Here is a 56742-nt window from a genome sequence, read left to right on the forward strand (position 1 = left end):
TGTACTGCTCATAGAGCGCCGTCACATTGACTGAAGACTGGATGACGGCAGTGTCGCCGGCCGTTTTCTTGATTGTCTCATAAGCAAGGCGCCCGCGCTCCACAGCCAGCTGCATCGCCTTTTTCGAGTCCTTGTCGGTCTCCAGATAGGTCACCGAGAAGGAGGCGCGATTGGGCGCGACTTCCATATTCGCGCGCCCGAGAACCTCGATGACCGGGCTGCGGGTCCAGTAGGGCGTGGTGAATGCTTCATTCTGGAAATCTGGAGCGCTCTGGGCGCTTGCAAGCGTGGCCGTGCCAGCGGCGGCGATCGCGAAAAAGGAACAAGCCAAAGCTCGTATACCGGAAAGGCGTGTCATGAACGTCCCCATTAGGTTCTGATGTCGAAACGGCCCGCAGCGTATCTGCGGGCCGTCTAAACTATCCAACTCTTAATGTGGCCGCACAATGACCAGATCAGCTCTCTTTTTCGTTCGCCTCTGACTGGAGCAGGGTATAGCGCTCGATGCCGATCCGCTCGATCAGGGAGAACTGGGTCTCCAGATAATCGACATGCTCTTCCTCATTGTGGAGGATCTTGAAGAACAGGTCGCGGCTTCCGTAATCGCGCACCTGTTCGCAATATTCGATCGCGTCGCGGAGGAGGGGAATGGCGATATGCTCGAGCTTGAGATCGCATTCCAGGATTTCCTGGACGTTCTCGCCAATATGCAGTTTTCCCAGGTCCTGAAGGTTGGGCAGCCCGCCGAGGAAGAGGACGCGCTCAATCAGCCAGTCGGCGTGATGCATTTCCTCAATCGACTCGTCATGTTCTTTCTTGGCGAGCCTGGAGACGCCCCAATCGCGCAGCATGCGCGAATGCAGGAAATACTGGTTGATGGCGGTCAGCTCGTTCTTCAGGGCCTGGTTCAGGAAGTCGATGACCTTCTTGTCGCCTTTCATGGGGAGCTCCGCTGTGTGGCTGGTTAGGTGATTCTACGTGGCCGTATAAGCGAGCGATCTGCTTCAATCAACCAAAAAACCCAATAAAAACAATTGCATATGAAAGTGCGACACAGTTGCAGCGACCGACGCAAGCTCGCAGGCGATACCCGCCTGCACCAGTCCTTTGAGTTTAAAGGGAGAAAAGCCGGGCGGGGGTGGCTTACTCAGCGGCCATCAGGGGAAGTGCCGAGACCTGGCAGTCCATTTTTTCTGCAATCATTTCGCCGATCGTGGTCGAGCATTTGCCACAATTGATCTTGCAGCCATGATGGGCCTGCACAGCCTTGGGGCTGCGTGCGCCGGCATCAACGGCCTCGCGGACCGACCGGCAGTTGATATGATTGCAGACGCAAATGATCATGCGAACCATTTGCAGCACTTGCGAATGAGTGTCAATCATAGTTTTTTAGGCGCATCCGACTTTCAACGTTCCTGTGCGACAGCTCAAGAGGATGGGGATGGCTCCCAGCCAAAAACATCTTCAATTCCAAGGTCAAAGACCCGGGCAATCCGGAAGGCGCTTTCCAGTGACGGCGAATATTTTCCCAGCTCTATGGCAATAACTGTCTGCCGGGTAACGCCGATGGCCTCAGCCAGTGCGGCCTGGCTCATTCCGCCATGGGATTCGCGCAGCTCCCGGATACGGTTGGTGATGGGCGGTGCTTTCGCCATGGCTCAGACGCCCCGGCGATACAGGAAGATCTGGAACACATATTCGGAAATCTGCGACAGCATCAGGCTGAGGAAGATCAGGTGGAACAGCATGTTCCCGTCCATGCTCACAGAGTAATGCCAGAGCGCGCCGAGGGCCGGCAGGGCCAGCACATAGCCCGACCAGTTACCGGCCTTGTCCGCGATGATCTTCTCGCGTTCGTCGGCAGGCGCGTTGGCCTCCCGGGCAGCAGATCCGGCAAGAACTGTCATGACAATGACCGAGCTGATCACGACCGAGCACAACATAAGCGATGACCAGGCCGATCAGGGGCGGGGCGGTCTGGCCGAGGGCGTTGGAGATGCGGACCACTTTGTCAAAGTAGAAGATGGCGGCAGCAATGAGGATCGTCGCCAGAGCCCAGGCGGATTTTTCGCGGAATGACATGGCTTGGTCCTTGCGTGTCAAAAATATCTTACATCATCAGGTAGTCCAAGATCTTTTACATGTCAAACATTTCTTACAACACTGGTTCCGCCTCGCTTGACGCCTCAAAGCGCGGCCTCTAGGCCCGGCCAATCCTTCATTTCCACAAGACTGATGCTTCTGATGACTGATCTCTCGATCCTCGCCCAATCCGCCAGGGCCTGGCCCTTCGAGCTCGCCCGCGCGCTGGAAAAGCGAGTGGCCGAGCAGGTCAGGGCGGGCGAGCGCAAGGACGATGATCCGGTCATCTTCGAGACGGGCTATGGCCCTTCGGGCCTGCCGCATATCGGCACATTCGGTGAAGTCGTGCGTACCACCATGGTGCGCCATGCCTTTGAAGGGCTGACGGCCGGCAAATACACCACGCGTCTCATTTGCGTGTCCGACGACATGGACGGCATGCGGAAGGTTCCAGATACGGTCCCGGACCCGAAGTCTCTGGAAACTTTCCTCCAGAAGCCGCTGACGACCGTACCTGACCCGTTCGGCACGCACGCCTCCTATGGCGCGCATATGAACGCGCGTCTCTGCGCATTCCTCGACAAGTTCGGCTTCCAGTATGAATTCCTCTCGGCGACCGATTGCTACAGGTCTGGCCGGTTCGATGCGATGCTGCTGCGCGCGGCGGAGAAATATCAGGCGATCATGGATGTGATGCTGCCGACCCTCGGGGAGGAGCGCCGCGCCACCTATTCGCCCTTCCTGCCGATAAGCCCGAGCACGGGCCGCGTGCTGTATGTCCCCATGAAGAAGGTCGATGCCGCGCGCGGGGAAATAACGTTCACGGATGAAGACGGGATGGATGTTACGCTTCCTGTTACCGGCGGCGCGGTGAAGATGCAGTGGAAGCCGGATTTCGGCATGCGCTGGGCCGCGCTCGGCGTGGACTTCGAGATGTTCGGCAAGGACCATCAGGCGAACGCCCCGATCTATTCGAAAATCTGTCGCATCCTGGGCGCGCGCCCGCCGGAACAGTACGTCTATGAACTGTTCCTCGATGACAAGGGCGAGAAGATCTCCAAGACCAAGGGCAATGGCATCTCGGTCGAGGAATGGCTGACTTATGCCCCGGATGAAAGCCTGGCGCTGTTCCAGTTCCAGAAGCCGCGCGTGGCCAAGAAGCTGCACTTCGACGTGATCCCCAAGGCGGTCGATGAATACCTGACCTTCCTCGAGAAGTTCCCGCAGGAGGAGGCTGCCGCCCAGCTTGAAAACCCTGTCTGGCACATCCATTCCGGCCATCCGCCGCAATGGTCGAGCCCTGTCAGCTTCGCGCTGCTGATGAACCTCGTCGCGGTGGCCAACCCCACCGATACGTCCCAGCTCTGGGCTTACATCATGCGCTATGCGCCGGAGGCATCGCCGGAAACTCATCCGCTTCTGGATGAGCTCGCCGGTTATGCGATGCGCTATTACCGCGATTTCGTTCTGCCTGCGAAAACCTTCCGCGCGCCAACCGATCAGGAGCGCGCCGCGATGAGCGATCTCTCAGCCCGGCTAAAGGCCTTTACAGAAGAGGCGACCGGTGAAAACCTGCAGACGCTGACCTTCTCGGTTGGCAAGGATCATGGCTTCGAGAATCTCCGCGACTGGTTCAAGGCGCTGTATGAAGTCCTGCTCGGCCAGGAGCAGGGTCCCCGCTTTGGCAGCTTCGCCGCGCTCTATGGCGTGGCTGAAACGGCTGCGCTGATCCATGACGCCCTCGCGCGCGGCTGAACGGTAAGCTGAAAGTAACGCCAATCCGAGTTATAGGTGTGGCTTCTCAAGGAGGCCTGCGCCCATGCGTTCACTCATTCTCGCCGCGCTCGCGCTGACGCCGGCGCTGTCAGGCTGTATTGCCACAAAGATCGTGACCGTGCCGGTCAGCCTTGCGGGCGACGCGCTGGAGGCAACGGGCAAGGGCGTGATGTTTGTGGGCGGCACGGCTGTCCGCGTCACCGGGGATGCGCTCGATGGTCCCGACGACATGGTCCGCCTCGAGATCACCTACAAGAAGGGCAAGGGCACGCGCACTGAAACGCGCGAGGTGAAAGCCAAATATGTCGAGCGCGAGATCAGGAAGATGAGCAGGAAGGGCAAGGTGGTCGATGTGTCGGTCGAGCCTCTGAACTGACACCCCGCTGAGGCTGACCACCCCCGACACGTTTGCACGCATCGGGGGTGATGCCTGGCTGGTCCAGCGCCGGGGGCGGGAAGCGGCCCGCTTATCCGGCGGCCGAAATCAGCGAGACTTTGGCTTTGGGAAGTTTACCCTCAGGCCAGCCGGCCCAAAGCTCAGCTTCCTGCGTTTTGGCTTTCTCGACCGCGGCTTCTTTCACATGCCCGAAACCGCGGATTTCGTCAGGCACCCTGGCAATCTCCACAGCCAGGGCATGGTTTGCCGCGGTGAGCTCCGAAGCAATGCGGCTCATATTGGCAAGGTAGGTGTCGCGCAGCCCGCGCTCCATCTTGCGCTCCCCGGTATAGCCGAAGAGGTCGAGTTTCGTACCGCGCAGGCCTTTGAGCTTTGCCAGGATGCGGAAGCCGGTCCACATCCATGCGCCGAAATGCTTTTTCTCAAGATGGCCATTGGCGTCCTTCCTGGAGATGATCGGCGGCGCGAGCCAGAAGCGCAGTTTCCCGCCCTTGAACTGGCTGGCCAGCTGCTCGGCAAACTTACCGTTCGTATAAAGACGGGCGACTTCATACTCGTCCTTGTAGGCCATCAGCTTGTAGGCATAGGTGGCAACGGTGCGGGTAAGATTTTCCCCCAGGCCAGCTGTCTCTTCAGCAGCTCGCACCTGCGCGACAAGCGCTCTATACTGGCCGGCATAGTCCCCATTCTGATAGGCGGTGAGGCGTTCTGTCCGGTCTGCAACCAGATCGTCCAGTGTCTTGGCCTCGACATGTCCACGCGGGTCATGCTGGGCAGCCAGGCGCTCGGGCGCGGCGGCCGCAATACGGCCAATGTTGAAGGCCGCCATGTTGTCGTCGACCTTCGTGCCGTTAAGCCGAATGGCGCGGTAGAGGCCCCGCAGCGTCACGGGCACTTTGCCCTTCTGCCAGGAATATCCCACCATGATCATGTTGGTGTAGATCGCGTCATGCAGATACCCGACGGCGAGCGCCTCGGCGTCAAAAGCGCCGAAGTCAGCTGCCTGGCGCTTGACCCGCGAGGCCAGAAGGTCGCTCTCAAAGCGCTTGGACCGGTTGCGGATGAATTCCGATGTCGGCGTCACGTCCGAATTGGCATAGGCCGCCGTTCGTTTGGGATCCATGAGGCTGAGGGCATCGCCCCCTGCGGCCACAACGAGATCGCAGCCGATGATGAGGTCCGCGCTGGCAGGCGGGACGCGGCCGGTCGAAATCATTTCCGGCTCGCGCGCAAACCGCACATGGCTGAGCACGGGGCCGCCCTTTTGGGCAAGGCCGGTCATGTCCAGCGTGCAGGCGGCGTTGCCATCAACATGCGCCGCCATCGCCAGAACGGCGGCAACCGTGGTCACGCCAGTGCCCCCCACGCCCGTGAACAGGACGTTCCAGGGTTGGGCAAGGCTTGGCGTTTCGGGAAAGGGCAGGCCGTCGGCATCGAATATCTGACGCGGCTGGTCTTCCCAGGCCGCCTCGCCGTCCTGAATGGTCACGAAGCTCGGGCAGAACCCCTTCACGCAGGAAAGGTCTGTGTTGCAGGTCGACTGGTTGATCCGGCGCTTGCGGCCAAGTTCGGTTTCCACCGGCTCGACGGAGAGGCAGTTGGATTTCAGGGAGCAGTCGCCGCAGCCTTCGCAGACTTCGGTATTGATGATCGTGCGGACGCGGTCCGGGGTGATCATGCCGCGTTTGGAGCGCCGGCGTTTTTCGGTCGCGCACATCTGGTCATAGATAATGACGGAGACGCCGGGCGTCTGACGCAGCTCCTTCTGCACCTCTTCAAGATCATCGCGGTGAAAGATCTTCACCCCGCGCGGCAGGCCGGTTACGGCGGCATAGCGGGTCGGGTCTTCCGTCACGATACGGATGGTCCCGACGCCTTCGGCTTCCACCTGCCGGGCGATCTGGGCAGGGGTCTGGCCGGATTCAACATGCTGGCCACCCGTCATGGCGACCGCGTCGTTGTAAAGGATCTTGTAGGTCATGCTGGCGCCGCTGGTGACGGCGGCGCGAATGGCGAGGGAGCCGGAATGGGAATAGGTGCCGTCGCCCAGATTGACGAACACATGGGGTTCCTCTGTTGCCCAGTGCTGGCCGACCCAGGCAATGCCTTCGCCGCCCATCTGGCTCGTCATGTCGGTTTTCCGGTCCGGCATGAAATTGGCCATGTAGTGACAGCCGATGCCGGCCAGGGCGCGCGATCCTTCCGGCACGTTCGTGGAGGTGTTGTGCGGGCAGCCCGAACAGAAGTGAGGCGAGCGCACGGTCGGGGAGGCGTTGGTACGCGCAGCTTCGCCGGCGCTGCCAACCCGGTCGAAATAGGCTTCGGCGCGGCCAGTGTCCCATCCGGCGGGAAGGGTGCGCATCAGCGCATGGGCAATTTCCGGGATGCTGAGCGAGGCGATGTCTGACAGCAGCGGTTTGCCTTCGGCGTCAAACTTGCCTTCGATGACAGGGCGCCGGCTTTCGGGAAGATCATACAGCGCCGCTTTGAGCTGGCTCTCGATCAATGGCCGTTTGTGCTCGATCACGACGACGCGCTCGAGGCCGGCGCAGAACTCGCGGACCCCTTCTGGTTCCAGCGGCCAGGGCATGGCCACCTTGTAGATGCTCAGGCCGAGGCGGCCGGCTTCTTCCGGTGTGAGGCCTATGGCGGCGAGCGCCTCGAAGACATCCCGAGCGGCCTGCCCCGTGACGATGACGCCGATGCGGGGCCTGGGAGACGGCAGGATGATGTGATCCAGCCGGTTGGCCCGCACATAGGCCTGCGCGGCCGGAAGCTTGATCTGGCGGAGGCGGGCTTCCTTGTTCAGGGGGATGTCGCCCCGGCGCATGTGAACGCCTGCCTCGGGCAGCGGGAAGCCTGGCTTCTGGATTGCCAGGCGCGCCAGCGTGACGTCCACCACGGATCCGGAGTCCATCGTATCGGCGAGGGCCGTGAGGGCGACCCAGGCGCCGGAGAAACGGCTCATTTCCCAGCCATGGATGCCGTAATCGAGCACGTCCTGGATCGAGGCCGGGTTGAGGACCGGAATTTCGGCATCCATCATCGCAAAATCGGACTGGGACGGGAGCGTGGAGGATTTGCAGTTGTGGTCATCGCCGACGACCGCAAGGACGCCGCCGAGGGCGGATGTGCCTGCTGCGTTGGCGTGTTTGAAGACGTCGCCGGTGCGGTCAACGCCGGGGGCCTTGCCGTACCAGATGCCGAACAGACCATCGAATCTGGCGCCGGGGAACAGGCCGAGCTGCTGGGAGCCCCAGACGGCGGTGGCGCCGAGATCCTCGTTCAGGCCCTCCCAGAATTTCACATCATGGGAATCAAGCAGTTTCTGGACGGCGCGCAGTTGCTGGTCATACCCGCCGAGGGGGGAGCCGCGATAACCGGAGATGAAACCTCCGGTATTGTGGCCTGCAGCGCGGTCGAGGCGCTTGCGATCGAGGGGAAGGCGGACAAGGGCCTGAATGCCCGTCATATAGGCCTTGCCCTCGACAAGCTCGTATTTGTCGTCCAGCGTAACTTCACGATGTTTCATGGCAGACGCGCACTCCGGGTGTCTGCGGCACATTATTGGGAAAATCGAACGAAATTGCTTGCCTATCTTGCAAGAATTTTGCTATTTCCGGGCATAATCTTCTATCGATTAAGAGGTTTCCGGTAAATTGTCCCAAGAGCTTGATACCATTGATGCACGCATCCTGGACCTGATTCAGCATGATGCGAGCCTGTCCGTTGCAGAGATTGCCGAACGGGTGGGACTTTCTTCTTCACCCTGCTGGCGGCGTATCAAGCGGATGGAGGAGGCCGGTTTCATTCTCGGCCGGGTGACCCTGATCAACAATCATGCGCTCGGATTGAACTTTGAAGTGATCGCGAGTGTGAAACTGGCTTTGCCGAGCAAGGAAAATCTCGAGGCTTTTGAATCGCTGGTCCAGAACTGGCCGGAAGTGGTCGAATGTATGACGGTCACCGGTGCTGTAGACTATTCCATGCATATCGTAACAACGGACATGCATGCCTATGACAATTTCCTGCGCGACAAACTCCTTGGTTCCAAACTGGTTTCTGACGTTCAGTCGCGGATTGTCATCCGCGTTGCGAAAAAAACCACGGCCCTTCCGCTCGGCCTTGTGCGCCAGACGACCAAGTCCAGCGACTAGCCCGGGGGCGGTTTTTGCGGTCATTCTGGCGTCAGTCCTGATGACAGGCCCGGCCCATAGCGAGCCAGATCCGGCCAGATCGGGCCATTTGCGGACACTTCTGGACACTGCGCGGACCGAACACGGCCTTGTTGGTCTCGGCGCCGTCATCGCGACATCTGAGGACGGGATCGTCGCCCTTGCCGTAACCGGAGACCGGGTGCAGGGCGGGGACCCGGTTGAGGAGAACGACGCCTGGCATATTGGGTCAAATACAAAGATGCTGACTGCGCTGACCTGGGCCCGTCTGGTGGAGTCAGGATCGGCCCGCTGGGGCATGACCCTGGATGAGATATTCGAGGGGGAAGACCTCCACCCCGGCTGGCGCGATGTGACGATCGAGGATCTGCTCAGCCACCGGTCGGGCGCCGCGCCCAATCCGGGCATGGGCTGGACGCTTGGCGCTATGATGAGCAGGGCCCCGGCCCAGGCACAAAGGGCGAAACTTGTATCGGCCACCCTTGGCAAGGCGCCCGCCGGAAAACGCGGGACATTCACCTACTCCAATCTTGGCTATATTCTCGCCGGCCGGGCGATCGAGGTGCAGGCGGACCGTGCCGGCAATAGCGGCCCGCAGACGTATGAGGAGCTGGTAGGGGCGCTCGTGATCGCCAGAGCGCCTGAAGGCGCCGGGCAGGGCTTCGGGTTCGGGCCGCCTGAATCCGGCATTCAGGGCCACAGGAAGGGGATGTTCGGCGGGCTCAGGCCGGCCGGCACCGGGGCAGAGGCCGATAATCCTTCAGCCTTTGCTTCGGCGGGCACGGCCCATATCAGCCTGAAGGGACAGGCGCGTCTGCTGCTGTCCTTCCTGGAAGGGCCCGGCGCATTGCCGCCTGCGATGCGCCGGAAACTCATGACGCCCTATCCCGATGCGGGGGCTGACTATGCCCTCGGCTGGGGCATAGGCCGGGATGCAGAGGGCGGCACGCTCTACCTGCATGCCGGCTCCAACACGATGTGGCTTTCCCAGGTGGTTCTGGCGCCGGAGCCGGGCGCCGTGATCATCATCAACACCAACCAGACCGGCCCGGGGGCTGACGCGGCTATCCGTGAACTGACGGGAACGCTGCTGGACTGGGCGAAGGATGATTTCCGCTAGAGACGCTCGACATGCGTGACATGCCCGTCCGAGCGCAGCAGGCGGGCATCCTCTCCCTCTGGCCATACCCGCATGTAGGTAATGAAGTCGTTTGGGTCTATGCCGGTCTGATCTGGCCCCTGGAAGAAAGCGGCCGGTTCGTAACACACCCATGCGAGCGGGCGTTCCCAGGTGGCATCTGCGCCGGCTTCCTCGATCATTGCGGTGAGCGCCCGGCGCGTTTCTGCAGGCGGATATTGCAGGAAGACCGAATGATAGATCACGGTCGGGCCATCTTCCGGCCGCGCCGCGAGCCTGGCTTTGAGCCAGTCTGCGGCGTCCGCCTTGTCGACGCGCACACGTGTGCGCCGGGCCAGGGCAATGGCCGCCTCCAGCCGCGCGAGGCGATCGGGCTGGTCTGGCCAGACATAGGATTTGAGGCGCCGCGCCGCAGACGGCTTTGACAGGCTGATAGGGCTCTGGTCACAGGCAGCGCGGCTCGAGACGTTGAACGACATATCCATATGATCCGGAGGCGGACCACTCCATTCCGTACCGATTGTCACGTCACTGTTGCCGGTAAGTTCCCAGCGGGCGGTCTGGTAGTTGAACCTGTCCCAGTTCTGATTGAGCCCGGCGCTCGCCCCAAGCTCCAGAATGTGCATCGGCCCTGGAAACAGGCTCGCCACTTTGAGGAAGCCCGGAAGCAGCGCTATGGCGCGGCGGGTTTCATTGGTTTGTGGCGGCGATTTGATGAAGATCTTTGCGGCCCGTTCGTGCCGGGCAAGCCAGTCGCGTGCGACGGGCCAGACCGCGTCCATGGTCCAGCCGGGATTGGCCGCGGGATAGACAGCTGCCAGTTCCGGTGCCTTGCCGCCGAGGACGGCATAGTGAAGGTAACCGGCCACGCGCAGGGACAGCGCGTCGCGTCTTGGATTGCCTGCCCAGCTCCGGAGGAGGCGCCAGACCGGGCCGCCGGCTTCGATATCGCCGGCCATGGTATGGCAAAGTGCTTCCATGAAGGGCGATCCCAGGGCGGCACAGAACCCGGCCTGCTCGCGGAAATGCACAAGGATCTCGTCTCTGGATGCGGCCGCCATGCGGTTGTGCCCCTTAGCTCACACACGACCGATAGAGGCATGCCGTCCGGCCTGATAGCCGGAATTTAGGGCGGCGCAGACGATTTTCGGGGTCAACCTCAATCCCGCCCGATGCAGGGACAGGGGCGGCCCATATCCGTTGAAAGACGAGGCGCGGGTGCAGCGTTCGCAGATCAGGTCGACCGCGCAATCCCTGGCATACCTTGCCCCGTCCGGGAGTTCTGCCGGGTCAATTGTTTCCCGCGCCGCCCTGCCGGCGAGCACCTCCTGGACCTCGCCCGCGCAGAGGGCATCGACATCTCCGACAGACGCGCCGTGTGAGCGGAGACCGGCCCGGCGCCGGCTCACCTTCTGGCGATCCTTCAGTGTCCGGTCTTCCCGGTGACAACAGCCGCCCCGGTTTCCCATGAAGCCGCCCCGTTCGGGCGCAGCGTGCGCCAGCCCGAACGGGTCAGCCCTGTTCCGGAGCGGCATGGCGGAAGGATCAGACCCGCTCAACTGCCATGGCGATGCCTTCGCCGCCGCCGATGCAGAGAGAGGCCACACCTTTATTGACACCGCGATCTTCCATCGCTGCCAGCAGGGTGATGAGCACGCGGGCACCCGACGCCCCGATCGGGTGGCCCATGGCGCAGGCGCCGCCGTTCACGTTCAGCTTGTCATGGGCGATGCCGAGCTCTTTCATCGCGATCATCGGAACCACCGCGAAGGCTTCGTTGACTTCCCAGAGGTCGACATCCTCGGCTTTCCAGCCAGCTTTCTTGAGGGTCTTCTGGATTGCCGGGACCGGCGCCGTGGTGAAATAGGCAGGTTCGTGAGCGTGGCTCGAGGTCGAGACGATCCTGGCGATCGGGGTGAGGCCGCGCGTCCTGGCTTCGGACTCGCGCATCAGCACAAGGGCCGCGGCGCCGTCGGAAATGGCCGATGCGTTGGCGGCGGTGACCGTGCCGTCCTTGTTGAAGGCGGGCTTCAGGGTCGGGATCTTGTCCGGCATCGCTTCACGGGGCAGCTGGTCGGTGTCGATCACGGTTTCGCCCTTGCGGGTCTTGACGGTGACCGGCGCGATCTCGCGCTTGAACTTGCCGTTCTTGGTGGCGTCCTGCGCGCGCTTGAGGGTTTCGAGGGCATAGGCGTCCTGCTGTTCGCGCGTGAACTGGTATTCGCGGGCGATCATGTCGGCAAAGTTGCCCATGGGGCCGCCTTCATAGGCGTCTTCGAGGCCATCGGTGGCCATATGGTCGCGCGCGGTGGCGGCGCCGTATTTGTGGCCCTGGCGGAGGGTGACGAGGTGGGGGGCGTTGGTCATGGATTCCATGCCGCCGGCGACGATGACGGTGGCTTCGCCCGCGAGCAGGGCGTTGCGGCCCATGACGACGGCTTCCATGCCCGAACCGCACATCTTGTTGATGGTGGTGGCTTCGGTCTTCTTGTCGAGGCCGGCCTTGATGGCGGCCTGGCGGGCCGGGGCCTGGCCCTGGCCGGCGGGCAGGCAGTTGCCCATGATGATCTCGTCGACTTCGGCGGCGCCGAGCCTGGCTTCGGCGGTGGCGGCTTTGACCACATGCGCGCCGAGCTCATTGGCCGAGAAGCTCGCAAGTTCACCGAGCAGGCCGCCCATGGGCGTGCGGGCCATACCGACGATGACGACCGGATCTTTCTCTGACATGGGACGGTTTCCTTCCTGATTTGGGTTTCTTGTGCGGCGCGGGAGAATAGGCGCCGGACATGCCGCTTCGTCAAGACCAGGAGGTGGCGCCGGGGGCGGTCAGATGCCGAGGGCGGCCTCGATATCGGCGGCCAGGGCGCTGTCGCCGGGCTTGACGGAGGAGGGGTAGGCTTTGAGCGGGACGCCGTCGGCGCTGACCAGGATCTTGTGGAAGTTCCATTTGGGTAGGGCGGGGTCGCCAAGGGCGTTGACGGCAGACTTGTAGAAGGGGTGCTGGGCCTCGCCTGTGACGGCGTATTTCTTCGTCAGGGGGAAGGTGACGCCGTAATTGATCTCGCAGAAGGACTTCACGTCTTCTTCGGTGCCGGGCTCCTGTCCGCCAAAATCATTGGAGGGGACACCGACGATGACGAGGCCGTCGGCCCTGTTGGCGTCGTAGAGTTTCTGGAGGCCGGCATACTGGGGCGTGTATCCGCAGCGTGAGGCGGTGTTTACCACCAGGATGGCCTTCGCGCCGAGGGCGGTGAGGTCGAGCGGCTGGCCGGTGATGCTGGTGAACTCGGTGGCAGACATGGCGGCGGGCTCCTGGGCGGCCGGAAGGGAGGCCGGGGCCCCTTGGGGCTGGCCCGCTGTCGCCTCGGCGCAGGCGGGCAGGACCGCCATGGCGGAAAGGGCAAGGAGTGCAAGGCGCATGGGGGCTGTCTCCTGTGGGCCGGCGATAAATAACTATAGTCCGGAGAACGGAGGCGTCATCCCTGCGAAATATGAAATGCTTGTGAGATTGCGCGTGTGCCGGCTTGTATCAGATCAGCTTGAGGCCGATTTCAGAGCCCTTATGCCAGACGACCTCGGCGCGCCCGCCAATGCCCACAGAGCGGGCGTTCACGGTCAGGAAACGGGGCACGGCTTCGTTCGTCGGGAAACGGATGCGCAGGCCGGCCTCGGTATAGTCGAGGACGATGCCCTTGAGGGTGTAGCCGGATTCGAACGTCACCGTGGCTTCTCGGTATACCTGCGCCCGGACGGGACGCGCGAAGTCCTCACCGGTCTGGCACGCGGCAACGCGCTCAACGCGTGACGGATTAACCGTCCCGGCTTTGTTCGTGCCAAAAATGCGTGTCAGAATGGTCATGCCCTGCCAGGAGCAAGAAATGTGCCGTCAAAGCGCGTCCTTGCGGGCATTTACGACATGTGCGGTGAAAACGAGGTTGACCGGACGCCTTCAAGTCTTCCGGTCAACCATAGTTTCTACAGCAGAGTCAGCCTGTTACCAGATGCGGACACGCTCTTCCGGCGGCAGGTAGAGGGCATCCGTCTCGGTGACATCAAAGGCTGTATACCACTCGTCCAGATTGCGCACGATACCGTTGATCCGGTATTGCGGCGGCGAGTGAGGCCCCGTCTTCAGCTGCTGGCGGAGCGCTTCCTCGCGGTAGTTCGAGCGCCAGATCTGTGCCCAGCCGAGGAAGAAACGCTGGTCGCCGGTAAAGCCGTCGATCACCGGTGCCTGCTCGTCTTCACTGACGACACCGTCGCCATTGGTGTCGAGGCTGAGCTGGTAGGCCCGGTAGGCCATCGACAGACCGCCGAGATCGCCGATGTTTTCCCCAAGGCCGAGGCGTCCGTTGACGCAGGTGGTGCCATCATCCAGCGGGCAATAGCTGTCATACTGGGCCACAAGCGCGTCGCCGAGCTCGCGGAAGGCGGCCTGGTCTTCTTCCGTCCACCAGTTGGCAAGGGCGCCGGTGGCGTCGAACTTGGCGCCCTGGTCGTCGAAGCCATGGCCCATTTCGTGGCCGATGACCCCGCCGATGGCGCCGTAGTTCACAGCCGGATCGGCCGAAAGGTTGAAGAAGGGCGGCTGCAGGATGGCGGCCGGGAACACGATCTCGTTAAAGCTCGGATTGTAGTAGGCATTGACCGTCTGTGAGGTCATGAACCATCTGGACTTGTCGACGGTTGTTCCGAGGTCGGAGAGGTTGTCCTCGAGCGACCATTTTCCGGCGGCCATCGTATTGTCGAGGGCGTTTGTCCCGACCACGAGGGTGTCATAGGTCTCGAACTTTTCCGGATACCCGATCTTCGGGTTGAAGCTGTCGAGCTTTTCCACGGCCTTGACCTTGGTCGTGTCGCTCATCCAGGTGAGCTCTGCGAGATTTGCGGCCATGGCCGTGCGAAGGTTGGCGACGAGATCATCCATCGCGGCCTTGTTCTCGGGCGGGAAGTAACGCTCGACGAAGACTTTGCCGATCGCCTCTCCCATGACGCCCTCGGTCGCGGACACAGCGCGCTTCCAGCGTTCGCGTTGCTGGGGCTGGCCGTTCAGCGTGGTACCGAAGAAGGCAAAGACTTCGCGGTCGATCTCGTCGGGCAGGACAGCAGAATGATCGATCAGGAAATGAGCCTTGAGATAGGCTTTCCAGGTGTCGAGCGGCGTCTGGCTGGCGACCTCGAACATTGCCGGGAAGCCGCCGCCGAGTTTGGCGGCATCTTCTTCGGAGATACCGGCAGACGCCAGTTCTTCTGCTGTCGGAGGAATTTGAGCGACCAGGAAGCTTGCCTGATCGGCGACACCGATTGTCTCGAGCGCAACAGAGACCGGGAAGTCTCCGGCGAGCGCATAGAACTCTTCGCGTGTCAGCTTGTTGTAGGTGATTTCAGGGTTGCGGGAGAGGGTGCGGTCCCAATGGGTCTTGGCCATTTCCGTCTCGAGCGCCATCACATCTGCAGCGGCGGCGGCCGGGTCGGCGTAGCCTGCCTTGCCGAGCAGGGCGGTCAGAAGCGCAACATATTTGGCACGCTGTTCGACCGATTTCTCATCTTCCTTCAGATAATAATCGCGGTCGGGCAGACCGAGGCCGCTGAGACCCATCTGGAAGATGTAGGTTTCCGGGTCCTTGTCATCGACAAAGACGAAGCCGCTGATCGGTGAGGAGAAGCCAACCGTGGCGGTCAGGCGCGTGACGTCTTCAAGGCTGGCGAGGGCATCGATCTGATCGAAGTAGGGTTTGACCGGTTCAAGACCTGCCGCGTTGATGGCATCAATATCCAGGAAGGCTGCGTAGTAGGCGCCGATCTTGCCTTCGGGCGTATCGATTGAGGGCTCCTGCCTGGCGAGGTCCTCGATGATGAGGCGGACACGCTGCTCGGACTTTTCACGCAACAGGTCGAAATTGCCATAGCGGGAGCGGTCAGCCGGGATTTCGATGGTCTCGATCCAGGTGCCGTTCACATATGTGTTGAAGTCCTCACCCGGGCGGACATCCTGCTTGAATGTACCCAGATCAATGCCCCACTCGCCCCATGTATCGGGTGCAGACAGAAGCAGGCCTTCGGCATTGGGATATTTCTTCTGCCTGGCTTCGGGCCCGGTTGGCGCTGCCGGTGTTTCCGCGGCCGCGGCAAGCTCTGTTGCAGGGGGCGCTTCAGGCGCCGTTGCACAGGCTGTGGTAAGCGCGATCACTGCCGCGCCCAGGAGCAAATGTTTCATTATTGCGGTCCTCCGACTTTTTGCAAAACTGGCGGTGGCCGGAAGGGACCGGCCATCGGGTGGCTGATTATTCCGCTTCTGGGCATGCCCGGCTATTCTGCCGGTTGGGGCGTCCCCTTGGGGTCTGCGCGACTTGTACCCATCAGCGCTTCTTCATCAAGGGTAACCTGTCCGCTGTAGCCCTCGCCGATCTGGCGATAAGGCTTGCCGCCCCAGGTCCAGCGGAAGATGCGGCCCACTTCCACGCCCACGGCGTAAAGCGCCGGCACCATGAGGAGGGAGACGAACAGGGCAAAAGCCACGGCGTATCCCAGTGACACGATCATCGGCTGAAGGAATTGTGCCTGGACGGAGCGTTCTGCCATCAGCGGCAGGATGCCGACAAAGGTCGTGACGGAGGTCAGCAGGACTGGGCGGAAGCGCGATACGCCCCCGTCCACAAGCGCCTGGACAGCGCCTGCGCCTTCTTCCCGCCTTCGGTTCACATAGTCGATCAGCACGAGGTTGTCGTTGATCACGACGCCGGCCGCCGCCGCAATGCCGAAGAAGGCAAACATCGCCATTGGCACACCGCTGATCGCAAGGCCGAAGATCGCCCCGCAATAGGCGAATGGCAGGGCCATCATCAGCAGCAGGGGCTGGGAATAGGAGCGGAACGCCACGGCGAGGAGCATGTACATGGCGCCAACACCGATGAGCAACAGCCGGCTGATTTCGGAGAAGAAGCGCTGCTCTTGCTCAAACCCGCCGGCCTCGCCGCGGATAACGTCCGGGAATTGCTGACGGAATGACGGCCAGAAATCTTCTTCCATGGCGCCCATGATCCGCCCGCGGCCTCCTTCACCCAGGATTTCCGCAGACACGGTGACCGACCGCATGCGGTTGCGCCGGATGATGCGGTTGATGCCGGGGGCAAACTCGAACTCTGCAACCTGGGTGATGGGAATCTCGCGGCCGTCTGGCGTGCGCACGCGCAGCGTCTCCAGGCTGTCGAGATCTTCGCGTGCCGATTCCGGGAAGCGGACCATGACGCGGACATCCTCCCCGTCACGCGGATTGCGCTGGGCTTCGATGCCAAAATAGGCCTGCGCCACCTGGCTGGAGACATCGCTCAGCGAAATGCCGAGCGTTTCTGCGCCGGGCTTGAGCGTGACCCGGATTTCCTCGGCTGAGGAGGAGAGGTTGTCGGAGATGTCATAGGCTTCCGAATAGGTCGCCAGATGGGTCTTCAGGAAATCGGCGGCTGCGCGAAGACGGTCAAGATCGGGATGGCTCAGCGCAAACTGCAGGCCAGTATCGGCCTCGTTGAAAGTGAAGGAGAAGTTGATGGATTCAGCATCCTGGATCGGGCCGGTCTTTTCACGGAGCTTTTCTGCAATCTCCTTGGAACGGACGGTTTCGGGACGTTCTTCAGGTGGAATGAGCCCGATAAAGGCCTGCACCTGGCCCCCGGAGGCAATAATGGACGCGTCCCGGATAAGGCCGCCTTCAACCTCCGGATACGCCTTTCCCAGCTCCTGCTTCGCGGTCTCGACACCGTTCTGCAGCTGGTCGCGCACCTGGAGCAGGCGCTCATAGGGCGTGCCGTCGGGCATTTCGATCGAGACCTGGATCAGGTCTGCTTCGATCTCCGGCATGAACTGGAAGGGGACAATGCCGGTTGACTGCATCGTTACCGCGATGGCGAACAATGAGAAGAAGAAGGCAACCGTCGCATACCGGAACCGGATCGCCTGTTCGAGCACCGGCTTATACACATGGTTGGCAAACCAGAGCATGCTGTCGGCAATGCGGCGCTGCATTGCCATGAAGCGGCCGGTGCGCCCGCCAAATTCCTGTTTCTTCATGTGAGACAGGTGGTTTGGCAGGATCAGCATGGATTCAATGATCGAGAAGGTCAGCGCGGCGACAACCACGAAACTGATCTGCTGGGTAAACATCCGCGTCGGGCCGGAGATGAAGGCCCAGGGCAGGAAGGCAATGATGGTCGTCAGGACGCCGAAGATCACCGGCTTCATCACCAGCTGCGTGCCGATGATGGCCGCGTCAAGCCCTTCGCGGCGTCCGCTTTCCACTTCCCTGTGTATGTTCTCGCCCACAACGATGGCGTCATCCACGATCACCCCGATCACGAGGAGTACGGCGAAGGTGGAGAGAATGTTCCAGGAGACGCCGAGCAGGGGCATCAGCAGCACGGCGCCGGCAAAGGCGGTCACGATGCCAACGGTAACCCAGAAAGCCACAGTCGGGCGAAGGAAGAGGATCAGCACGAGCATCACCAGAAGGGCACCCTGGAGCGCGGCGGTGGTGATCAGATCCATCCGGGCATTGAAGGTTTCTGAATCGTCCCAGAGGATGTCGATCTTCATGCCTTCGGGCAGGATGCCGCTGGCCGGATCATTGGCGCGCTCGATATAGTCCCGGAAGCCCTGGGCATATTTCGGGATGTCCATCTGGTCGGGCTCGGGCGTCATCACGAAGACGGTGTTGCGGCCGTTGAAGGTCGTGCTCAGCTTGTCGCTGACAAGGCCGTCGATGACATTGGCCACGTCGCTGACGCGGACCGTGCCCTCGCCGCTGGTCTGGCGGATGATGATCTCGCCGAACTGCTCGGCCGAGTCGGCAATGTTGCGCGACATCAGGGAGACGTCGCCCACAGGAGACTCGATGCGCCCACCCGAGGAGTTGAGCGATGTGCCGCGCACGGCGGCGGCCACATCGTTCAGCGACAGGCCAAACCGGCGCAGGGCCTCTTCGGAGACTTCGATACTGACCTGTTCGTCCATCGTACCCTGGAGGACGGCGAGTTCGCCGCCGGGCAGGCGGGCGATGTCGTCGCGCACGCGCTTGCCGATCTGGCGCAGGGTCTTCTGGTCGACATCGCCGTGTACGGCCATGCCCATGAACCAGTTGCGCTGTTCCCAGCGTGTGACCTGCGGGCGAAAGGCCGCCTGCGGAAGGTTGTTGATCTGGTCGACGCGGATCTTGATCTCGTCAAGGAAGACATCCATGTCGATGTCATCCCGGCCGCGGATGTTCACCACGCCCACGCCTTCGCTGGCGACCGAAGTGATGCGGTCAAGGCCGTTGATGCTGGCAACCGACTCTTCGATGCGGGCGACGATCTGCTCTTCGATGTCGCGCGGCGAGGCGCCGTTCCAGGCGACCGACACCGACGCGCCGGTTACCTTCACGACCGGGAACATTTCCCGTTCCATGGCGCTATAGCCGAACACACCGCCGGCAAAGGCGATGAACATCAGAAGGTTTGCGGCAACCGAGTTGCGCGCAAACCAGGCGGCAAGTCCGTTCATTGCGCGCTCCCTTCGCCGCCTTCGGTCGTGCCGGCTTTCGCGATGGCTTCGGTTTCTGCTGCGGGTTTCTTCTGCTCGCCGTGGACCTTGACGGTACCATCTGGCAGGCGCTCCAGGACGGTGATGCTCATGCCGTCAAATGCGGCCTGGATCGGGCTGGTCACGGCAAGCTCGCCGGGCTCGACGCCGGAGCGGAGGTAGGCGCCGTCGCGGTCGGAGTAGGCGACGTCGACGGTTCGGATCGAGAGCTTGCCGCTCCTGGGGTCGCCGATGAACAGCCGGTCGTCACCGCGCAGGGACGCGCGCGGAGCGATCATGACATTGCCGATCGTCTCGCCCTGGATACGGGCATTGACGAAGAGGCCCGGCGCCATCGGCGCGCCATCATCGGCGCCTGCGCCAAAGGGGTCCTTCAGTTCGGCAAAGACATTGATCTGCCGGGTCTGGGAATTGATGGCGGCGCCGGTGCGGACGATCTCGCCGACCCATATGCGCGGCTTGCCGCCAACCGTCGCATTGAACTCGACCCTGGGGCCGGGCTGCTCGGGGGAGGCGGAGAAGGCGATCGGCAGGCCGAGCTGGCCGAGGTCGGCATCCTTGAGGGGCAGGGCAACTTCCACGACATCGGTGGCGAAGATGTTGCCGAGCGACTGGCCGGGGGAGACGAACTGGCCGATGTCGGTCATCCGGTCGCGCACGCGCCCGTCAAACGGCGCGATCACGGCCGTCCGGTTGAGGCTGAGTTCGGCTTCGGCAAGCTGCGCCTTGGCGGCGTCCAGAGCGGCGCGGGCTTCGGCAAGCTGTGGCTCGCGGCGGGCAAGCGGGGAAGCGTCTGTCAGGCCGAGATCATCGAGGTCCTTCTGGGCAAGCTGGGCTTCGGCGACCTCGCGGGCAAGCCCCTGCTCGGCGCTGGCGACAACCGATCTGGCGCGCACGACGGCGAGCTCATAGTCGGCCGGCTCGACGCGGACGAGCACCTGGCCGCGCGTGATGAAACCGCCATCGACAAAGTCGGGCGACACATAGGTGACGCGGCCGGAGATCTGCGGCGCAACCATGATCTCGCGCTTGGGGCGCACTTCGCCCTGCGCTTCAACCGTGATTGTCAGGGACCCTGTCTGGACCTGTTCGGCAAAGACATTGAGGCCGACGCGCGGCTCGTCATTCTTCTCAGGCTCCGGCTTCATGGCCGAGACGGCAATGACGCCCCCGATCCCCAGAACCACAAGGATCAGGATGGGTGCGATGATGGCGATGAGGCGTCCCATGGCGGTTATCTCCTGCCGCTTTGGGCGGCGTCAGTGTCAAACAGGTCTTCCTCGGCTGCTGGTTCCATGACCGGAACGCCGCCGCCGAGGGCGAGATGGTAGTTGATGCGATTGCGGGCGCGGTCAGCCCGGGCGGTTACCAGCTGGCTTTCGGCTGTCAGCCGACGCGTCTGCGCATCGATCAGGTTAAAGACGTTGACGGTGCCTTCAGAATAATAGCGCTCGGCGATCTCTTCGGCAAACCGGGCCTCTTCCATGGCGCGTCCCTGCGCTTCTTCCTGCTGGGCAATGAGGATGTCTGCGGTCAGTGCATTCTCCACTTCCCGCCATGCATCGAGCGCGGCGCCGGCATAGTTGGCGACGGCGACTTCCGCCTGCGCGATGGCTGCCAGGCGCTGGGCGTCCAGACGGCCACCTGTGAAGACAGGCTGAACCAGACTGCCGATCAGGCGCGCCGCGATCAGCGACGGATCCAGCGCGTCGGACAGGTCGCTCTGGCTGGTACCGGCCGAGCCGGTCAGGCTGAGGCCGGGCAAGAGGGCGAGACGGGCTTCCTCGGCCCGCAGGCCAGCGCCCACGACGCGGGCTTCCAGCGCGGCGATGTCAGGTCGGCGCGACAGCAGCAGCGCGGGATTTGCGACCACGTCCATTGGCGGCAGTTCCGGAATGAGCGCGGGCGCGGCAATTTCTGCCGAGGGATAGCGCCCGAGCAGGACTTCAAGCCGCCGGGCCGCTTCGGTCGAGAACTGCCGGCGGGCAGCAATCGAGGCTTCAGCCTGGGCAAGCGCGCTGCGCGCCGTGCGCAATTCCAGCGGCCCGTAAATACCCGCGCGCACGCGCGGTTCGGTCAGGTCAACGACCCTCTGGCGGGCTTCATAGGTGAGAACCGCGATGCGTTCCTGGGCAAGCGCCTCATTGAGGCTGACCCAGGCAGATGCGGTCTGCGCCGCAACAGAGAGTTCCGAAGCGGCCAGGTCAGCGGCAGTGGCGGCATAGTCGGCGTCCGCCTGCGCGATCGCGTTGGAAATCCTGCCCCAGAGGTCGAACTCCCAGCTTGCGTCGAAACCGAGGCCATAGACCTCGCCATTGATGCGGTCATCGCCCCCGCCCGGGAGGGCGACGCCCGTTGAGGTTCCGCCAAAAGTAGCGGCCGCTGACAGGGAGGGCCAGCGCTGGCCCCTTGCGCTGCGCGAGAGGGCCACCGCGGCGCGAAGGCTGGCGGCGCGGGCTTCCAGCGTCGGGTTGGCGCTGAGCGCTTCAGAGACAAGGCCGTTCATGACCGGGTCGTTGAACTGGTCGAGCCAATTGCCCGGCCCGGCAACCCCGTCCACCCCGCGGGCGGCCCATTGGGCGGGCGCATCCGGCGCCGTGGCGAACAGGGCGTCCCGGTCGGTCGTCAGGCGTTCGACGCCGTGGGGCGAGGTTGCACACGCCGCAAGCATGGCGGTGCTCATCAGGAGAAGAGAATTTTTCATGCTGTATCCGGCGCTCCGGGCTGCCTTGAGGGTTCCGATACGCCTGTCCTTGTCGAGCGTCAATGAGAAATTATCGAATTTCAATAACTTTTCATACTTCCTGGATCACGCGATCCCATCCGATGGCAGGTCAGCTAGTATTGGCATGACGCCGGGGGCGCGCTAGCCGCTAGTCAGGTGACCGGGAACGCGTTCCGGAACAGGCGAGCAGCATTATGAGCGATGGATCTGAAACAGAGAGTTTACACCCGCCCCGGCAATCGATGACGCGCCGGACCCGGGATTTCGCGGTTCTGGTGCTGACAACGGGCACGGTCATGCTGGCGCTGGCCTTTACCGGGTCTCTGGGGCTGATCGAAGCGCTTACGGCGATGTTTGTCATCGGATCGATTGCGGCGGCCTATTATGTCGGCTCGGCGGCCATGCAGGTGCCGACCGCGCCCGTCCCCTCCGTCGAGATGTCGGGAAACGATCAGGTTCCCATCGCCGATCTGCTGTCTGCGTTGCCGCTTCCTGCATTTGAAGTCTGCCAGGACCAGCAGCGGATCATTGCCTACAACCAACCGGCAGCGGCGTTCCTGCGTCTTGGCCAGCGCCGCTCGGCGCCGCCCAGGGCCAGCGTGATCATCCGCGCCCCGGCCTTGCTCACCGCCATCGAAACCTGTTTCAACGCCGGAGCACAGGGGGCGGCCGAGATCGAGATGGAGATCGGCCCGGAAGAACAGTGGCGGGCGCATATCCGGCCCATCCGCAGCAGTGGCAACCTGCTCGTGGTGCTCGAAGACCTGACGCCGGTGAAGCGCGCGGCGCGTGCCCGCGCAGATTTCCTGGCCAATGCCAGCCATGAGTTGCGCACGCCCCTGACGGCGATCTCGGGCTTCATAGAAACCATGCGCGGGCCGGCGCGGGAGGACAAGGACTCCTGGGACCGGTTTCTCGGGATCATGGCCGGGGAGACCGAGCGGATGAGCCGCCTCATCGCCGACCTCTTGTCACTCTCCCGGATCGAAAGCGCCGAACATGTTCAGCCGACATCGCGGGAATATTTCAGCGACATCGTCCTGAATTCCGTCGATGCCCTGCAGCCGCTGGCCGGCGAGAAGGGCGTTGAACTCGTTTTTGACGAGCCTGCCTTCCTGCCGCCGGTGACGGCAAACCGGGACGAGCTCATTCAGGTCGTTGAAAACCTCGTCTCAAACGCGATTAAGTATTCCAGGGGCGGCCACACGATCACGATCCGCTGCGGGGTCGCGCCAGATGGCTTTGCCGCCAGGACAGAAGCCGCGCAGGTCTGGCCCGAGAGCGAGCGGATGACCCTGCTGCAGACGTCCAACCGCTCTGCCATCCATGATCCGACGGTGTGGATGCGGGTCGAGGATCAGGGCCCCGGTATCGAGCGGGAACATCTGCCAAGGCTGGGAGAGCGGTTTTACCGGGCCGATCAGAGCCGGGGCGGGAAGATCACCGGCACGGGCCTTGGCCTGGCCATCGTCAAACATATCATGGCCCACCATCGCGGTGGTTTCGCGGTTGAAACGGTGATGGGGCAGGGAAGCGCCTTTGGCGTGTGGCTGCCCGCTGCCCGCGAGATCTAGGGCTCCGGAACGGTAAAGCCCCCGGGGCGGGGGGCACCGGGGGCTTCCTTCCGTCTGGCGAGATGGACTGCGGGCGTTAGCCTGCAATGCGCCGGACGTAGTCGTATTCGGATTTGCGGCCGTCACGCTTCCTTGCAGGCTGGAATGCAACGGCTGCGTGCTCAGTGCAATAGGGACCGCAGTCGGCTTTACGTCCGCAGAAGGCAAATTTCGGGTCTGCAGGGTCGCCGATCGGCCATTTGCACATGGAATCGCGCAGGGTGAGAATGGTTGCCGGCGTGCCGTCTGCCATCGGCAGGGGCGGCAGCGGGGCAAGGGCCGTGCTGCGCTCTGGCGCAGCGGGCGCGCTGGTGAGGCCGGGCAGGACGGTGGGCGCCGGGGCGGCAGGCGCTGCCGCGATGGCAGCCCCTTCGACCAGGAAACGCGGCTTCGGACGGGCCAGGCGCGGCGGACGCTTGACCGGCCGGGACGGGGTGGCGCGGCCCGACAGGCCGAGGCGGTGAACCTTGCCGATCACGGCATTGCGGGTAACCCCGCCCAGCTGTTTGGCAATCTGAGAGGCTGAGTGGCCCTCTGCCCACAGCTTCTTGAGCACTGTTACCCGTTCATCGGTCCATGACATGGCTTGCAGGCCTCCCGCCTGAGGCCGGGCCGCAAACGGGACCCAAGCCTACTAGATGTTGTGACGGCTGTTACGCACCGCCCCTCTCGACACCTAGATATCGTATCAGGACCGAAATGAAACACAACATGCGCCCCAAGCTTTCCACAGGGTTTCTAGATGTTGTGGCAGGGATTCCACAGGGCGGGTGGTTGGAGGGGGCGGTGGAAAAAGGCTTCCGCGCCCCCTCGCGCTGGGTGGCTGCATGGCCTATTTGCCTTGAATGGATACGATTCCCGACAGCCCGCAATCTCGCCTTCGCCAGTACGGCGCCTTCAACGGCCTTGGGCTGTGGACCCTCTACAAAAGGGAAGTGTCACGCTTCCTGAAGGTCTGGATGCAGACCGTCTTCGCGCCGGTCGTCACGACCCTGCTGTTCATGACGGTGTTCAAGCTCGCCTTTGGTGACCGGGGCAGGCTGACCGGCGATTTTGAGGGCATGAACTACAATGATTTCCTCGCTCCCGGCCTGATCATGATGGCGATCCTGCAGAATGCTTTCGCCAATACCAGTTCGAGCCTTTTGCAGGCGAAGTTCAACGCCACCCATGTCGACTTCCTGATGCCGCCGCTTTCGCCGCTGGAGCTGACGATTGCGTTCCTGGGCGGGGCAGTGACGCGCGGACTGGTCGTGGCAGCCATTTCTGCCATCGCGATCCAGCTCTCCGGCCTTGCCAACCTGTCGGTGGCGCATGTCTGGCCGATCCTCTGGTTTACCCTGACATCGGCCATCATTCTCGGGGCGCTGGGGGCCTATGGCGGCATCTGGGCGGACAAGTTCGACCATCTGGCGGCCGTCACCAACTTCGTCATCGTGCCGCTGACTTTCCTTTCGGGGACGTTCTACGACATCAAGGTCATGGTGGAGCCCTTCCAGACGATCGCCCATTTCAACCCGATCTTCTACATGATCGACGGGTATCGCTATGGCCATCTGGGTGTGGCGAACGGATCGATCCTGGTGGGGGTGATCTTCACCGGTGTTCTGGCGCTTGCCTCCATGATCTGGGTCTGGCTGCTGTTCCGCAATGGCTACAAGCTCAAGGCCTGATCCGGCCCGGTCAGGGCGCTGTCAGGGTTCCCCTGAGGCGCGACCAGGGTTGACCGATTAACCATACTGCCACCCCATGGCCGGGCGGAGGGTCAAAAGGCCCCCGGACAACCGGTGATGGAGGTGTTGATGACACTTAGAAAAATATTGGCAGGGGGCCTTGCGCTTGCTGCCCTGGGCATGTCCGCATGCACCAGCATTCCCAATGACATGACGATTGGTCAGTATTGCGCCAATCCCGACAAGGCAGACGAGGATGTCTGCCGCCTCAAGGTCGAGATCGATGGCCAGTCGACGGCGCTTGCAGATACCAACCTGCGCATGTCGGAGGCTTTCAATCTCGTCGGCGAGGCCCAGTCGGCAGCTGATCAGGCCAGGGCCGATGCCGCCGCGGCCATGGCCAAGGCGGAAGAAGCCCTTGCCAGGGAGGACCAGATGCAGTGCGAGACCCGCACCATCCAGAAGTCGAACATCGGCACCTGCCGGGAAGGCTATACCCTGACCAGCTGCACGCAGACGCGGTTCACAACCCGCGCAGGCGGCCTCTCCATCCTGCGCGAGATCAACGACCAGCAGTGCCGGTTCCAGGACCGTGTACTGGAAATGCAGGTACGGTGCTGCGGCATGGCGAGCGCTGCGCCCCAGCCGGCCGACGAGACGATCGACGAGCAGATGCCCGAACCGGCGCCGCCGCCTGCGGCTGAGCCTCCGCCGGAAACCGAGCCCAATACATTGCAGTACTGAGCAACCTTCAGCGCGCGAAGGCGGTCACAGCGCCGCCTTCGCCGCATCCTTCCGGTAGCTGCGGGTTGCCATCAGCAGGCAGACGATGCTGGCGGCGTTGAACAGCAGGATCAGTTCCAGAGCGCGGGCGAGGGGCTGCTCGGCGCCGCGCCGTGCAAAATGGTCCGACAGCTCGCCCGCGATCCACGGCCCGCAGCCGATGCCGATCAGTGTCAGGCAGAACAGCATGAAGGCGGACGCGAAAGAGCGCATGCGCAGTTTCACCAGTTCCTGCGAGGCGGTGTAGGCAACGCTGGCATAGATGAGGCCGATGAAGCTCGGAACAATGTTCCAGGCATAGGCCAGCTCAACGCTGGGCGCGCGCAGGAACATCCAGGCAAAGGGCAGGGCGATGGCGGCGCAGATGGCGATGATCAGCGGGCGCCAGCGCAGGTCTTTCTTTGAAAGCATATCGCACACCCGCCCCAGCACGATCGCGCCAATGCTGCCGACCCCGCCAATCAGGAGGCCCAAAGGCAGGGAAACCTGGCCGGGAGAGAGGCCATAGGTGCGCTGAAGATGGCTGGAGGTGAACACAAGGAAAGCGTTTGCCGAAATGCAGATCAGCAGGCAGCCCGCGAGCAGCCAGAGGTAAGAGGGCTGGCTGAAGATGAATTTCAGGGTCTCGCCAAGCGGGGGCGCGGGGCTGTCATCCTGGCGCTGGTCGGCAAGGCCCCGGACCGGTTCCCGGATGCCGAAGCGAACCACCAGGGCGAGGATCAGTCCGGGAATGCCCGCCACGAAGAAGGCAACACGCCAGCCATAGAGCTCATACACATAACCGCCGAGCGCAAAGCCCGCCATGATGCCAAGGCCGATGCCGGCGGTGTAGATGCCCAGCGCGGTCGCGCGTTCCTGCGGCGGGTAGAGATCGGCAATCATCGAGGTGGCCGGCGGGGTGCCGCCTGCTTCGCCGACGCCGACGCCCATGCGCGCCAGCAGAAGATGCCAGTAGTTCTGGGCAAGGCCGGAAAGCGCCGTCATTGCCGACCAGAGGCCGAGCGCAATGGCGATGATGTTGCGGCGGTTGCCCCTGTCGGCCCACATCGCGACCGGAATGCCCAGTGTCGCGTAGAAGGCGGCAAAGGCAATGCCCGAGAGCCAGCCGAGCTGGCTGTCGCGAAGCCCGAACTCGTTCTTGATCGGCTCCAGCAGGATCACGAGGATCTGCCGGTCCACATGGTTGAACGTGTAGGTCAGTGTGAGGACGGCAAGGATCCAGGCGCGGCCTGAAATCTTCGGCGCGGCAGGGGCAAGGGCGGGGCTGGTCATGCCGCAGTCTCCAGTCGGTTGAGAAAGTCAGAGATGGCGGAAACCGCTTCGGGTTCGTCCAGGATTGGCGCGTGTCCGACGCGCGCCACTGTGGCAAGGCTTGCATCCGGGTGGCGCCTCACCATTTCGCGCGCCGTGGCGCCCGAGAGGATGTCGGATGTCCCTCCCCGGACGATCAGAAGTGGCGCCTTGCGGGTTGCGGCAAACATGCGCCACATCACGAAGTTTGTAAGGGCGCCGGGCTTTACCTTGCCCAGAGAGCGGGCGATTGCCGGATCGTAGGCCAGCACAACCTCGCCATTGGGAAGCTGCTTGTAGGTGCGCCGGGCAAAATCCATCCAGCGCGCTTCCGGCATGTCCGGAAAGGCCGCGCCCTGAAGCGTTTTCACGGCCGCAGCGGCGCTCTCCCAGTCCGATACCGGAGCCACCTTGCCGGCATAGGAGGCAATACGCGACAAGCCGGCTTTCTCCACCACCGGCCCGACATCGTTGAGGACGATGCCGGCCACGCGCGCAGGGGCAGAGCGGATCATCAGCAGCGAGATCAGGCCTCCCATGGAGGTGCCGATGAGCGCCGCTTTCCGGACGCCGAGCGTGTCGAGGAGACCCAGCATGTCGCGGGCATAGACTTTCGGCTGGTAATTGTCCGGCTCCGGATCATAGGCAGACCGGCCACGTCCGCGCACGTCGACGGCCAGGTAACGGTGATGGCGGGGCAGGGCGGCGATCATCGGCTCGAAATCCTGATGATTTCGCGTCAGGCCGTGAATGCAGAGCACCGTCAGGCGGGCGTCTTCGGGCCCATATGACTTTGCATAGAGATCAAGCCCGTCTGCCGAATTCCAGCGTATATCTGTGCCATCTGGCAACATGCCCCTGCACTCCCCCTCGGGAGCTGATGTCCCGTTTTCAACAGATGTTGAAAAATAGACGCAATCCCTGCACAAAGGCAAGCGTGCATGGCGACTTTGACAACAGGGCGGTCTGGTCCATAGGCTGGGAATGACAAAGCCCGAGGAGGAATCGCCCTGAGCGCGCGAATGAAGACGCCGCCCCCCAAGGCAGACCGCCGGACCGCGATCCTCGACGCGGCCGAAGCCGAATTCAGCGCGCATGGTTTTGATGGCGTCACCCTGCGGACGATTGCCAAGCGGGCAGGGGTCGATCTTGCGCTGCCGAACTATTATTTTGGCCCGAAGAAGCAGTTGTTCGACGCAGTCTTCATCCGGCGCGCCGAAATCGTGAACCAGTGGCGCGAGGATGCGCTCAAGGCAGCCATTGAGGCGGCCAAGCCAAGGCCGCCCACGGTTGAAGCCATCATCCGGGCCTATCTGGAGCCGATGCTGACCGGGCCGCATCTGGAGGATCAGGGCTGGAAGAACTACTATGCGCTGGTCGCCTATGTGAACAACTCGCCCGGCTGGGGCGGGCGTCTGATGGCGGAGCATTTCGATCCGCTGATCCGCCAGTTCCTCGACGCCTTGCGCCTCTCGCTTCCGGGCATGGACGAGAAGGACCTTTTCTGGGGGTATCAGTGTTTCTCAGGCGCCCTGACGCTGGCGCTTGCCCAGACCGGGCGCATTGATCACCTTTCCGGGGGCGTCTGCCAGTCTGATGATCTTGCAGATGCGTGCGAGCATATGGTGCATTTCATTGCGGGCGGCTTCGAGGCTGCGCGGCGGGCGGCGCCAGCGGCCCTTCCGGCGCCGCCCGCCCGGCGCCGGTCTGCCAGAGGCACGGCGGCCTAGAGCTGAAACATCCTTCCGTGGAAAGAAAAAGGGCGGCATCTGCAGATGCCGCCCTGAAGTGAGGTCCGGTTTGGCCACGCCCCCGTGCCCCGCGGGGCGCAGCCTGGGAGAAAACGCTCCGGACCGATCAGAACGCGTAGTCGACGCCGAAGCTGAACGTGCGCGGATCACCGTAATAGGCGTTCAGGACGCCTTCCAGACCAAGCGTCGGCGCGCCCGTGACCGGATTGATGAAGTTGTAGCCGGCAACCTTGTAACGCTCATCCGTCAGGTTTTTACCGGTGAAGGTAAAGCCCAGACGGCTGTCGTCAGGTTTCCAGCGCAGGCCGAGATCGATCAGCGTATAGGCTTCCTGATCGAGCGGGCTGCGGATCTCGAACTGGCTTGAATCATCCCGGTAAGAAGCAAGCGTGTTGAGCGTCAGGCGGCCTTCCCGCTGGAGGATGTGGAAGGGGGTGTCATAGGTCAGACGCAGGCTGCCGGTCCATTCCGGCGTATTCTGGAAGACACGCTGATCGGCAACGTCATTGCCGAAGGCATCAATGAACTCGTTGAACTCGGCATTGATGTAGCCAACCGAGACCGAAGAGGTGAACAGGTCGGACGCGTTGAAGATCTCTTCGCCGAGAACGGCCGTGCCTTCAAATTCGACGCCCCAGAGATCGGCCGACGCGGCGTTGGTCGTCACGCCGGTGAAGGTGTCATTGACGCCGTCTCCATTGGTGTCGAGGCCGACCGAACCCGGGATCTGGACGTTCTGGTAGTCCATGAAGAAGGCAGCGATGCTGGTCTGCACGCGGTTGTTGAAGGTGTTGGCTTTCCAGCCGATCTCATAGCTGTCGACTTCTTCGGGGTCGAACTGCATGAACGCGAAGATTTCTTCGGGAGAGACGGTGCCGTTCAGGTCGAGGTCCGGGGCAGCCGATGTCTGTCCGCGCGGGTCGAAGGACCCGCCTTTGAAGCCCTGCGAATAGGTGGTGTACAGAGTGTGGTCTTCGGTCGGCTTGTAGGTCAGCGAGACGCGCGGGCTGAAATCGTCGAACTTGGCCGAGCCGTCAAAGTTCGACGTCGTTGCGATCGGAACGCCTGGCCCGCCAAAGAAGGGCGAGAAGCCGCCGATATAGGTGCGGCGCAGAACGATCGAGGCGCGCTCGTCCTCGGTGTAGCGCCCGCCCAGCGAGATCGCGAACTGGTCTGTCAGGTCATAGGTGAAGTCTGCAAACACAGACCAGGTTTCCGTGCTGACCTCGCCGAATGTCTGGGCATTGAGGCCAGGCAGGCTGAGGATCGCGCCCGTGGTGCCCAGCAGCACGTCAAACACGGTGGAGGAGTTTGCATCAAGATAATAGGCGCCCACGATGCCGTTCAGGCGGTCACTGGAGTAGAGCAGCTGGAACTCGTTGGACAGCTGGTCATTCGTGTAGATGCCGGGAACATCGACATCTGCCTCCGGCAGGGCGTCGAAATCGATCGGGCTCGTGCCTTCATCTTCGCGATAGGCGAGGATGTTTTTCAGCGTGATGTTGTCGTTCACTTCATATTCGGCAACCAGCGATCCGCCATAGACTTCCACCTGCTGCTCCACCACATCGAGGCCCGCGCGGTTGTCATAGACATCGTCCAGAACCGGGTAGGTGAAAGGCGGGAAGCGATCCGTGATCAGACGGTGACCCTGGCGGGCATTGGACTCGTCATTCATATAGTCGCCGGCAAGGCGCAGCTGGAAGGCGTCGGTGACATCCCATTCAGCGGAGAGGCGGGCGGAGAGGACGTCTTTGTTGTAGTTTTCTTCGCCGGTGATGAGGTTTTCGCCGAAGCCGTCGCGGGTGAAGATACCGATGCCGGCGCCGATGCGGAAGGTGTCAGCCAGCGGGGTTGAGGCAGAGGCCACGACATCCTTCTGGCCATAGGTGCCGAGCACGCCGCGCGCCTTCATTGCAGGCTCGTCAGAGAGGCCCTTGGTGACATATTTCACCGCGCCGCCGATGGTGTTGCGGCCATAAAGCGTGCCCTGCGGCCCGCGCAGAACTTCAATCCGCTCAACATCATAGACCTCAAGCACCGAGCCCTGAGGCCGGTTGAGGTAGACGTCATCGACATAGATGCCGACCCCGGATTCAAAGCCCGACACCGGGTCCTGCTGGCCGACGCCCCGGATGAAGGCGGAGATGGTGTTGTTGGTGCCGCGGGAGACTTCCAGGGTCACGTTGGGGGAGATCTTGGCGACCTCGTCCATGGTCTGGACGCCGAGGTCTGCCAGGAGGTCGCCGCTGAAGGCGGAGACGGAGAGGGGCACGTCGAGGAGGTTTTCCTCGCGGCGCTGGGCGGTCACGACGATGGCGCCGAAGCGGCGTTCATCGGACGCGGCGGTCTCTTCTGTCTCGGTCTGGGCATAGGCGGCCACCGGCGTCAGCGCCGTGGCGCACATCGCCAATGCCATGAATCTATTGAACTTTACGGCCATATTGTCCTCCCGTATGCCCGTTATCGAGCTATTTCAACACCTGTTGAGTTTCAACAGGTGTTGAAATGACAGGGCCGGCGCGGCCTGTCAATGTGTTCCGGGTGCAACACTCAGGGTGCGCGCGGCCACGAAAACTCCAATGGAAATGCCAATCGAGGGCAGAAAAACTCCGGGCGGGCTTGGGCGGGGCGGCATGGGCCGGCCATTCACCCCTGGCGCTTATCGGGGGCGCCTTTCCAAACGCCCTGCGCGTCCGCTCACCTTCGGAACAATCTACTAAAAAAGATCTTTGTCGCGATTTCGGTAGCCGATGCGCCTCGCCGTCCGCTGGCCTTCTCTGCCCCTCGAGAGGGGGGCGAGACTGACATGACCCTTCTGTTCACCCGGCGATCACGCGGGCACCGGGCAAGGGCTGTCAGCTATGGCTCCCACCGGCGAAGCCCTTGTCCTTGCGCCAGATAACTTTTGAGCAGACGGACTGCACAGAACTCAGCCCCCGTTCAATGCCTTGGCCTTCAAGTGCTCGATCTTACCCCGGGCGCGCTTTTCAACGAGCGCCTGCAGGATTTCTGCCCGCTCGCCCAGCCAGGCAAGCTCTTCAGCCGTGATCGCATAATGCTCTGAGTACCTGGCATCGACATAAGCGCGCTTCAGCAGTTCAAACAGCCGCCGATCCTGTTTGGTCTCGCGCGGCCAGGCGGCAATCAGGTCCGGAGAAACCTGCTCAGCCAGCGAGCGGAGGAATTTGATACTGTGGGTCGAAGGCGAGTAGTTCGTCTCCACAAGGAGGAGGCAGGTGTAAGTGCGTTCGACTGCCTGATGTAGCAGGAACGCGGCATCTCTCAGGACCTGATCCTGAATGCTGTCTCGCGACAGTTTGAGCGAATGCTGAGCCAGAGGCATCCAGAAGTTATAGTGCTTCTGCGCTGTCGCGAAGATCTCCTCCGCCGTCTGCGGCTGGGGCGTCACGAGCGGCGTGCTGCCCTTGAGGTCGTAGAGCGCAATGCCTTCCTTGATGATGTCGGTGAAGAAGTACTGGCCCTGCGAGAGGGCGCTGTTCACCTCGTCCATCGTGTGCACGATAAAATTGACCGGCGTCCTGATGCCTGTCTCCCGCATGATCCGGTCTTCGGCGCGGTACCAGTAGGTGGCAAAATCAACCACGCTCTGCTGGTTGACGACGATCAGGAGATCATAGTCGCTTAAGTACCCCTTGGCGGTATGGGGCTCGTCGACCCAGGTCCCGCGCGCATAGGAGCCGAACAGGACGATCTTGAGGATGCGGCCTTCCTTCTTCTTCGGGGAAGAGGCGGACTTCATGGCATCGGCAAATTCCTCAAACAGGATTTCCGTCACGCGGGCGAGTTCGCGCTGCTTGCCAGGAGGGAGATGGTCGAGGTCGGTTCGCATCCCGTTCATATTAGGCAGCGCCGCACCCCGTGCAAAGCGCCAATCCTCCCTTCAGTTGGGCCTCTTGCAGGCAGGAAAGGGAGGCAGGGCGTGCCCGCCCGCTAGTTCGGAGGCTGCCATTCGAAGAGGTCCAAGGTCTCGTCGCTCGGGCGTTTGCCTTTCATCCGGTCGAAGCAGGGGTGGGGGATGTGGCGGCCCGAGGGGAGGATTTCGGAGACGAAGGTACCGCCATGGGAGGGCTTGGACACGCGGATCGGCGCGCCGCACAAGGGGCAGTTCTCGGCCCAGCCCTGGCGGGGCGGGGCGTCGCGGGCGTCCGGGCGATAATAGATGGTAGCGGCCACGCGGGAGCGCTCCGGGCTGGCATTGGCATTCCGGAAGTGTTCCTTGCGGTGAATCCACATCTTGGGGGCTCCTCTACGCTGCTGGGGCCAGGGGTAGCAGGGAGGGGTAAAAGAAGCGTGGCTTTTAGCGCGGATAAGGGCGCGCTTATCCGGCGGGGTTTCCTCGCCGTCCAGACGTGCAGGCGTGAGCGAGGCTGATGCCTGCCTCAATTTCCCCGGGGCGGACAAAAGGCAAAGGTGCGTTCCTGGATCGGAAAGTGAACATAATCGTTCAGTACACGTATAAAACCTCGTTAGAGCTTATCCGTTATCAAATCCCCAAATCCTCTTCCCTCAATCGCTTGACCTCGTCCCGGAGGCGCGCGGCCGTTTCAAACTCGAGGTTCGCGGCGGCTTCGCGCATCTGTTTTTCGAGGCTGGCGATGGCAGCCTTGAGGTTGTGACCAGATGCGCCGGCGAGGGGCAGCAGCTTCTCTTCGCTGACGCCGCGTTCGCGGTTGCGGCGGGACCTTGAGGCGGAGGGTTTTTCGCCGAGTTCGGAGAGGATGTCGGACACGGCGCGTTTGATCGTGGTGGGCGTGATGCCGTGTTCGATATTGTAGGCCATCTGCTTTTCGCGGCGGCGGCTGGTTTCGTCCATGGCGCGCTGCATCGAGCCGGTGATCCGGTCGGCATACAGAATGACTTTTGCGTCGGCATTGCGCGCGGCGCGGCCGATGGTCTGGACGAGGGAGGTTTCCGAGCGCAGGAACCCTTCCTTGTCGGCGTCGAGGATGCCGACAAGGCCGCATTCGGGAATGTCGAGCCCTTCGCGCAGGAGGTTGATGCCGACGAGGACATCGAACACGCCGAGGCGCAGGTCGCGGATGATCTCGATGCGCTCGATGGTGTCGACATCCGAATGCATGTAGCGGACCTTCACCCCATTCTCGTGGAGGAAGTCTGTCAGGTTTTCCGCCATCTTTTTCGTCAGGGTGGTGATCAGGGTGCGCATGCCGCCCGCGGCGGCGGTCTTGGCCTCGGCCATGATGTCGTCGACCTGGTTGGCGCCGTCATTGGAGACGGGGCGGACCTCGACCGGCGGGTCGATGAGGCCGGTGGGGCGGATGACCTGCTCGGTGAACACCCCGCCCGTGCGCTCCATTTCCCATTTGCCGGGGGTGGCGGAGACGTGAACCGTCTGGGGGCGCATGGCATCCCATTCCTCGAATTTGAGGGGGCGGTTATCGAGGCAGGAGGGCAGGCGAAAGCCGTATTCGGCGAGGGTGGACTTGCGCGAGAAGTCGCCTTTGAACATGGCGCCGATCTGGGGGATCGTCTGGTGGGACTCGTCGGTGAAGACGAGGGCGTTCTCGGGCAGGTATTCGAAGAGGGTGGGGGGCGGCTCGCCGGGCTTGCGGCCGGTGAGGTAGCGGGAATAGTTCTCGATGCCGTTGCAGGAGCCGGTGGCGGCGAGCATTTCCAGGTCGTAGGTGCAGCGCTGCTCGATGCGCTGGGCTTCGAGGAGTTTTCCGGTCTTCTCGAAATGGGCGATGGTGGTCTTCAGCTCCGCCTTGATCTTCTCGATGGCCTGGTTGAGCGTCGGGCGGGGCGTCACGTGGTGGCTGTTGGCGTAGATCTTGACCTGGGGGAGCTTCTGGATCGTGCGCCCGGTGAGGGGGTCGAACTCGGTGATGGCTTCCAGCTCGTCGCCGAAGAAGGAGAGCTTCCAGGCGCGGTCTTCATAGTGGGCGGGGAAGATGTCGATGACGTCGCCCTTCACGCGGAAGGCGCCGCGGCCGAAGGCGACATCGTTGCGGGTGTACTGGTTGGCGACGAGGCGGGCGGTGACCTGTTTGGGGTCGATGCGCTCGCCCGCCTTCAGGGTGAAGGTCATCGAGGTGTAGCTCTCGACCGAGCCGATGCCATAGAGGCAGGAGACCGACGCCACGATGATGACATCGTCACGCTCCAGGATGGCGCGGGTGGCCGAGTGGCGCATCCGGTCGATGGCCTCGTTGATGGAGCTTTCCTTCTCGATGTAAAGGTCCGCGCGCGGAACATAGGCCTCGGGCTGATAATAGTCGTAATAGGAGACGAAATACTCGACCGCATTGTCGGGGAAGAAGGATTTGAACTCGCCATAGAGCTGGGCGGCGAGGGTCTTGTTGGGGGCAAGGATTAGGGCAGGGCGCTGGGTCGCCTCGATCACCTTGGCCATGGTGAAGGTCTTGCCCGTGCCGGTGGCGCCGAGGAGGACCTGGTCGCGCTCGCCGGACTGGATGCCGCCCACGAGTTCGGGGATCGCGGTGCGCTGGTCGCCGGCGGGCTCGTATTCGGAGGCGACGCGGAAGCGCTGGCCGCCTTCGAGCTTCACCCAGTCGCGGTCCGGCCGGTGGGGCGTCCACTGGTCGGAGGAGAGGGCGCCGGCAGCGTCTAGCGCGGCGCCGTCGAGGGCGAAGGCAGCAGAGGCGTCAGCGACGCCGCGAGCGGGGGGACGGGAGGAGCGGGCCATGGGGCGCATATTGGGCGCTGTGGGGAGAGAGTAAAGGGTGTTCTTGTTTTGTGCGATCCGCCAGGCTGGCGCCTCAGACCATCCTGAAGAGGTGTTGCAGGGCCAGGTAGATGCCGGCGGCGAGGATGGCGCTGGCGGGGACGGTGATGATCCAGGCCGCCGCGATGGTGGTGACATGGGCGCGGCGGACGAGTTTGCGGGCTGCCTTGCGGCGGGCGATACCGGCGAACTTCGTCTGGGCCCCGTTGGGGGACTTGGCATGGACGTAGGTGACGCGCGTCTTTGAGTTGGCGGTGAACCATTCGCGGAAGAAACCGACGCCGAAGATGGCGCCCACCGCGATGTGGGTGGAGGAGACGGGCAGGCCGAGCCAGCTGGCGATGATCACGGTGACGGCGGCGGCAAGGGCGACGCAATAGGCGCGCATCGGGTTCAGCTTGGTGATCGAGTCGCCCACCATGCGGATGAGTTTCGGCCCGAACAGGACAAGCCCGAAGGAAATGCCCATCGCGCCGATCAGCATGACCCAGAGGGGGATGGTAACCTTGTCGGAGATTTCGCCATCCTGGAGGGCGTGGACGATGGCGGCGAGCGGGCCGATCGCGTTGGCCACGTCGTTTGCGCCATGAGCAAAGGAGAGGAGGGCGGCGGAGAAGATCAGCGGCCAGACGAAGAGCTCGCGCAGGGACTGGTTGCGGTTCTCCATGCCTTCTGACTGGCGCCGGATCAGGGGGTGGGTGAGGGCCCAGGCCAGCAGCGCAATGCCAAGGCCGATCAGAAGGGAATGGGGCAGGGAAATCTTGACGAGCTTGCTGACGCCCTTGAGCGCCATATAGGTGCCAAAGGCGCCGGCCATGACGGCGATCAGCACGGGTACCCAGCGGCGGGCGGCGGAGATCTTGTCTTCCCGGTAGATGATGGCGATCTTGATGAAGGCGAGCACGCCGGCCGCAATGATGCCGCCCATGACGGGGGAGATGACCCAGGAGGCGGCAATGCCCGCCATCACCGGCCAGCTGACCGCGCCGAAGCCGGCCGCCGCGATACCGGCGCCCATGACGCCGCCGACGATGGAGTGGGTGGTGGAGACGGGCGCGTTGAGGATGGTGGCGAGGTTGATCCAGAGGGCGGCGGAAATCAGCGCGGCCATCATCAGCCAGACGAAGGTTTCGGTGTTGGCGACATTGGTGGGGTCGATGATGCCGCGCGAGATTGTGGAGACGACATCGCCGCCTGCCAGCAGGGCGCCGGCGCTCTCGCAGATGGCGGCCATGATGATGGCGCCGGTCATGGTGAGCGCCTTGGAGCCGACGGCCGGGCCGACATTGTTGGCCACATCATTGGCGCCGATGTTGAGGGCCATGTAGCCGCCGATGGCCGCGGCCGCAACGATCAGCAGTCCATTGCTCTGGTTGCCGAACATGGCTGTGCCGATAACGACAATCACGGCGAGAAACAGGAAGCTGAGGCCGGGGCCGACGACGGCGCGCGCGGTCGAGGCGACGGCGGCTTCGGCCTTGCCGATCTTGGCAAGGTCTTTGTCGAGCGTCGCTTTGACGATCGTTGGTTCCCTGCCGTCCATCATGAAGCCCCCGCTTTAGGCGATGTGCCGCGCATCAGCCGCATGCGCCTGAACTTTTCAAGCTGCGGGCCCCAAGATTCCGGTCTGAAGCTGCAGATGTCACGCGGCTGTCACAAAACCTCCCCGGAGCGTTCAGCAAAGATTTCGTTCAAATTCAAACGACCGGTGAAACCGTAACTCCATGCGTCTGTGTCAGAACGGGGCGTAACGAAACGGCACGGGACGCCCGGAGGAGGCAGCCTGGCCGCAACCGGACTATGATGAGGGTAGACCCATGGCCAAGACGATCCTGGTGGTCGATGATGATCCGACACAGCGCCGCCTGCTTCAGGCCGCGGTGGAGAAGGCCGGCTTTGCCTGCCGCACCGCGCCCGATGGCGAGAGTGGCCTGCAGATGGCTTCTGACGCGCGCGAAGGCGTGGATGTCGTGCTGCTGGACCTGACGATGCCGGGTCTCTCGGGCATGGAGACCCTGGAGCGGCTAAATACCAAGCGCCCCGACCTGCCGGTGATCATGCTGACCGCGACAAGCGGCATCGACACGATCGTGCAGACGATGCGGCGCGGGGCGGTGGACTTCATCGTAAAGCCCGCCAATCCCGAGCGCGTGGTTGTCTCGATCCGCAACGCGCTGAAGATGCAGAGCCTGACGGGCGAGGTGAAGCGCCTTTCGCGCAAGGCCGAAGGCGGCATGAAGTTCGAGGACATGATTGCCTCGGCCCCGGCGATGCGCAGCGTGATCCGCATGGCAGAGCGCGGGGCTGCATCGGACATTCCGGTGCTGATCCTGGGCGAAAGCGGTGTGGGTAAGGAAGTTGTGGCGCGCTGCATCCAGGGCGCCAGCGCGCGGGCGGGCAAGCCGTTCGTGACGGTCAACTGCGGGGCGATCCCGGAGAACCTCGTGGAGTCGATCCTCTTCGGCCATGAGAAGGGCGCGTTTACCGGCGCCGTGACCAAATCACCCGGCAAGTTTGTCGAGGCCGATGGCGGCACGCTGTTCCTGGATGAGGTGGGCGAGCTTCCCCTCGACGCGCAGGTGAAACTGCTCCGTGCCCTGCAGGAAGGCGAGGTTGATGCCGTTGGCTCGCGCCGCCCGACCAGGGTGGACGTGCGCATCATCTCTGCGACGAACCGCGACCTGGCTGGCCAGGTGAAGGCGGGGACGTTCCGCGAAGACCTGTTCTACCGCCTCAACGTGTTTCCCATCGACATGCCGTCGCTGCGCGAACGCCGCGAAGACATTCCGGCCCTGGTCGATCATTTCATTGCACGGTTCAATGCCAGCGAAGGCACGAAAGTGACCGGCGCCGGCAAGGACACGCTGCAGATGCTGTACGCACATGACTGGCCGGGCAACGTCCGCCAGCTGGAGAACGCCGTGTTCCGCGCGGTTGTGCTGTGTGATGGGGATGAGCTGCGCCCGCAGGATTTCCCGCAGATTTCCGGCCTGATGGCGGATGTCATGATGATGCCAGCCATGCCGTCGGCGCGGGAAGAGACGCCCCCGGTTCCGGCCAATGACGTGCAGGCCGGTCTTTCCGGCGACGCGCCGGTCGCGATAAAGGATGAGGACGGGGAAATCCGCAGCCTGCAGGACATCGAACGCGACCTTCTTCAGTATGCGATCGAATTCTATGACGGCCATATGAGCGAAGTCTCGCGCCGTCTCGGCATTGGCCGCTCAACGCTTTACCGCAAGGTGCGTGAATACGACCTGGAAGTACGCGGCGACCGCGAGACGGGCTGATCTCTTCGGTGAAACACGATCAAAAAGCTCCGGACGAGGTCCGGAGTTTTTTTATGTCTTCAGTCCCGGGATACTGGCTGGATGGGCTGGCGGGTTGCCCGCCAGGTCAGGGCGATTCCGGCGAGGGTGACGATCACCATCAGCCAGTAGAGCTTTGTCTGGGCGTCGATACCGCCCGGCGCGAGGGCGTCATAGGCGATGCCGGCGGCAAGGCCGGTGACGGCCATCGCGGGGCCGAAGATCAGCGCGCCATTGGCCGAATAGGCCAGTGACAGCTTGTCATCGGGCAGGGCGGCCTGAAGGAAACGCATCGTTGCGATATGCGTCATGGCAAAGCTCGCCGCATGCAGGGTCTGGAAGACATAGACCGCCTCCACCGGCAGGACGAAACCCGCCGCTGTCCAGCGGATCAGCGCGCCGATCCCGCCGAGCCAGAGCAGGGCGTAATAGTTCATGTCCTTCAGGAGCTTGCGCGAGAGGAGCAGAAGGAGGATTTCGGCCGCCACGCCAATCGCCCAGAGCGCGCCGATATGGCCGCCATCAATGCCCTGCGCGATCCAGATATTGGACGCGAACGCATAGTAGGCCCCGTGGCTCGACTGGATGAGGGCGGCGGCGAGCAGGTACACGAAGACGCCCGGCATCCGGTAGAGGGTGAAGGAGTCGGTGAAGGTCGAGATCAGCGGGCGGCGCGCCACGGCGGCGCGCGCGCCCTGCTTGGTGAAGAGCGGCGCAAGGGCGGCGATGCCTGAGGCCGCGATCAGAAAGTAAAGGACCCAGTCCGGACCGAGCGCGCCGAGGATGGCCCCGCCGCCGAGATTGGCCGCAACGAAGGCGGCCGAGGCGATGGCGCGGCCTTCGCCATAGTCGGGGCGGCCATTGCGCGTGCCGAAGACGAGGACGGCCTCGAACAGCGGTCCGGCGAGGTTCAAGGCGCTGTAGACGAGCACGCAGAGGAGGAAAGCGGCAGCGCGCGGAGCGTCGGGAACGAGCAGGGCGTAGCCGGCAAGGGCAACGACCATCACCGAGGCGAGCGTGCCGCGCAGCCCGTGATCCTGCGCGATGCCGGCTGTCAGGGGGCCGGCGAAGATCCGGATGAGAATGGCGAGCGTGCTGGCCCCGGCGATCTCGGCGCCCGACATTCCGGCGGCGCGCTCCATCCAGACAGGGAGGTAGGGAAGGTTTGCGCCAAGCACGAGGTTGACTGCGCCGGCCGCAAGCGCGGCGCGCCAGGATGCGCTCAGGCCCATGCGGCCCTGCTGCCGACGCTTGCTGCATGCCCCGTCATGCCTGTTTCAGATCCTTATCCGCTGCCCCCGAGACCGGCGTGATACTCTGCTTGGCGGGCAGGCGGTAGGGGCCTATCGGGAAGACTTTTCAGGATAGGGGCGCAGCGCCGGTTTGGCGGCGGAGCTGCTCGCGGACAAGCTCACCGAGCTTGCGGGCTTCGGCCTCGCGCGGGCTGCCGGATTTCCAGGCGATGCCGACCTGCCGGCCGATGATCGGGCTCACGAAGGAGCGCACCGCGACATCCGGGCCGAGGGTGAGGCCATTGTCGGCGGCGAGTTTCGGGATCAGTGATACGCCGAGCCCGCCGGCTACCATGTTGACCAGCGTGCCCAGCGAGGTGGCCGCGACCTGTTCGCGCCCGCCGCCAGGCTTGATCCGGCAGGCAGCCACGGCATGGTCGCGCAGGCAGTGGCCATCTTCCAGAAGGAGCAGGTCGACGCCCTGAAGGTCTTCCGGGGAGAGCCCGTTCTTGCGGGTGAGCGGGTGGCTTACCGGAGCGGCGAGCAGGAACTCGTCGTCGAACAGCGTCATCACCTCGATGCCCGGCGCTTCCCAGGGCAGGGCGATGAAGGCCGCGTCCAGCGTGCGGGCGCGCAGCTGGTCGATCAGGCGCTGGGTTCGGTCTTCGGTGAGGTAGAGTTTCACATCCGGATATGTGCGGGTGAGCTGGCTGACGATCTGGGGCAGCACGAAGGGCGCGATGGTCGGAATGGCGCCGAGATGAAAGGGTCCGGAGAAGAGTGCGCCTGCGCTCGGCACGGCCTGGACCAGGGCATGGGCGTCGGCCAGCAAGGCTGAGGCGCGCGCGACGGCGATTTCCCCGGCATGCGTCAATGTTGCGCCGCGCGATTCCCGCTCGGCGAGCGAAACCCCGAACAGATCTTCAAGTTCCTTGATGCCCGCCGAAAGGGTGGGCTGGGTGACGTGACATGCCTCGGCCGCACGGGAAAAAGAGCCGGTTTCGCCCAGTGCTACGAGGAATTGAAGCTGGCGGAGGGTCGGAAGTATCATAGACATAATCTATATCATAAATCGCAATTATCAATTTTCTTTATCGGGTGCGCCCACCCTCCCGAAGGGGCCCGCAGTCACCGAAGCGGGTGATCAAGCCTCTTTCGGGGAGGCCTCCCAGGCTTGGCATCGGCCAGAAACTGCCTGACTTCCAGATCACCGGCGTGAAACCGACATTCATGCAGCGCGAACACATAGGGCGAATGCGCTTTCGCGCCGCTGACCGAGGACAGCTTCCCCGACCTCTGGAAGGTCATCTTCTTCTATCCGAAGGACGTCACCTTCGTCTGCCCGGCAGAGATTGCCGAATTTGCGCGCCTTGCGCCTGAGTTTGCCGACACCAAAGGTTCGCTGACTGACGGCCCCGGCGCGGGTGAAGAAGGCGCCGGCCTCGCCTGTCATGCGATCTGCATCGTCGATCCGCACGCTGTCATCGGGCGTCTGCGTGACCAAGCTCAACTTTGGCCCTCACCCGCGAGGCCCTGCGCGAGCCGGTGGCTGAGGCGGCGCGGGCGGCCGAGCCGGCCTGTCACCGGGGGTCAGCAGCATTTCACGCAAGCCCACGGGCCGTTATGGCCCGGGGGTCTCTTGCTTTTGGGAAATGCGCCCAAATCACCTCTCCGGCATGTAATAATGGTAAGGAAAGCGGCAAAATCAGCGATCCAGCATCTCTGGCGTGCAAACGATGCGGCATCGCAACACTGCGCGCCAGAGCCCGGTTTCTTATGAGGATTTGGCGCATTTCCCATCCCCGCCCATAGAGGGCAGACAGGGCGTTCCGTAGCTGGTCGTGGTTTGTTCTGGAATTAGTCCAATGTGGAAATTCCGATTCGCTATCGCTGCCCATTGAGGCCCATGCGTGCCCATGATACTCCAAATTTACACATGGTTTACCCATGGCGGGGTTTAGGCAGATAAGATTGGGCTAGGCGGGTGTTTGTTTCCACCTATGAGGGCGCTATTGACGCAAAAGGCAGGGTTTCGATCCCCGCGCCTTTCCGCGCCGCTTTGGGCGGATCCAGCCGCGTGTTCGTCTGGCAGGCCCCCGATGGGTCGGGCGCGCTGGAAGGCGGGGGCGAGGAGCTGATGGAGCTCTACCGCGAGACGCTTGCCGAGCTGCCGCTACAGTCGCCGATCCGGGAAGCTATCGTGACCTGCATCATCGCCGCCTCGGCGGACCTGAAGATAGACGATACGGGGCGCGTAAAACTGCCCGAAGAGCTCTGCGAGGCGGCCGAGCTGAGCGGCAAGATCAGGTTCTCCGGCCAGCTCGACAGTTTCCGTATCTGGAATCCCGAGCGGTTCAACCTGCATCAGGCCCGGATGCGCTCCATCGTCAACGCGCCGGAAACGCTCGATGCGTTTGCCGCCGCTTACAACAAGGTGCGCCAGCGCCGCGCAGCCGTTGGCCGGGCCGGGGAGGCTGGGTGATGTCGACACGCACAACGCCGCGCGGCCCGGCTGATCCGGGTCATCTGCCGGTGATGCTCACCGAAGTGCTCACCGCGCTCGCGCCGGCGGACGGCGAGGTCATCATCGACGGCACCTTCGGCGGGGGCGGCTACACGACCGCGATCCTCAAGGCGGCAAACTGCGCCGTGCTCGGCATTGACCGCGACCTTGATGCGATTGTCCGGGCCGAGAAGATGGCGCAGGCCAATCCGCGTCTCGTGCCGCTGCTCGGCTGTTTCGGCGATCTCGACATCCTGGCCGAGCAGGCCGGGCATGAATCGGTTGACGGCGTGGTGCTCGATATCGGCGTCTCCAGCTTTCAGATCGATCAGGCTGAGCGCGGCTTCTCCTTCATGAAGGATGGCCCGCTGGATATGCGAATGGGCGGGAGTGGTCCGTCTGCGGCCGATGTCGTCAACAGGATGAGCGAAAAGGGCCTGGCGGATGTCATCTTCCGTCTGGGCGAAGAGAAGAATTCCCGGCGGATTGCCCGCATACTGGTACAGCGCCGCGCCCAGGCGCCGTTCGAGACGACGGCAGACCTCGCCGCTGTGGTCGAAGAGGCCGTGGGCGGGCGGCGCGGGGCGCGGTCGCATCCGGCAACGCTGACTTTCCAGGCGATCCGCATGTATGTGAATGACGAGCTGGGCGAGCTGGCGCGCGGCCTGCGGGCTGCCGAGCGCATCCTCAAGCCTGGCGGGCGGCTGGTGGTCGTCACCTTCCACTCGCTGGAGGACCGTCTCGTCAAGCAATGGTTGCGCGAACGGGCCGGCGCGGTGCCGGGCGGTTCGCGACACATGCCGCTGATGTCAAAGGGGCCGAAACCAGCCTTTGAACTGCAGGAAAACAAGGCGGTGCAGCCTTCTGAAAAGGAAGTGGAAACCAATCCACGCGCACGGTCTGCAAAGTTGCGGGCGGCGATCCGCACCAATGCGGACGCGGCCCTGGATGAGGCGAGCGACGGTATGAACTTGCCGCCGCTCGCGGAACTGGAGAAGTCGCGATGAGCCGCAAGGTATTTTTCTTTGGTCTTCTGGTTGCCGGGTTGCTGATCTTCAGCCTCTACCGGGCAAAGTATGGCGCCAAGGACACCGCCGCCGAACTGATGGCAATCGAGGCCCAGATCCAACAGGTCCAGCAGGAAAAGGCCCTGCTGGAGACAGAGCTGGCGCATATGAGCCGGCGCGACTGGATCGAGGAATATGCCCGCAAGGAGCTGGGTATGGCCCCGCCCAAGCCGGGCCAGATGGCCAATGAAGGCGACCTCGACGAAATGGTCGGCCTGCCGGTGACGACGCTGCAGGCCCTCTCGGTTGCAGATGGCGGCGCAGAGGAAGCGGCAGATGCAGAGGCTGGCGAAGCCGCCCTGGAGGCCCCCAGATGAGCGAGGCGTCCCGGGATCGCACGCGGCTCGTCGGGCTGGCCATCGGCCTGCTCTTCGTGCTGATGGCGGGCCGGGGCGGATTCCTCGCGCTGTCGGATGCGCCGTCCAATGCGGCCAGCCGTCCGCTCACCGCGTCGCTGGAAACGCGCGCTGACATTGTCGATCGCAATGGCGAGCTTCTGGCAACCTCGGTTGTTTCCTGGTCACTTTGGGCCAATCCGAGCCTGATCTGGGACGGCGCCGATGCGGCCCGGCAGATCACCGGCGTCCTGACCGATGTCAGCGAGGCCGATCTGGCGCAGCGTCTGTCGGACCCCGATCGCAAGTTTGTCTGGGTCAAGCGCGGCCTGACCCCCCGGCAGCGCGAGCAGGTGGTTGCGCTCGGCCTGGAAGGGCTCGACTTCCGCGAGGAAGCCCGCCGGGCCTATCCGCGCGGCGTTCTGGCCGGGCAGGTGCTGGGATATACGAATGTCGACGGGGAAGGCATTGCGGGCATTGAACTGGGGCAGGATCAGGCCCTGCAGGACGGGGCAGAGCCCGTTCGCCTGACGCTGGACATTGGCGCGCAGGCTGCCCTTGAGGCAGAGCTTGCCACCGCCGCGATGGATTACGACATGATCGGCGGAGCGGCGATCCTGATGGATACGCGCACCGGCGAAATCCGCGGCATGGCCAGCTGGCCGCCGTTTGACCCCAACCGGGCCAGTGATACGCCTGCGGACGATCCGGCGCGGACCAACCGGGCAGTTGGCGCGGTGTATGAGCTCGGCTCGATCTTCAAGCCGCTGACGATTGCTGCGGCGCTGGACGTGGGCGCCATCCAGGCAGACGACCGGTTCCAGATCGGCCAGCCCCTGCTGATCCAGGGGCGGCGGATTTCCGACACGCACTGGTTTGCACGGGAGGCCGATGTCTGGAAGATCCTGGCGGAAAGCTCCAATATCGGCACGGTGCAGGTAAACCTCGCGCTGGGGCCCGAGCGGCAGATGCAATTGCTGGAGACCGCTGGCCTGACGCGCCGCGCGCCGCTTTCCCTGCCAGGATCGGCTGCGCCGCTGTTGCCGGCGCGGCTCGACGAGGTGACGGCGGCGACCGTTTCCTATGGCCATGGCATATCGGTCTCGCCGCTGGCCTTCCTGCTGGCTTTTTCCGCCTTCGGGAATGATGGCCAGATCGTTCCGCCCGTGCTGGTGGCGGATGAGACGGCCGGCCTGCCGGCCCCGGTGCGCCTGTTTTCGGAGGAGACCGCACATCTGGTGACGCAGATGATGCGCCAGACCGTGCTGAGCGGAACCGCCCGGCGCGCCGATGTCGCCGGATACCGTGTTGCCGGCAAGACAGGCACCGCCGAGAAGCCGATCCCGGGCGGCTATGCCAAGGACCGCAATGTTTCGAGCTTTGCTGCTGTGTTTCCTGCAGACAGCCCCCAATATGCCCTGATTGTGACGCTGGATGAGCCCAAGGCCATCGAGGACGGAACCATGACCGCCGCTGTCAACGCTGCTCCGGTTGCCGGGCGCATCATTGAGCGCGTGGCGCCGCTCCTCGAGGTCGATCCCCGATTTGAGGATGTGCGGCCTGCCTCTTCAGCGCCTCAGGACCTCTCCCAGAACAGGAGTGAACTTTGAAACTCTCCGACCTTTTCCCGCTCGCCGAGAATGGCGAGACCGAGATCCTCGGAATGACGGCCGACAGCCGGAAGGTGCAGCCTGGCTGGCTGTTTGCTGCCCTCAAGGGCAGCGTGCATGACGGGGGCAAATTCGTGCCCCAGGCCATACAGCAGGGCGCCGCGGCAATTCTTACTGACGCGGCTGCGGGGGGTATTTCGGTTCCGCAGGTAATTGCCGATGAGCCGCGCCGCGCGCTGGCGCTGGCAGCCAAGCGCTTCTATGGAGTCCAGCCCGAATGCGTGGTCGCCGTGACCGGCACGAACGGCAAATCCTCAACGGTCGATTTTGCCCGCCAGATCTGGAGCCGGGCGGGGATCAAGGCCGCCTCGATGGGCACGCTCGGCGCGATCGGTCCGGGCGGAAAGGTGGATATCGGCCACACGACACCCGACCCGGTGACGGTGAGCGAGACAATGAAGGCGCTGGCCGAGCAGGGCGTCACGCATTGCGCGATGGAGGCCTCCAGCCATGGCCTCGAGCAGCACCGGCTGGACGGGGTGGACCTTTCCGCCGTTGCCTTCCTCAACCTCACCCAGGACCATCTCGATTACCATCCGACGATGGAAGCCTATCTGGACGCCAAGCTGCGCCTCTTGCGTGATCTGGCGCCCAGGGGCGTTCCGGCCATCGTGAATGCCGACAGCGACCATCGCGACGTGGTCGAGGAGACCGCACGCAAGGCAGGTCTGCAGGTTGTCTCGTTCGGCTGGCGCGGGGAGGATCTCTGGATCGACGAGCTGATGCCGAAGGCGACGGGCCAGACGCTGTTCCTCTATTGGAAAGATGTGGAGCAGAAACCCATCGAGCTGCCGCTGATCGGCGAGTTCCAGACGCTCAACGCACTGGCGGCCGCCGCGCTCTGCCTGTCACTCGGCATGACGTTTCCGGCGGTGGCTGAGGGGCTTGCCCATCTCAAGCCGGTCAAAGGGCGGCTGGAATTTGTCGGCAAGACCGAGACCGGCGCGGGCGTGTTCGTGGACTATGCCCACACGCCGGACGGTCTTGACGTTCTGCTGCGTGCGGTCCGTCCGCATACGGCAGGGAGGCTGAAGGTGATCTTCGGCTGTGGCGGCGACCGGGACGCAAAGAAGCGCCCGATCATGGGCGAGATCGCCAGCCGCCAGGCCGATGATGTGATCATCACCGATGACAACCCGCGTTCGGAAGATCCGGCGAAAATCCGTGCCTCAATCCTTGGCGGCGCCAGGGGCGCGCATGAGATCGGCGACCGGGCTGAAGCGATCCATACGGTCATCCGCGAGCTGAAGAAGGGCGACACAGTTGTTATCGCCGGCAAGGGTCATGAAACCGGCCAGATCATCGGGTCGCAGGTGCTGCCTTTCTCCGATCAGGATGAGGCGCTCGCCGCTCTGAAAGGACTTTTGCGATGACGCGTCCGCTCTGGACTTCCAGCGACATTGCCCTTGCCACCGGCGGCGAGGCAACCGCGCCCTTCGAGGTGACCGGGTCGATCTCGATCGACACCCGCACCCTGCAGAAGGGGGACCTCTTCGTGGCGCTGAAGGACCAGCGCGATGGGCATGAATTTGTCGAGGCCGCATTCAAGGCGGGCGCGGCCGGCGCGCTCGTTTCCCGGCCGGTTCCCGGCGGCCCGCTGGTGCAGGTCGATGATGTGCTCGACGCGCTGACCCAAATGGGCATTGCTGCGCGGGTGCGCTGCGGCGCCCACCGCACGGCAGTCACGGGGTCTGCGGGCAAGACGTCGGTGAAGGAAATGCTGGCGCAGATCTACCGCGCCTTCGGTCCTGCCCACTGGAACGTCAAGAGCTTCAACAATCACTGGGGCGTGCCGCTGACGCTGGCCCGGATGCCGGAAGAGACACAGCGCGCGATCTTCGAGATCGGCATGAGCACGCCGGGCGAGATTGCCCCGCGCAGCCAGATGGTTCGCCCGCATACCGGCATCGTTACCTGTATTGCCGCTGCCCACCTTCAGGGGCTCGGCTCGGTTGAAGGTATCGCCGAGGAAAAGTCCGGCATCTTCGCCGGCCTGGAAGCGGGCGGCACGATCATTCTGCCGGCGGATGATGTGTTCCTTGACTATCTTTCCGCGCGTGCGCGGAGCTTTTGCCCGACGGGCAGCGTCGAGACGTTTGGCACATCAGATGAGGCAACCGCGCGGATTGCAGCCTATGAAACCGATGGCCGCACCAGCGAGGTAGTGGTCGATATCGTCGGCCAGCGCGCGCGCGTGACGCTCAACGCCGTCGGCGCCCACTGGGCGCAGAATGTGGCCGCTTCGCTGCTGGCCGCCAGCCAGGCTGGACTGTCGCTGAAAGACTGCGCCGAGGCCCTTTCAGGCTATGCGCCGCCGCCGGGGCGGGGCACTTCCGAAACGCTGGTTTTGCCCGATATCGGCGAAATCACGCTGATCGACGACGCCTACAATGCCAACCCCGCCAGCATGCGTGCCGCGCTCAAGGCGCTCGCGCAGCGCAGCGGAGCCCGCCGCCTGGTGGCGCTCGGCGACATGCGCGAAATCGGCGACACGTCCGCTGCGGAACACCGCGCGCTGGCGGCCCCAGTGGCTGAAGCAGGTGTCGATGGGATCTTTCTGGTTGGTGCCGAAATGCAACACCTTTCGCAGGCGCTTCCGCGGGATCTGCAGCAGATATCTGCTCCGACAGCGGATGAGTTGTGGAATCAGCTGCAAAAAGCACTCCGCGCTGGGGATGTTCTCTTGATCAAAGGATCGAATGCGTCCGGGATGGGCAAGTTAGCGGACCGGCTGCGCCAATGGAGCGTGCCGGCCGGATCGGGCAAGATGGATGGCGGTCCAGAAGGGGCTGCGAGGGTAAACTGATGCTATACGAACTGCTGGCCGCAGACAGCGGCCTGTTCAACCTGCTGAACTACATCACCTTCCGCACAGGTGCGGCGGTGGTCACCGCATTTCTGGTGACCGTGCTGTTTGGCGATGTGCTGATCAACTTCCTGCGCGCCCGCCAGGGCAAGGGCCAGCCGATCCGCGACCTGTCGCTTCAGGCTCAGCTCTCCAAGCAGGGCACGCCCACGATGGGCGGCTTTCTCATCTGGCTCGGCCTCATTGTTGGCGTGGTGCTCTGGGGCAACCTGCAGAACCCCTACGTCTGGGTCACGCTGTTCGTCACTTTCTCCTATGCGGTCCTCGGCTTCCTCGATGACTATGCCAAGGTCACCAAGCAGACGACCGATGGCGTGTCGGCCGGTTTGCGCCTGATAGCCGGGTTTGGTATCGCCGCGCTCGCCTGCGCCCTGATCATGGGCCTGCACGGCGCCCACACCCCGGCTGGTCACGCCGAATGGGGCCCGTTCAATCCGCTGGCCGAATGGATTGCCGGCTTTGCCCCGCAGACGTCTGTGAGCCCGGCCGATCCGGACTTCTCTGGCGGCGTGGCGGTTCCCTTCGTCAATAACTACTTCCTGCCGCTCGGCGGGTTCTTCATCCTCTTCGGCATGATCGTCATCGTCGGCGCGGCCAATGCGGTGAACTTCACCGACGGCCTCGATGGCCTTGCCATCGTTCCGGTTACTTTTGCGGCCGCCGCCTATGCGATGATTGCCTATCTGACGGGCAACTTCGTCTTCGCATCCTATCTCGGCATCCAGTTTGCGCCGGGGGCGGGGGAGCTTGCCGTGCTGCTCGGCGCGCTGATCGGCTCGGGCATGGGCTTCCTCTGGTACAATGCCTATCCCGCGAAGGTCTTCATGGGCGACACCGGATCGCTCGGCCTTGGCGGCATGCTTGGTGTTGTCGCCGTGGCCACCAAGCACGAATTTGCGCTTGTCGTCATCGGCGGCCTGTTCGTCATCGAGGCGGTTTCGGTGCTCACCCAGATCGGCTGGTTCAAGATCACCAAGCGTCTCACGGGCGAGGGCAAACGCATCTTCCTCATGGCGCCGCTTCACCACCATTTTCAGAAGCAGAACTGGCCCGAAACCCGGGTTGTCGTGCGCTTCTGGATTCTTTCCGTTCTGTTCGCCCTCGCGGGCCTCGCCACGCTGAAGCTGAGGTAACCCGCGCGCCATGATCCCCATTACCGAATACGCTGGAAAAGACGTTGCGGTGTACGGCCTCGGCCGCTCCGGTCTCAGCGCGGCCAAAGCCCTCAAGGCTGGCGGCGCGCGCGTCCATGCGTGGGATGATAATGAGGAAATGCGCGCCAGGGCCGAAGCCGCCGGCATCGCCCTCTCCGATATCAACAAGCGCGACTGGCAGACCTTTGCCGCTCTCGTCCTCTCGCCGGGCATCCCCTACAAGTTTCCCCAGCCTCATCGCCTTGTGCGCATGGCGGAGATGACCGGTGTTCCGGTGATCGGCGACATGGAGCTCTTCGCCCGCGCCGTGCAGGCGCTGCCCGAGCGCGCCCGGCCGAAGATCGTGGCGATCACGGGCACCAATGGCAAGTCGACCACGACGGCGCTGATCGGCCATATCCTGAAACAGGCGGGCCGCGATGCCCGCGTTGGCGGCAATATCGGCACCGGTGTGCTCGATCTCGCCGCGCTTCATTCCAATGCCATCTATGTGCTGGAGATGTCGTCCTACCAGCTTGATCTGGTCAAGAGCCTGCGCTGTGATGTGGCCGTCTTCATGAACCTTTCGCCTGACCATCTTGACCGTCATGGCGGCATGGATGGCTACCAGGCTGCGAAGATGCGCATCTTCCAGAACCAGACGGACAAGGACGTCGCGGTCATCGGGTTTGACGATGTCTATTCCCAGTCGATTGCCATCGGCCTGTCTGCCCGCGGCCCGCAGAAGGTGGTGCAGATTTCTTCCACCTATACCCTCGGCAAGGGCATCAGCGCCGTGGACGGACGGCTTTATGACAATCAGTCCGGGAAGGCCGAATTCGTCGGCAAGCTGGATGAATGTCCCGCCCTGGTCGGGCGCCACAACTACCAGAACGCCGCCGCCGCCTATGCCGCCTGCCGCGCGCTCGGGCTGGATCCGGCAACGATCATGGCGGGGCTGAAATCCTTTCCTGGCCTCGCCCACCGGATGGAAGCGGTCGGTGAGATCGACGGCATCCGCTTCATCAACGATTCCAAGGCAACCAACGCCCAGGCCGCCGAACAGGCGCTGCGTTCGTTCAGGAACATCTACTGGATTGCCGGGGGTGTTCCGAAAGCGGAGGGCATTGCCCCGCTGGCGTCGCTGTTTCCAAATGTCATCAAGGCCTATCTGATCGGCCAGGCAGAGGACGTCTTTGCCGCGACCCTGAACGGCAAGGTGCCCGCGCAGGTCTGCGGCGCGCTCGAGCGGGCCGTGGACGCGGCTTTCCGCGATGCCAAGGCCGCAGGAGAGCCGGGTGCCGTGATCCTGCTGTCGCCCGCCTGCGCCAGCCAGGACCAGTTCAAGGATTATGAGCATCGCGGGGATATCTTCCGCAGTCTTGTGCAGGACCGGCTGCCGGCAAGCCTCAAGGTGACTGCGTGAGCTATACGGCCAACGCCCCGCTTCTGCCGCGGTCCGATACATCCTGGTTTACCGAATGGCGCCGAACTCTGGACTGGGGCCTGGTCGCCGGCGCGGTGCTCCTGCTCTTCATCGGCCTGCTCATGTCTCTGGCCGCCGGGCCATCTGCCTCGGCGCGCATCGGCTATGACGACGCCTACCATTTCGTCTATCGGCAGGCGGCACTGGCTGCCATCGGGTTCACGATCATGATGGGCATGAGTTTCCTTGACCGGAAATGGGCCCGCCGCGCTGCCGCCCTGATCTTTTTCGTCAGCCTGGGGATGATGGTCGTGGTGCTCGGCATCGGGCATGAGGCCAAGGGCGCGCAGCGCTGGCTTCGCTTTTCGGGCTTTTCGTTCCAGCCCAGCGAAACGGTGAAGCCGGCCCTGATCCTGCTCTGCGGCTGGCTGCTGGCCCAGCGTGAGCTTTACCCAAAAGGCCCCTGGGCGCTGATCGCGTTCCTCTTCTATGCCGTCACGCTCGGGCTACTCCTGATGCAGCCCGATGTCGGCCAGTCGGCACTGCTGACCTTTGCCTTCGTCACGACGTTCTTCGTCAGCGGCATGCCCAAGCGCTGGGTGGCGATCTTTGCGGTTGGCGGCGGCGCCCTCGCCTTCCTGCTCTACCATCTGCTGCCTTATGTGAAGCGGCGGGTGGACCTGATCTTCAATCCGGAACCACTTGACAGCTATCAACTCGACAAGGCGGCCGAAGCGATCAGCCGGGGCGGCCTTTTCGGCGTCGGCCCGGGGGAGGGGCTGGTGAAGGCGCGCCTGCCTGACGCCCACACCGACTTCATCTTCGCTGTCATGGCCGAGGAGTTTGGTCTCGTCGCCATCGTGGTGCTGATGGCGATCTTCGCGATGATGGCCATCCGGGGGTTCCGGGCAGCCTCGCGGATTGAGGATGGCTATGCCCGCACCGCGGCGGCGGGCCTCTTCACCCTGTTCAGCCTCCAGGCTGCAATCAACATTGGCGTGAACCTGGCCGTTCTGCCGCCGACCGGCATGACGCTGCCTTTTGTTTCCTATGGTGGCACCTCTATGGTGGGTATGGGATTGACGCTCGGCCTCGCGCTTGCTCTCGTCCGGGGAGAAGGCACAAGGAGCCGTGGTCAGTATGGCTGACACCCCTGATACAAAACTCGTCATTATCGCGGCCGGCGGAACCGGCGGCCACATGTTCCCCGCACGCGCCTTCGCCGACGAAATGCGCGCGCGCGGCTGGAACACGGCGCTGATCTCCGATTCGCGCGGCCTGAAATACGCCGCCGACTTTCCCGCTGACTGGAAAGAAGAGATCGAGGCGGCCAGCCCCAACTTTCGCAAGCCCTGGACCGTTCCGGGCGCTGCCCTCAAGATCAATGCCGGGATCAGCCGCGCCCGCCGCCTGATGAAACAGCACCGGCCGGCGCTGGTCGCAGGCTTTGGCGGGTATCCGGCGTTTCCCGCGCTGGCAGCGGCGCGGCGGCTTGGCGTGCCGATCATCATCCATGAACAGAACGCGGTGCTCGGCCGGGTCAACCGGCAGTTTGCAAAGCATGCCAGGCTGGTTGCCAGCGGGTTCGAGCGGCTCGACCGCCTGCCGACCGGCTCGGCCCACATGCCGCTCGGCAATCCGGTTCGCACACCGGTGATCGCGGCGGGGAACATTCCTTTTCCGCCTACGGACGGAACGTTGAACATCTTCGTAACCGGCGGCAGCCAGGGCTCGCGCATCATCGGCGAAATCGTGCCTCTGGCAATCGCCAATCATGTCAGCCCGCCGCTGCGGGTGCGGCTCAAAGTGGTCCAGCAGGTGCGTGAGGAACAGTATGAGATTGTCTCGAGTATCTATCGCAATTCCGGGGTGGAATGCGAACTCTCCGCCTTCTTCAGCGACATGCCGGAACGCCTCGCCGCTGCCCATCTGGTGATCGCGCGCTCCGGCGCCGGAACGATGAGCGAGCTCGCCGCTGTCGGTCGCCCATCAATCCTCATCCCGCTCGGCATCGCCATGGACGACCATCAGGCCGCCAATGCCGAAGCGCTGACGGAGGTCGGCGCGGCCGACATGATCCTTGAAGCGAATGTCACCCCGAAACTTCTCGGTGAGCTGATTTCTGCGCGCCTGTCGGATACACAGGAGCTGAAAGCCCGAGCCGCTGCGGCGAAGTCTGCCGCCCGCGTGGACGCTGCCCAGCAACTGGCAGACATGGCCGAGAGGATCGCGGAACTATGATCCGCAGGTCGGCCTTCATTGCGCTCGCCTTTGGCGTGTTTCTCGTCATCTTCGAGATCGCCGGCAATTGGGGCAACTGGCGGCCCTGGCCCTTCTGGCTGGTCAGCTTCATTGCCTCCGGCGCGCTGATCCTCGGCGGCCTGCGCACGCTCAACCGGGGCTCCTCGCGCCTCCTGTCGGCCGCCTGGGGCGCTGCGGCCGGCATATTCTGGATGTCGTACTTCACCCATGTCGAGACCCTCGTTGAAGGCATTGATGTGGCCAAGGGCGAAGGGACGTTTACCCTCGTCACCGGGCTCTTGCTGGTGGTCGCCATTGCGGGCCTCTTCATGTCGCTTACACGGCGGACGATTTAGGAGTTCAGGGTTTTCAATGACAACGCCCACGCCCTTTCCTGTAGGACCCGCTCACATCGTCGGTATCGGCGGCATCGGCATGTCCGGCATTGCCGATGTCATGCTCACCATGGGTTATGAAGTTCAGGGGTCTGACGTTTCTGAAAGCGCCAATGTCGAGCGCCTGCGTGCGCGCGGCGTCAAGGTGTTCATCGGGCATGCGGCCGACAATGTCGCGGGCGCGGGCACGGTGATCATCTCAACTGCCATCCGGCGCGACAATCCCGAAGTTCAGGCTGCGCGCGCCGCCGGTATTCCGGTCGTCCGCCGGGCCAACATGCTGGCCGAGATCACACGCCTCAAATACACGGTCTGCGTTGCAGGCACACATGGCAAGACCACGACAACCTCTCTTGTGGCCTGTCTCCTGGACGGTGCCGGTATTGACCCGACCGTCATCAATGGCGGTATCATCCATGCGTATGGCTCAAACTACAAGGCGGGCGAGAGTGACTGGATGGTGGTGGAAAGCGACGAGAGCGACGGCACCTTCGCCAAGCTCCATCCGACCTGCGCCATTGTCACCAATATCGACGCCGAGCATATGGACCATTACGGCACCATGGACAGACTGCGCGAGGCATTCGACACATTTGTCGAAAATCTCCCTTTCTATGGCTTTGCAGTTCTGTGTACCGATCATCCCGAAGTGCAGGCGCTTGCTGCCCGCGTAACTGACCGGCGCCGCATCACCTATGGCTTCAACCTTCAGGCCGATATACGTGCCGTTAACCTGACGACTGATCTCAAGGGCGCGCATTTTGATGTCGAGATCCGCCGCAGCGCCAGCGAAGCGCCCCGGCGCATCGAGGGGCTCACTCTGCCCATGGCCGGGGAGCACAATGTCCAGAACTCGCTCGCGGCCATCACGGTTGCTCTCGAGCTGGGCGCGAGCGACGACCAGATCCGCGCCTCGCTGGCCAAGTTCGGCGGCGTGAAACGGCGCTTCACGGAAGTGGGCGAATGGCTGCCCGAAGCAGGCGGCGAGCCGGTCAAGATCATCGATGACTATGGCCACCACCCGGTCGAGATTGCGGCCGTGCTGAAAGCAGCCCGCGCCATGCAGGGGGGGCGCACGCTGATCGCCGTCTGCCAGCCGCACCGTTATTCCCGCCTGAGCGATCTCTTCGACGAATTCTCGCGCTGTTTTGACCAGGCCGATCACGTGCTCGTTGCGCCGGTCTATGAGGCGGGCGAGGCGCCCCTTCCCGGCATTACCCATGAAACCCTCGTCCGCTCCATCCTGCGCCACGGCCACCGCAATGCGCAGGCGCTCGCCTCGCTGGCCGATCTGCCCGCCGCCGTCAGGAAACTGGCCGGACCCGGCGCGATGGTGGTGTGCCTTGGCGCCGGCGACATCACCCGTCATGCCGGGGAGCTTCCGGGCAGGCTGAAGGGCTGACGCCGGGTCACGGATAAAACCGCCTTCCGCTTTGCATATTAGTCTCTAGTCTTGCCTCACAGACGCGCGGGCACACGCGCCAGGAGGATGCGAATGGCTCAAGCGATCGTGGATGCCGCGGGCGGCAACCCGTCCCATATACACAAAGGGGAGGGGGGCGCCCTCGGCAAGACAGGCTTTTCCTGGGCCTGGTTCGAGGCGGCGCGCAACCCGTATTACATCCTGATCGTCATCTATGTGTTCGCGCCCTATTTCGCGCGCGACATTGTCGGCGCCGACATTCTGGCCAGTGGCCGGCTGGAAGGCCTTACCCCGGAAGAAGCCCAGAAGGCTGCCGGGGCCGAAGGCCAGGCGATGGTCGCCAACCTGTCCAAGACGGCCGGTTACATTGCCGCCCTCACCGCACCTTTCCTTGGCGCCGCGTTTGACCGGGGCCTGCGCCGCAAGCCGCTGATCTTCTTCTGCCTGTCGCTGATTTCCCTGATCGGCATCTCGCTCTGGTGGGCCATTCCCGGGCCGGCGGGCCTCTCGACAGGCGGCGTCATGGCGCTCCTGATCATCGCCTATGTCTGCTACAGCTATAGCGAGGTGGCGCATAATTCGATGTTGCCCGACGCTGCCCGGCTGGATGCCTTGCCAGCCGTTTCCGGCCTCGGGCTCGCGCTCGGCAACGGCATGGCAACGCTGATGTTCATCGCCATCGTCTTCATGTTTGCCCTGCCGATTGCGCTGGCATGGCCCTTCGCCGAGCCGCTCTTCGGAATTGATCCGGCCCAGTACGAGCAGTACCGCATAGCCGGGCCGATCTGCGGGGTCTGGATGTTTGCGTCGATGATGCCTTTCTTCCTCCATGCGAAGGATACCGGCGTGCGCGGCACATCGCCCGTACGCGCCATCAGTGAGGGTGCCAGGGGGGTCATCCGCACCATCCGTCAGGCTGCCCAGCACCGCGAAGCCTTCAAATTCCTCATCGCCCGGACGATCTATGCCGATGGCATGTTCGCGCTGCTCACCATTGGCGCGGTTTATGTCAGCCTGTTTCTCGGCTGGGGCCTGATCGAGCTGACAATCTATGCCATCTGGGCCTCGGCCTGGGGCGTTGCCGGCGGTATTTTCGGCGGCTGGCTCGATCAGAAACTGGGGCCGAAAAACGCCCTTGTCGTCGAGATCGCCGCCATCGTGCTGATCCTCTTCCTTGGCCTGTCCATCACCCGCGACTCGGCCTTCTTCGGCCTGTTGCCGAATGTCAAAGTCTGGGACGCGCCGTTCTTCTCGGGCACGTCAGACCTGATCTATCTGGGGCAGGGCGCGCTCATTGCCGTCTTCGCCACCGCCAACATCTCGTCCAGCCGGTCGATGCTGATCCATGTCGCGCCCGCGCATATGCGGGGCGAGTTCTTCGGACTGTTTGCGATTGCCGGAACGGTCACGGTCTGGCTCGGGCCGCTGCTGATCGAGCAG

Annotated in this window: 48 protein-coding genes and 1 pseudogene (2 of these 49 only partly in view); 24 read left to right on the top strand and 25 right to left on the bottom strand. The window is 63.3% G+C overall.

Annotated features, from left to right (window positions below; genetic code table 11):
• The 5 genes from KG722_RS06145 to KG722_RS06165 form a co-directional block, all read right to left on the bottom strand.
• Positions 1-358, bottom strand: the 5' portion of a protein-coding gene (locus KG722_RS06145) for an SIMPL domain-containing protein (protein ID WP_213270776.1). The gene continues 542 nt to the left of window position 1, outside the view; only the first 358 of its 900 coding nucleotides appear in the window; its start codon is at positions 356-358; its stop codon lies off the left edge, out of view.
• A 97-nt stretch (positions 359-455) separates the two neighbouring features.
• Positions 456-941, bottom strand: a complete 486-nt coding sequence (gene bfr / locus KG722_RS06150) for a bacterioferritin (RefSeq protein ID WP_213270778.1) — start codon at positions 939-941, stop codon at positions 456-458.
• A gap of 202 nt (positions 942-1143) precedes the next feature.
• Entirely contained in the window at positions 1144-1383 is a 240-nt protein-coding gene (locus tag KG722_RS06155; protein ID WP_300998264.1) for a (2Fe-2S)-binding protein, read from the bottom strand.
• Positions 1384-1427: 44 nt separating this feature from the next.
• Complete coding sequence (locus tag KG722_RS06160; RefSeq protein ID WP_213270780.1) at positions 1428-1655, bottom strand: helix-turn-helix transcriptional regulator; 228 nt, start codon at positions 1653-1655, stop codon at positions 1428-1430.
• Positions 1656-1658: 3 nt separating this feature from the next.
• Complete coding sequence (locus tag KG722_RS06165; RefSeq protein ID WP_213270782.1) at positions 1659-1907, bottom strand: hypothetical protein; 249 nt, start codon at positions 1905-1907, stop codon at positions 1659-1661.
• A gap of 4 nt (positions 1908-1911) precedes the next feature.
• Here KG722_RS06165 and KG722_RS06170 point away from each other — a divergent pair, with 4 nt between their 5' ends.
• From KG722_RS06170 to KG722_RS06180, 3 genes are all read left to right on the top strand, one after another.
• A complete protein-coding gene (locus tag KG722_RS06170) occupies positions 1912-2079 on the top strand; it encodes a hypothetical protein (protein WP_213270784.1) in 168 nt (55 codons plus the stop codon).
• A gap of 165 nt (positions 2080-2244) precedes the next feature.
• Positions 2245-3837, top strand: a complete 1593-nt coding sequence (locus tag KG722_RS06175) for a lysine--tRNA ligase (RefSeq protein WP_213270786.1) — start codon at positions 2245-2247, stop codon at positions 3835-3837.
• Between the two features lie 64 nt (positions 3838-3901).
• Entirely contained in the window at positions 3902-4234 is a 333-nt protein-coding gene (locus tag KG722_RS06180) for a DUF6726 family protein (RefSeq protein WP_213270788.1), read from the top strand.
• A gap of 91 nt (positions 4235-4325) precedes the next feature.
• Here KG722_RS06180 and KG722_RS06185 read toward each other — a convergent pair whose 3' ends face one another.
• Positions 4326-7787 (bottom strand): indolepyruvate ferredoxin oxidoreductase family protein, encoded by a 3462-nt coding sequence (locus KG722_RS06185; RefSeq protein WP_213270790.1) that lies wholly within the window; start codon positions 7785-7787, stop codon positions 4326-4328.
• Between the two features lie 127 nt (positions 7788-7914).
• Between KG722_RS06185 and KG722_RS06190 the strand changes: the two genes are divergently transcribed.
• On the top strand, positions 7915-8412 hold the full coding sequence (locus KG722_RS06190) for an Lrp/AsnC family transcriptional regulator (RefSeq protein ID WP_213270792.1): 498 nt from the start codon (positions 7915-7917) through the stop codon (positions 8410-8412).
• A gap of 40 nt (positions 8413-8452) precedes the next feature.
• Positions 8453-9550, top strand: coding sequence for a serine hydrolase domain-containing protein (locus KG722_RS06195; protein ID WP_213270794.1), 1098 nt, complete (start codon positions 8453-8455; stop codon positions 9548-9550).
• Here KG722_RS06195 and KG722_RS06200 read toward each other — a convergent pair.
• The 9 genes from KG722_RS06200 to KG722_RS06240 all read right to left on the bottom strand — a co-directional run bounded on the left by KG722_RS06200 (position 9547) and on the right by KG722_RS06240 (position 21842).
• A complete protein-coding gene (locus KG722_RS06200; protein ID WP_213270796.1) occupies positions 9547-10629 on the bottom strand; it encodes a DUF2332 domain-containing protein in 1083 nt (360 codons plus the stop codon). The two genes, KG722_RS06195 and KG722_RS06200, sit on opposite strands and share 4 nt — an antisense overlap.
• Positions 10630-10647: 18 nt before the next feature.
• On the bottom strand, positions 10648-11103 hold the full coding sequence (locus KG722_RS06205; protein ID WP_213270798.1) for a hypothetical protein: 456 nt from the start codon (positions 11101-11103) through the stop codon (positions 10648-10650).
• 10 nt (positions 11104-11113) lie between these two features.
• Entirely contained in the window at positions 11114-12295 is a 1182-nt protein-coding gene (locus KG722_RS06210; RefSeq protein ID WP_213270800.1) for a thiolase family protein, read from the bottom strand.
• 99 nt (positions 12296-12394) lie between these two features.
• Complete coding sequence (locus KG722_RS06215; protein ID WP_213270802.1) at positions 12395-12988, bottom strand: glutathione peroxidase; 594 nt, start codon at positions 12986-12988, stop codon at positions 12395-12397.
• Between the two features lie 109 nt (positions 12989-13097).
• On the bottom strand, positions 13098-13427 hold the full coding sequence (locus KG722_RS06220) for a hypothetical protein (protein ID WP_213270804.1): 330 nt from the start codon (positions 13425-13427) through the stop codon (positions 13098-13100).
• A gap of 135 nt (positions 13428-13562) precedes the next feature.
• Positions 13563-15785: a M13 family metallopeptidase gene (locus KG722_RS06225; RefSeq protein WP_213270806.1), complete on the bottom strand. Its 2223-nt coding sequence runs from the start codon at positions 15783-15785 to the stop codon at positions 13563-13565.
• Between the two features lie 92 nt (positions 15786-15877).
• Positions 15878-19099, bottom strand: a complete 3222-nt coding sequence (locus tag KG722_RS06230) for an efflux RND transporter permease subunit (RefSeq protein WP_213270808.1) — start codon at positions 19097-19099, stop codon at positions 15878-15880.
• Entirely contained in the window at positions 19096-20367 is a 1272-nt protein-coding gene (locus KG722_RS06235; protein WP_213270810.1) for an efflux RND transporter periplasmic adaptor subunit, read from the bottom strand. The genes KG722_RS06230 and KG722_RS06235 overlap by 4 nt, the downstream gene beginning before the upstream one ends.
• A gap of 5 nt (positions 20368-20372) precedes the next feature.
• Entirely contained in the window at positions 20373-21842 is a 1470-nt protein-coding gene (locus KG722_RS06240; protein WP_213270812.1) for an efflux transporter outer membrane subunit, read from the bottom strand.
• Between the two features lie 215 nt (positions 21843-22057).
• Between KG722_RS06240 and KG722_RS06245 the strand changes: the two genes are divergently transcribed.
• A complete protein-coding gene (locus KG722_RS06245; protein ID WP_213270814.1) occupies positions 22058-23437 on the top strand; it encodes an ATP-binding protein in 1380 nt (459 codons plus the stop codon).
• 76 nt (positions 23438-23513) lie between these two features.
• Here KG722_RS06245 and KG722_RS06250 read toward each other — a convergent pair whose 3' ends face one another.
• Positions 23514-24059 (bottom strand): GcrA family cell cycle regulator, encoded by a 546-nt coding sequence (locus tag KG722_RS06250; RefSeq protein WP_213270816.1) that lies wholly within the window; start codon positions 24057-24059, stop codon positions 23514-23516.
• 262 nt (positions 24060-24321) lie between these two features.
• Here KG722_RS06250 and KG722_RS06255 point away from each other — a divergent pair, with 262 nt between their 5' ends.
• Both KG722_RS06255 and KG722_RS06260 read left to right on the top strand, forming a co-directional pair.
• Positions 24322-25149, top strand: coding sequence for an ABC transporter permease (locus KG722_RS06255; RefSeq protein ID WP_213270818.1), 828 nt, complete (start codon positions 24322-24324; stop codon positions 25147-25149).
• 129 nt (positions 25150-25278) lie between these two features.
• Positions 25279-25893, top strand: coding sequence for a hypothetical protein (locus KG722_RS06260; protein WP_300998265.1), 615 nt, complete (start codon positions 25279-25281; stop codon positions 25891-25893).
• 24 nt (positions 25894-25917) lie between these two features.
• Here KG722_RS06260 and KG722_RS06265 read toward each other — a convergent pair whose 3' ends face one another.
• Complete coding sequence (locus KG722_RS06265; RefSeq protein WP_213270821.1) at positions 25918-27204, bottom strand: MFS transporter; 1287 nt, start codon at positions 27202-27204, stop codon at positions 25918-25920.
• Positions 27201-28076 (bottom strand): alpha/beta hydrolase, encoded by an 876-nt coding sequence (locus tag KG722_RS06270; RefSeq protein WP_213270822.1) that lies wholly within the window; start codon positions 28074-28076, stop codon positions 27201-27203. The genes KG722_RS06265 and KG722_RS06270 overlap by 4 nt, the downstream gene beginning before the upstream one ends.
• Before the next feature lie 168 nt (positions 28077-28244).
• On the opposite strand from KG722_RS06270, the gene KG722_RS06275 reads away from it, so the two are divergent.
• Positions 28245-28952 (top strand): TetR family transcriptional regulator, encoded by a 708-nt coding sequence (locus KG722_RS06275; RefSeq protein ID WP_213270823.1) that lies wholly within the window; start codon positions 28245-28247, stop codon positions 28950-28952.
• 127 nt (positions 28953-29079) lie between these two features.
• Here KG722_RS06275 and KG722_RS06280 read toward each other — a convergent pair whose 3' ends face one another.
• From KG722_RS06280 to KG722_RS06300, 5 genes are all read right to left on the bottom strand, one after another.
• Positions 29080-31416: a TonB-dependent receptor gene (locus KG722_RS06280; RefSeq protein WP_213270824.1), complete on the bottom strand. Its 2337-nt coding sequence runs from the start codon at positions 31414-31416 to the stop codon at positions 29080-29082.
• 489 nt (positions 31417-31905) lie between these two features.
• Positions 31906-32835 (bottom strand): HEPN domain-containing protein, encoded by a 930-nt coding sequence (locus KG722_RS06285; RefSeq protein WP_300998266.1) that lies wholly within the window; start codon positions 32833-32835, stop codon positions 31906-31908.
• 92 nt (positions 32836-32927) lie between these two features.
• The gene (locus KG722_RS06290) at positions 32928-33230 is read right to left on the bottom strand and encodes a hypothetical protein (protein WP_213270825.1); all 303 of its coding nucleotides are present in this window, start codon (positions 33228-33230) and stop codon (positions 32928-32930) included.
• 250 nt (positions 33231-33480) lie between these two features.
• Positions 33481-35664, bottom strand: a complete 2184-nt coding sequence (gene uvrB, locus KG722_RS06295; protein ID WP_300998267.1) for an excinuclease ABC subunit UvrB — start codon at positions 35662-35664, stop codon at positions 33481-33483.
• Between the two features lie 73 nt (positions 35665-35737).
• Positions 35738-37246, bottom strand: coding sequence for an inorganic phosphate transporter (locus KG722_RS06300; protein ID WP_213271576.1), 1509 nt, complete (start codon positions 37244-37246; stop codon positions 35738-35740).
• A gap of 274 nt (positions 37247-37520) precedes the next feature.
• Here KG722_RS06300 and KG722_RS06305 point away from each other — a divergent pair, with 274 nt between their 5' ends.
• Positions 37521-38993: a sigma-54 dependent transcriptional regulator gene (locus KG722_RS06305; RefSeq protein WP_213270826.1), complete on the top strand. Its 1473-nt coding sequence runs from the start codon at positions 37521-37523 to the stop codon at positions 38991-38993.
• A gap of 59 nt (positions 38994-39052) precedes the next feature.
• Here the strand turns inward: KG722_RS06305 and KG722_RS06310 are convergent, their stop codons facing one another.
• Positions 39053-40243 (bottom strand): MFS transporter, encoded by a 1191-nt coding sequence (locus KG722_RS06310; protein ID WP_213270827.1) that lies wholly within the window; start codon positions 40241-40243, stop codon positions 39053-39055.
• A gap of 127 nt (positions 40244-40370) precedes the next feature.
• Positions 40371-41300: a hydrogen peroxide-inducible genes activator gene (locus tag KG722_RS06315; protein ID WP_213270828.1), complete on the bottom strand. Its 930-nt coding sequence runs from the start codon at positions 41298-41300 to the stop codon at positions 40371-40373.
• Positions 41301-41473: 173 nt separating this feature from the next.
• On the opposite strand from KG722_RS06315, the pseudogene KG722_RS15405 reads away from it, so the two are divergent.
• The 14 genes and pseudogenes from KG722_RS15405 to KG722_RS06385 all read left to right on the top strand — a co-directional run.
• Positions 41474-41624, top strand: a pseudogene (locus KG722_RS15405) (redoxin domain-containing protein); the annotation flags it as partial.
• 603 nt (positions 41625-42227) lie between these two features.
• Positions 42228-42725 carry a hypothetical protein gene (locus KG722_RS06325; protein ID WP_213270829.1) on the top strand — a complete coding sequence of 166 codons (498 nt, stop codon included), beginning with the start codon at positions 42228-42230 and terminating at the stop codon, positions 42723-42725.
• Entirely contained in the window at positions 42725-43753 is a 1029-nt protein-coding gene (rsmH, locus tag KG722_RS06330; RefSeq protein WP_213270830.1) for a 16S rRNA (cytosine(1402)-N(4))-methyltransferase RsmH, read from the top strand. The genes KG722_RS06325 and rsmH overlap by 1 nt, the downstream gene beginning before the upstream one ends.
• Positions 43750-44130 (top strand): septum formation initiator family protein, encoded by a 381-nt coding sequence (locus KG722_RS06335; protein ID WP_213270831.1) that lies wholly within the window; start codon positions 43750-43752, stop codon positions 44128-44130. Before rsmH ends, KG722_RS06335 begins: the two co-directional genes overlap by 4 nt.
• On the top strand, positions 44127-45758 hold the full coding sequence (locus KG722_RS06340; protein WP_213270832.1) for a penicillin-binding protein 2: 1632 nt from the start codon (positions 44127-44129) through the stop codon (positions 45756-45758). The genes KG722_RS06335 and KG722_RS06340 overlap by 4 nt, the downstream gene beginning before the upstream one ends.
• Positions 45755-47191, top strand: coding sequence for a UDP-N-acetylmuramoyl-L-alanyl-D-glutamate--2,6-diaminopimelate ligase (locus KG722_RS06345; protein ID WP_213270833.1), 1437 nt, complete (start codon positions 45755-45757; stop codon positions 47189-47191). The genes KG722_RS06340 and KG722_RS06345 overlap by 4 nt, the downstream gene beginning before the upstream one ends.
• A complete protein-coding gene (gene murF / locus KG722_RS06350) occupies positions 47188-48624 on the top strand; it encodes a UDP-N-acetylmuramoyl-tripeptide--D-alanyl-D-alanine ligase (protein WP_213270834.1) in 1437 nt (478 codons plus the stop codon). Before KG722_RS06345 ends, murF begins: the two co-directional genes overlap by 4 nt.
• A complete protein-coding gene (gene mraY, locus KG722_RS06355; protein ID WP_213270835.1) occupies positions 48624-49817 on the top strand; it encodes a phospho-N-acetylmuramoyl-pentapeptide-transferase in 1194 nt (397 codons plus the stop codon). Before murF ends, mraY begins: the two co-directional genes overlap by 1 nt.
• Before the next feature lie 10 nt (positions 49818-49827).
• Positions 49828-51243, top strand: coding sequence for a UDP-N-acetylmuramoyl-L-alanine--D-glutamate ligase (murD, locus tag KG722_RS06360; RefSeq protein ID WP_213270836.1), 1416 nt, complete (start codon positions 49828-49830; stop codon positions 51241-51243).
• Positions 51240-52391 (top strand): FtsW/RodA/SpoVE family cell cycle protein, encoded by a 1152-nt coding sequence (locus KG722_RS06365; RefSeq protein WP_213270838.1) that lies wholly within the window; start codon positions 51240-51242, stop codon positions 52389-52391. Before murD ends, KG722_RS06365 begins: the two co-directional genes overlap by 4 nt.
• Positions 52384-53484: an undecaprenyldiphospho-muramoylpentapeptide beta-N-acetylglucosaminyltransferase gene (gene murG, locus KG722_RS06370; protein ID WP_213270840.1), complete on the top strand. Its 1101-nt coding sequence runs from the start codon at positions 52384-52386 to the stop codon at positions 53482-53484. The genes KG722_RS06365 and murG overlap by 8 nt, the downstream gene beginning before the upstream one ends.
• Positions 53481-53840 carry a hypothetical protein gene (locus KG722_RS06375; RefSeq protein ID WP_213270842.1) on the top strand — a complete coding sequence of 120 codons (360 nt, stop codon included), beginning with the start codon at positions 53481-53483 and terminating at the stop codon, positions 53838-53840. The genes murG and KG722_RS06375 overlap by 4 nt, the downstream gene beginning before the upstream one ends.
• 16 nt (positions 53841-53856) lie before the next feature.
• The gene (gene murC / locus KG722_RS06380; protein WP_213270844.1) at positions 53857-55281 is read left to right on the top strand and encodes a UDP-N-acetylmuramate--L-alanine ligase; all 1425 of its coding nucleotides are present in this window, start codon (positions 53857-53859) and stop codon (positions 55279-55281) included.
• 93 nt (positions 55282-55374) lie between these two features.
• On the top strand, positions 55375-56742 hold the 5' portion of the coding sequence (locus tag KG722_RS06385) for an MFS transporter (RefSeq protein ID WP_213270846.1). 120 nt of this gene lie beyond the right edge of the window; only the first 1368 of its 1488 coding nucleotides appear in the window; its start codon is at positions 55375-55377; its stop codon lies off the right edge, out of view.

This window comes from Hyphomonas sp., assembly GCF_018402285.1.
Taxonomy (GTDB): Bacteria; Pseudomonadota; Alphaproteobacteria; order Caulobacterales; family Hyphomonadaceae; genus Hyphomonas.

What these genes read in the sequence shown, in the direction of transcription:
- KG722_RS06305 (WP_213270826.1), top strand. Translation starts at nt 37,521, where the DNA reads ATGGCCAAGACGATCCTGGTGGTCGATGATGATCCGACACAGCGCCGC.
- KG722_RS06275 (WP_213270823.1), top strand. Translation starts at nt 28,245, where the DNA reads ATGAAGACGCCGCCCCCCAAGGCAGACCGCCGGACCGCGATCCTCGAC.
- bfr (WP_213270778.1), bottom strand. Translation starts at nt 941, where the DNA reads ATGAAAGGCGACAAGAAGGTCATCGACTTCCTGAACCAGGCCCTGAAG.
- murC (WP_213270844.1), top strand. Translation starts at nt 53,857, where the DNA reads ATGACAACGCCCACGCCCTTTCCTGTAGGACCCGCTCACATCGTCGGT.
- KG722_RS06235 (WP_213270810.1), bottom strand. Translation starts at nt 20,367, where the DNA reads ATGGGACGCCTCATCGCCATCATCGCACCCATCCTGATCCTTGTGGTT.
- KG722_RS06205 (WP_213270798.1), bottom strand. Translation starts at nt 11,103, where the DNA reads ATGCCGCTCCGGAACAGGGCTGACCCGTTCGGGCTGGCGCACGCTGCG.
- KG722_RS06195 (WP_213270794.1), top strand. Translation starts at nt 8,453, where the DNA reads ATGACAGGCCCGGCCCATAGCGAGCCAGATCCGGCCAGATCGGGCCAT.
- KG722_RS06220 (WP_213270804.1), bottom strand. Translation starts at nt 13,427, where the DNA reads ATGACCATTCTGACACGCATTTTTGGCACGAACAAAGCCGGGACGGTT.
- KG722_RS06225 (WP_213270806.1), bottom strand. Translation starts at nt 15,785, where the DNA reads ATGAAACATTTGCTCCTGGGCGCGGCAGTGATCGCGCTTACCACAGCC.
- KG722_RS06165 (WP_213270782.1), bottom strand. Translation starts at nt 1,907, where the DNA reads ATGACAGTTCTTGCCGGATCTGCTGCCCGGGAGGCCAACGCGCCTGCC.
- murF (WP_213270834.1), top strand. Translation starts at nt 47,188, where the DNA reads ATGACGCGTCCGCTCTGGACTTCCAGCGACATTGCCCTTGCCACCGGC.
- KG722_RS06230 (WP_213270808.1), bottom strand. Translation starts at nt 19,099, where the DNA reads ATGAACGGACTTGCCGCCTGGTTTGCGCGCAACTCGGTTGCCGCAAAC.
- KG722_RS06335 (WP_213270831.1), top strand. Translation starts at nt 43,750, where the DNA reads ATGAGCCGCAAGGTATTTTTCTTTGGTCTTCTGGTTGCCGGGTTGCTG.
- KG722_RS06160 (WP_213270780.1), bottom strand. Translation starts at nt 1,655, where the DNA reads ATGGCGAAAGCACCGCCCATCACCAACCGTATCCGGGAGCTGCGCGAA.
- KG722_RS06265 (WP_213270821.1), bottom strand. Translation starts at nt 27,204, where the DNA reads ATGACCAGCCCCGCCCTTGCCCCTGCCGCGCCGAAGATTTCAGGCCGC.
- KG722_RS06280 (WP_213270824.1), bottom strand. Translation starts at nt 31,416, where the DNA reads ATGGCCGTAAAGTTCAATAGATTCATGGCATTGGCGATGTGCGCCACG.
- KG722_RS06240 (WP_213270812.1), bottom strand. Translation starts at nt 21,842, where the DNA reads ATGAAAAATTCTCTTCTCCTGATGAGCACCGCCATGCTTGCGGCGTGT.
- uvrB (WP_300998267.1), bottom strand. Translation starts at nt 35,664, where the DNA reads ATGGCCCGCTCCTCCCGTCCCCCCGCTCGCGGCGTCGCTGACGCCTCT.
- KG722_RS06340 (WP_213270832.1), top strand. Translation starts at nt 44,127, where the DNA reads ATGAGCGAGGCGTCCCGGGATCGCACGCGGCTCGTCGGGCTGGCCATC.
- KG722_RS06180 (WP_213270788.1), top strand. Translation starts at nt 3,902, where the DNA reads ATGCGTTCACTCATTCTCGCCGCGCTCGCGCTGACGCCGGCGCTGTCA.
- KG722_RS06300 (WP_213271576.1), bottom strand. Translation starts at nt 37,246, where the DNA reads ATGGACGGCAGGGAACCAACGATCGTCAAAGCGACGCTCGACAAAGAC.
- KG722_RS06260 (WP_300998265.1), top strand. Translation starts at nt 25,279, where the DNA reads ATGACACTTAGAAAAATATTGGCAGGGGGCCTTGCGCTTGCTGCCCTG.
- KG722_RS06255 (WP_213270818.1), top strand. Translation starts at nt 24,322, where the DNA reads ATGGATACGATTCCCGACAGCCCGCAATCTCGCCTTCGCCAGTACGGC.
- KG722_RS06250 (WP_213270816.1), bottom strand. Translation starts at nt 24,059, where the DNA reads ATGTCATGGACCGATGAACGGGTAACAGTGCTCAAGAAGCTGTGGGCA.
- KG722_RS06185 (WP_213270790.1), bottom strand. Translation starts at nt 7,787, where the DNA reads ATGAAACATCGTGAAGTTACGCTGGACGACAAATACGAGCTTGTCGAG.
- KG722_RS06175 (WP_213270786.1), top strand. Translation starts at nt 2,245, where the DNA reads ATGACTGATCTCTCGATCCTCGCCCAATCCGCCAGGGCCTGGCCCTTC.
- KG722_RS06245 (WP_213270814.1), top strand. Translation starts at nt 22,058, where the DNA reads ATGAGCGATGGATCTGAAACAGAGAGTTTACACCCGCCCCGGCAATCG.
- KG722_RS06315 (WP_213270828.1), bottom strand. Translation starts at nt 41,300, where the DNA reads ATGTCTATGATACTTCCGACCCTCCGCCAGCTTCAATTCCTCGTAGCA.
- murD (WP_213270836.1), top strand. Translation starts at nt 49,828, where the DNA reads ATGATCCCCATTACCGAATACGCTGGAAAAGACGTTGCGGTGTACGGC.
- KG722_RS06210 (WP_213270800.1), bottom strand. Translation starts at nt 12,295, where the DNA reads ATGTCAGAGAAAGATCCGGTCGTCATCGTCGGTATGGCCCGCACGCCC.
- KG722_RS06215 (WP_213270802.1), bottom strand. Translation starts at nt 12,988, where the DNA reads ATGCGCCTTGCACTCCTTGCCCTTTCCGCCATGGCGGTCCTGCCCGCC.
- murG (WP_213270840.1), top strand. Translation starts at nt 52,384, where the DNA reads ATGGCTGACACCCCTGATACAAAACTCGTCATTATCGCGGCCGGCGGA.
- KG722_RS06290 (WP_213270825.1), bottom strand. Translation starts at nt 33,230, where the DNA reads ATGTGGATTCACCGCAAGGAACACTTCCGGAATGCCAATGCCAGCCCG.
- KG722_RS06310 (WP_213270827.1), bottom strand. Translation starts at nt 40,243, where the DNA reads ATGGGCCTGAGCGCATCCTGGCGCGCCGCGCTTGCGGCCGGCGCAGTC.
- KG722_RS06155 (WP_300998264.1), bottom strand. Translation starts at nt 1,383, where the DNA reads ATGATTGACACTCATTCGCAAGTGCTGCAAATGGTTCGCATGATCATT.
- KG722_RS06200 (WP_213270796.1), bottom strand. Translation starts at nt 10,629, where the DNA reads ATGGCGGCCGCATCCAGAGACGAGATCCTTGTGCATTTCCGCGAGCAG.
- KG722_RS06170 (WP_213270784.1), top strand. Translation starts at nt 1,912, where the DNA reads ATGACCGAGCTGATCACGACCGAGCACAACATAAGCGATGACCAGGCC.
- KG722_RS06285 (WP_300998266.1), bottom strand. Translation starts at nt 32,835, where the DNA reads ATGAACGGGATGCGAACCGACCTCGACCATCTCCCTCCTGGCAAGCAG.
- mraY (WP_213270835.1), top strand. Translation starts at nt 48,624, where the DNA reads ATGCTATACGAACTGCTGGCCGCAGACAGCGGCCTGTTCAACCTGCTG.
- rsmH (WP_213270830.1), top strand. Translation starts at nt 42,725, where the DNA reads ATGTCGACACGCACAACGCCGCGCGGCCCGGCTGATCCGGGTCATCTG.
- KG722_RS06270 (WP_213270822.1), bottom strand. Translation starts at nt 28,076, where the DNA reads ATGTTGCCAGATGGCACAGATATACGCTGGAATTCGGCAGACGGGCTT.
- KG722_RS06375 (WP_213270842.1), top strand. Translation starts at nt 53,481, where the DNA reads ATGATCCGCAGGTCGGCCTTCATTGCGCTCGCCTTTGGCGTGTTTCTC.